Annotated in this window: 67 protein-coding genes and 1 other annotated feature (1 of these 68 running past the window's edge); all 67 genes read left to right on the top strand. The window is 32.0% G+C overall.

Annotated elements, in window-relative coordinates:
• A protein-coding gene (locus tag B5E75_RS03970) for a dihydroorotase (RefSeq protein WP_087357494.1) crosses the window boundary here: on the top strand, positions 1 to 969 show its 3' portion. The gene continues 306 nt to the left of window position 1, outside the view; the window shows 969 of its 1,275 coding nt (coding positions 307-1,275); its start codon lies off the left edge, out of view; its stop codon occupies positions 967 to 969.
• Complete coding sequence (locus B5E75_RS03965; RefSeq protein ID WP_087357493.1) at positions 970 to 1,728, top strand: dihydroorotate dehydrogenase electron transfer subunit; 759 nt, start codon at positions 970 to 972, stop codon at positions 1,726 to 1,728.
• A complete protein-coding gene (locus B5E75_RS03960; RefSeq protein WP_087357492.1) occupies positions 1,721 to 2,644 on the top strand; it encodes a dihydroorotate dehydrogenase in 924 nt (307 codons plus the stop codon). The genes B5E75_RS03965 and B5E75_RS03960 overlap by 8 nt, the downstream gene beginning before the upstream one ends.
• Positions 2,645 to 2,686: 42 nt before the next feature.
• On the top strand, positions 2,687 to 3,547 hold the full coding sequence (locus tag B5E75_RS03955) for a DMT family transporter (RefSeq protein ID WP_087357491.1): 861 nt from the start codon (positions 2,687 to 2,689) through the stop codon (positions 3,545 to 3,547).
• Between the two features lie 127 nt (positions 3,548 to 3,674).
• Complete coding sequence (gene rpsO, locus B5E75_RS03950; protein WP_087245886.1) at positions 3,675 to 3,941, top strand: 30S ribosomal protein S15; 267 nt, start codon at positions 3,675 to 3,677, stop codon at positions 3,939 to 3,941.
• A 114-nt stretch (positions 3,942 to 4,055) separates the two neighbouring features.
• Entirely contained in the window at positions 4,056 to 6,194 is a 2,139-nt protein-coding gene (pnp, locus tag B5E75_RS03945) for a polyribonucleotide nucleotidyltransferase (protein ID WP_087357490.1), read from the top strand.
• Positions 6,187 to 6,741 carry a Maf family protein gene (locus B5E75_RS03940; protein ID WP_087357489.1) on the top strand — a complete coding sequence of 185 codons (555 nt, stop codon included), beginning with the start codon at positions 6,187 to 6,189 and terminating at the stop codon, positions 6,739 to 6,741. Before pnp ends, B5E75_RS03940 begins: the two co-directional genes overlap by 8 nt.
• 114 nt (positions 6,742 to 6,855) lie before the next feature.
• A complete protein-coding gene (locus B5E75_RS03935; protein ID WP_087357488.1) occupies positions 6,856 to 7,974 on the top strand; it encodes a 6-phosphofructokinase in 1,119 nt (372 codons plus the stop codon).
• A gap of 130 nt (positions 7,975 to 8,104) precedes the next feature.
• On the top strand, positions 8,105 to 9,028 hold the full coding sequence (locus B5E75_RS03930) for a DUF3196 family protein (protein ID WP_087357487.1): 924 nt from the start codon (positions 8,105 to 8,107) through the stop codon (positions 9,026 to 9,028).
• Between the two features lie 65 nt (positions 9,029 to 9,093).
• A complete protein-coding gene (gene tig, locus B5E75_RS03925; protein WP_087357486.1) occupies positions 9,094 to 10,374 on the top strand; it encodes a trigger factor in 1,281 nt (426 codons plus the stop codon).
• 94 nt (positions 10,375 to 10,468) lie between these two features.
• Positions 10,469 to 12,796: an endopeptidase La gene (gene lon, locus B5E75_RS03920; RefSeq protein WP_087357485.1), complete on the top strand. Its 2,328-nt coding sequence runs from the start codon at positions 10,469 to 10,471 to the stop codon at positions 12,794 to 12,796.
• Positions 12,797 to 12,838: 42 nt separating this feature from the next.
• Positions 12,839 to 13,444 (top strand): ribosome biogenesis GTP-binding protein YihA/YsxC, encoded by a 606-nt coding sequence (gene yihA, locus B5E75_RS03915; RefSeq protein WP_087357484.1) that lies wholly within the window; start codon positions 12,839 to 12,841, stop codon positions 13,442 to 13,444.
• Positions 13,445 to 13,540: 96 nt separating this feature from the next.
• Entirely contained in the window at positions 13,541 to 13,849 is a 309-nt protein-coding gene (locus tag B5E75_RS03910; RefSeq protein ID WP_087357483.1) for a PTS sugar transporter subunit IIB, read from the top strand.
• Between the two features lie 79 nt (positions 13,850 to 13,928).
• Complete coding sequence (locus B5E75_RS03905; RefSeq protein ID WP_087357482.1) at positions 13,929 to 14,603, top strand: LysM peptidoglycan-binding domain-containing protein; 675 nt, start codon at positions 13,929 to 13,931, stop codon at positions 14,601 to 14,603.
• A complete protein-coding gene (locus B5E75_RS03900; protein WP_087357481.1) occupies positions 14,600 to 15,505 on the top strand; it encodes a hypothetical protein in 906 nt (301 codons plus the stop codon). The genes B5E75_RS03905 and B5E75_RS03900 overlap by 4 nt, the downstream gene beginning before the upstream one ends.
• Positions 15,506 to 15,563: 58 nt before the next feature.
• Positions 15,564 to 15,768, top strand: a binding site (T-box leader).
• 32 nt (positions 15,769 to 15,800) lie between these two features.
• Positions 15,801 to 16,487 (top strand): DMP19 family protein, encoded by a 687-nt coding sequence (locus B5E75_RS03895; protein WP_087357480.1) that lies wholly within the window; start codon positions 15,801 to 15,803, stop codon positions 16,485 to 16,487.
• Positions 16,459 to 19,080: a valine--tRNA ligase gene (locus tag B5E75_RS03890; RefSeq protein ID WP_087357479.1), complete on the top strand. Its 2,622-nt coding sequence runs from the start codon at positions 16,459 to 16,461 to the stop codon at positions 19,078 to 19,080. The genes B5E75_RS03895 and B5E75_RS03890 overlap by 29 nt, the downstream gene beginning before the upstream one ends.
• Positions 19,081 to 19,185: 105 nt before the next feature.
• Positions 19,186 to 19,350 carry a hypothetical protein gene (locus B5E75_RS14705; protein WP_164483534.1) on the top strand — a complete coding sequence of 55 codons (165 nt, stop codon included), beginning with the start codon at positions 19,186 to 19,188 and terminating at the stop codon, positions 19,348 to 19,350.
• A gap of 68 nt (positions 19,351 to 19,418) precedes the next feature.
• The gene (locus B5E75_RS03885; RefSeq protein ID WP_087357478.1) at positions 19,419 to 19,775 is read left to right on the top strand and encodes a hypothetical protein; all 357 of its coding nucleotides are present in this window, start codon (positions 19,419 to 19,421) and stop codon (positions 19,773 to 19,775) included.
• Entirely contained in the window at positions 19,772 to 20,452 is a 681-nt protein-coding gene (gene radC, locus B5E75_RS03880) for a RadC family protein (protein WP_087357477.1), read from the top strand. The genes B5E75_RS03885 and radC overlap by 4 nt, the downstream gene beginning before the upstream one ends.
• 84 nt (positions 20,453 to 20,536) lie before the next feature.
• Positions 20,537 to 21,403, top strand: coding sequence for a rod shape-determining protein MreC (gene mreC / locus B5E75_RS03875; RefSeq protein ID WP_420866385.1), 867 nt, complete (start codon positions 20,537 to 20,539; stop codon positions 21,401 to 21,403).
• A complete protein-coding gene (locus B5E75_RS03870; protein WP_087357475.1) occupies positions 21,400 to 21,924 on the top strand; it encodes a hypothetical protein in 525 nt (174 codons plus the stop codon). Before mreC ends, B5E75_RS03870 begins: the two co-directional genes overlap by 4 nt.
• Entirely contained in the window at positions 21,924 to 22,514 is a 591-nt protein-coding gene (locus B5E75_RS03865; RefSeq protein WP_087357474.1) for a hypothetical protein, read from the top strand. Before B5E75_RS03870 ends, B5E75_RS03865 begins: the two co-directional genes overlap by 1 nt.
• Positions 22,483 to 23,259, top strand: a complete 777-nt coding sequence (gene minD, locus B5E75_RS03860) for a septum site-determining protein MinD (protein ID WP_087357473.1) — start codon at positions 22,483 to 22,485, stop codon at positions 23,257 to 23,259. The genes B5E75_RS03865 and minD overlap by 32 nt, the downstream gene beginning before the upstream one ends.
• A gap of 44 nt (positions 23,260 to 23,303) precedes the next feature.
• Entirely contained in the window at positions 23,304 to 23,891 is a 588-nt protein-coding gene (locus B5E75_RS03855) for a M23 family metallopeptidase (RefSeq protein ID WP_087357472.1), read from the top strand.
• The gene (locus tag B5E75_RS03850; protein ID WP_087357471.1) at positions 23,857 to 24,615 is read left to right on the top strand and encodes a site-2 protease family protein; all 759 of its coding nucleotides are present in this window, start codon (positions 23,857 to 23,859) and stop codon (positions 24,613 to 24,615) included. Before B5E75_RS03855 ends, B5E75_RS03850 begins: the two co-directional genes overlap by 35 nt.
• A 143-nt stretch (positions 24,616 to 24,758) precedes the next feature.
• Positions 24,759 to 25,625 (top strand): 30S ribosomal protein S2, encoded by an 867-nt coding sequence (rpsB, locus tag B5E75_RS03845; RefSeq protein WP_087357470.1) that lies wholly within the window; start codon positions 24,759 to 24,761, stop codon positions 25,623 to 25,625.
• Between the two features lie 60 nt (positions 25,626 to 25,685).
• On the top strand, positions 25,686 to 26,573 hold the full coding sequence (gene tsf / locus B5E75_RS03840; protein ID WP_087357469.1) for a translation elongation factor Ts: 888 nt from the start codon (positions 25,686 to 25,688) through the stop codon (positions 26,571 to 26,573).
• 63 nt (positions 26,574 to 26,636) lie between these two features.
• Positions 26,637 to 27,365, top strand: coding sequence for a UMP kinase (pyrH, locus tag B5E75_RS03835; protein ID WP_087357468.1), 729 nt, complete (start codon positions 26,637 to 26,639; stop codon positions 27,363 to 27,365).
• On the top strand, positions 27,359 to 27,904 hold the full coding sequence (gene frr, locus B5E75_RS03830; RefSeq protein WP_087357467.1) for a ribosome recycling factor: 546 nt from the start codon (positions 27,359 to 27,361) through the stop codon (positions 27,902 to 27,904). The genes pyrH and frr overlap by 7 nt, the downstream gene beginning before the upstream one ends.
• Positions 27,905 to 28,016: 112 nt before the next feature.
• Positions 28,017 to 28,766 carry an isoprenyl transferase gene (locus tag B5E75_RS03825; RefSeq protein WP_087357466.1) on the top strand — a complete coding sequence of 250 codons (750 nt, stop codon included), beginning with the start codon at positions 28,017 to 28,019 and terminating at the stop codon, positions 28,764 to 28,766.
• Positions 28,763 to 29,551, top strand: coding sequence for a phosphatidate cytidylyltransferase (locus B5E75_RS03820; protein ID WP_087357465.1), 789 nt, complete (start codon positions 28,763 to 28,765; stop codon positions 29,549 to 29,551). The genes B5E75_RS03825 and B5E75_RS03820 overlap by 4 nt, the downstream gene beginning before the upstream one ends.
• A gap of 1 nt (position 29,552) precedes the next feature.
• Complete coding sequence (locus tag B5E75_RS03815) at positions 29,553 to 30,704, top strand: 1-deoxy-D-xylulose-5-phosphate reductoisomerase (RefSeq protein ID WP_087357464.1); 1,152 nt, start codon at positions 29,553 to 29,555, stop codon at positions 30,702 to 30,704.
• Positions 30,705 to 31,787, top strand: a complete 1,083-nt coding sequence (rseP, locus tag B5E75_RS03810) for an RIP metalloprotease RseP (protein ID WP_087357463.1) — start codon at positions 30,705 to 30,707, stop codon at positions 31,785 to 31,787.
• Positions 31,788 to 31,827: 40 nt separating this feature from the next.
• Entirely contained in the window at positions 31,828 to 36,150 is a 4,323-nt protein-coding gene (locus B5E75_RS03805; RefSeq protein WP_087357462.1) for a PolC-type DNA polymerase III, read from the top strand.
• Positions 36,151 to 36,263: 113 nt separating this feature from the next.
• A complete protein-coding gene (locus B5E75_RS03800; RefSeq protein ID WP_087357461.1) occupies positions 36,264 to 36,725 on the top strand; it encodes a ribosome maturation factor RimP in 462 nt (153 codons plus the stop codon).
• 15 nt (positions 36,726 to 36,740) lie between these two features.
• Positions 36,741 to 38,081, top strand: coding sequence for a transcription termination factor NusA (gene nusA, locus B5E75_RS03795; RefSeq protein WP_087357460.1), 1,341 nt, complete (start codon positions 36,741 to 36,743; stop codon positions 38,079 to 38,081).
• A 12-nt stretch (positions 38,082 to 38,093) separates the two neighbouring features.
• Positions 38,094 to 38,348, top strand: coding sequence for an RNase P modulator RnpM (gene rnpM / locus B5E75_RS03790; RefSeq protein WP_087357459.1), 255 nt, complete (start codon positions 38,094 to 38,096; stop codon positions 38,346 to 38,348).
• On the top strand, positions 38,338 to 38,631 hold the full coding sequence (locus B5E75_RS03785; protein ID WP_087357458.1) for a L7Ae/L30e/S12e/Gadd45 family ribosomal protein: 294 nt from the start codon (positions 38,338 to 38,340) through the stop codon (positions 38,629 to 38,631). The genes rnpM and B5E75_RS03785 overlap by 11 nt, the downstream gene beginning before the upstream one ends.
• A gap of 13 nt (positions 38,632 to 38,644) precedes the next feature.
• Complete coding sequence (gene infB, locus B5E75_RS03780) at positions 38,645 to 40,495, top strand: translation initiation factor IF-2 (protein WP_087357457.1); 1,851 nt, start codon at positions 38,645 to 38,647, stop codon at positions 40,493 to 40,495.
• A 13-nt stretch (positions 40,496 to 40,508) separates the two neighbouring features.
• Positions 40,509 to 40,862 (top strand): 30S ribosome-binding factor RbfA, encoded by a 354-nt coding sequence (gene rbfA / locus B5E75_RS03775; protein WP_087357456.1) that lies wholly within the window; start codon positions 40,509 to 40,511, stop codon positions 40,860 to 40,862.
• Positions 40,863 to 40,925: 63 nt separating this feature from the next.
• Entirely contained in the window at positions 40,926 to 42,056 is a 1,131-nt protein-coding gene (nagA, locus tag B5E75_RS03770) for an N-acetylglucosamine-6-phosphate deacetylase (RefSeq protein ID WP_087357455.1), read from the top strand.
• Positions 42,057 to 42,067: 11 nt separating this feature from the next.
• On the top strand, positions 42,068 to 42,946 hold the full coding sequence (locus B5E75_RS03765; protein ID WP_087357454.1) for an aldose 1-epimerase family protein: 879 nt from the start codon (positions 42,068 to 42,070) through the stop codon (positions 42,944 to 42,946).
• Positions 42,947 to 42,985: 39 nt separating this feature from the next.
• The gene (locus B5E75_RS03760) at positions 42,986 to 43,171 is read left to right on the top strand and encodes a sporulation protein Cse60 (RefSeq protein WP_087357453.1); all 186 of its coding nucleotides are present in this window, start codon (positions 42,986 to 42,988) and stop codon (positions 43,169 to 43,171) included.
• A gap of 20 nt (positions 43,172 to 43,191) precedes the next feature.
• A complete protein-coding gene (locus B5E75_RS03755; RefSeq protein WP_087357452.1) occupies positions 43,192 to 43,344 on the top strand; it encodes a DUF1540 domain-containing protein in 153 nt (50 codons plus the stop codon).
• A 125-nt stretch (positions 43,345 to 43,469) separates the two neighbouring features.
• Positions 43,470 to 43,937 (top strand): hypothetical protein, encoded by a 468-nt coding sequence (locus B5E75_RS03750; RefSeq protein ID WP_087357451.1) that lies wholly within the window; start codon positions 43,470 to 43,472, stop codon positions 43,935 to 43,937.
• Positions 43,934 to 44,656 (top strand): pseudouridine synthase, encoded by a 723-nt coding sequence (locus tag B5E75_RS03745; RefSeq protein ID WP_087357450.1) that lies wholly within the window; start codon positions 43,934 to 43,936, stop codon positions 44,654 to 44,656. The genes B5E75_RS03750 and B5E75_RS03745 overlap by 4 nt, the downstream gene beginning before the upstream one ends.
• A gap of 21 nt (positions 44,657 to 44,677) precedes the next feature.
• On the top strand, positions 44,678 to 45,331 hold the full coding sequence (trmB, locus tag B5E75_RS03740) for a tRNA (guanosine(46)-N7)-methyltransferase TrmB (RefSeq protein ID WP_087357449.1): 654 nt from the start codon (positions 44,678 to 44,680) through the stop codon (positions 45,329 to 45,331).
• A gap of 1 nt (position 45,332) precedes the next feature.
• A complete protein-coding gene (locus tag B5E75_RS03735) occupies positions 45,333 to 45,653 on the top strand; it encodes a thioredoxin family protein (protein ID WP_087357448.1) in 321 nt (106 codons plus the stop codon).
• Positions 45,654 to 45,693: 40 nt separating this feature from the next.
• Positions 45,694 to 46,287, top strand: a complete 594-nt coding sequence (locus B5E75_RS03730) for a hypothetical protein (protein WP_087357447.1) — start codon at positions 45,694 to 45,696, stop codon at positions 46,285 to 46,287.
• Positions 46,287 to 46,616: a holo-ACP synthase gene (gene acpS, locus B5E75_RS03725; RefSeq protein WP_087357446.1), complete on the top strand. Its 330-nt coding sequence runs from the start codon at positions 46,287 to 46,289 to the stop codon at positions 46,614 to 46,616. The genes B5E75_RS03730 and acpS overlap by 1 nt, the downstream gene beginning before the upstream one ends.
• A 195-nt stretch (positions 46,617 to 46,811) precedes the next feature.
• A complete protein-coding gene (locus B5E75_RS03720) occupies positions 46,812 to 47,144 on the top strand; it encodes a single-stranded DNA-binding protein (protein WP_087357445.1) in 333 nt (110 codons plus the stop codon).
• 76 nt (positions 47,145 to 47,220) lie between these two features.
• Entirely contained in the window at positions 47,221 to 49,029 is a 1,809-nt protein-coding gene (gene lepA, locus B5E75_RS03715) for a translation elongation factor 4 (RefSeq protein ID WP_087357444.1), read from the top strand.
• A gap of 87 nt (positions 49,030 to 49,116) precedes the next feature.
• Positions 49,117 to 51,168 (top strand): peptidoglycan D,D-transpeptidase FtsI family protein, encoded by a 2,052-nt coding sequence (locus B5E75_RS03710; protein ID WP_087357443.1) that lies wholly within the window; start codon positions 49,117 to 49,119, stop codon positions 51,166 to 51,168.
• Between the two features lie 75 nt (positions 51,169 to 51,243).
• Positions 51,244 to 51,393 (top strand): 50S ribosomal protein L33, encoded by a 150-nt coding sequence (gene rpmG / locus B5E75_RS03705; RefSeq protein WP_087357442.1) that lies wholly within the window; start codon positions 51,244 to 51,246, stop codon positions 51,391 to 51,393.
• A 41-nt stretch (positions 51,394 to 51,434) separates the two neighbouring features.
• Complete coding sequence (locus B5E75_RS03700; RefSeq protein ID WP_087357441.1) at positions 51,435 to 52,049, top strand: MBL fold metallo-hydrolase; 615 nt, start codon at positions 51,435 to 51,437, stop codon at positions 52,047 to 52,049.
• Positions 52,050 to 52,124: 75 nt separating this feature from the next.
• Complete coding sequence (locus tag B5E75_RS03695; RefSeq protein WP_087357440.1) at positions 52,125 to 53,111, top strand: ATPase, T2SS/T4P/T4SS family; 987 nt, start codon at positions 52,125 to 52,127, stop codon at positions 53,109 to 53,111.
• Positions 53,104 to 54,102, top strand: coding sequence for a type II secretion system F family protein (locus B5E75_RS03690; protein ID WP_087357439.1), 999 nt, complete (start codon positions 53,104 to 53,106; stop codon positions 54,100 to 54,102). Before B5E75_RS03695 ends, B5E75_RS03690 begins: the two co-directional genes overlap by 8 nt.
• 17 nt (positions 54,103 to 54,119) lie before the next feature.
• Positions 54,120 to 54,425, top strand: coding sequence for a competence type IV pilus major pilin ComGC (gene comGC / locus B5E75_RS03685; protein ID WP_205088788.1), 306 nt, complete (start codon positions 54,120 to 54,122; stop codon positions 54,423 to 54,425).
• A complete protein-coding gene (gene comGD, locus B5E75_RS03680) occupies positions 54,379 to 54,810 on the top strand; it encodes a competence type IV pilus minor pilin ComGD (protein WP_087357438.1) in 432 nt (143 codons plus the stop codon). The genes comGC and comGD overlap by 47 nt, the downstream gene beginning before the upstream one ends.
• Positions 54,800 to 55,009 (top strand): hypothetical protein, encoded by a 210-nt coding sequence (locus B5E75_RS03675; protein ID WP_087357437.1) that lies wholly within the window; start codon positions 54,800 to 54,802, stop codon positions 55,007 to 55,009. Before comGD ends, B5E75_RS03675 begins: the two co-directional genes overlap by 11 nt.
• On the top strand, positions 54,964 to 55,440 hold the full coding sequence (locus B5E75_RS15045; protein WP_087357521.1) for a competence type IV pilus minor pilin ComGF: 477 nt from the start codon (positions 54,964 to 54,966) through the stop codon (positions 55,438 to 55,440). The genes B5E75_RS03675 and B5E75_RS15045 overlap by 46 nt, the downstream gene beginning before the upstream one ends.
• Positions 55,406 to 55,807 (top strand): hypothetical protein, encoded by a 402-nt coding sequence (locus B5E75_RS03665; protein ID WP_087357436.1) that lies wholly within the window; start codon positions 55,406 to 55,408, stop codon positions 55,805 to 55,807. Before B5E75_RS15045 ends, B5E75_RS03665 begins: the two co-directional genes overlap by 35 nt.
• Positions 55,804 to 55,959, top strand: coding sequence for a hypothetical protein (locus tag B5E75_RS14535; RefSeq protein ID WP_162607629.1), 156 nt, complete (start codon positions 55,804 to 55,806; stop codon positions 55,957 to 55,959). The genes B5E75_RS03665 and B5E75_RS14535 overlap by 4 nt, the downstream gene beginning before the upstream one ends.
• An 84-nt stretch (positions 55,960 to 56,043) precedes the next feature.
• Positions 56,044 to 56,604 carry an elongation factor P gene (gene efp / locus B5E75_RS03660; RefSeq protein ID WP_087357435.1) on the top strand — a complete coding sequence of 187 codons (561 nt, stop codon included), beginning with the start codon at positions 56,044 to 56,046 and terminating at the stop codon, positions 56,602 to 56,604.
• Between the two features lie 61 nt (positions 56,605 to 56,665).
• Positions 56,666 to 57,124: a SpoIIIAH-like family protein gene (locus B5E75_RS03655; RefSeq protein ID WP_087357434.1), complete on the top strand. Its 459-nt coding sequence runs from the start codon at positions 56,666 to 56,668 to the stop codon at positions 57,122 to 57,124.
• A gap of 56 nt (positions 57,125 to 57,180) precedes the next feature.
• Positions 57,181 to 57,528: an Asp23/Gls24 family envelope stress response protein gene (locus B5E75_RS03650; RefSeq protein ID WP_087357433.1), complete on the top strand. Its 348-nt coding sequence runs from the start codon at positions 57,181 to 57,183 to the stop codon at positions 57,526 to 57,528.
• Positions 57,529 to 57,671: the final 143 nt, after the last annotated feature.

The following is a 57,671-nucleotide window of genomic DNA, read 5'->3' as shown; positions in this document are numbered from 1 at the left end:
GTTGAAGATTTTAAACAGAGAGTGGTCCATGATGCCTGTGTCAATGTTTATACATATAGTGCGATTACTGAAAATTTAAAAGGTCAAAAACTTGTGGATATGGCACAACTCATTCAAGAGGATATTGTTTTAGGTTTTTCAGATGATGGCAAAGGTGTTCAAAATGATGATATGATGGATTTAGCTATGCAACTGGCTGGAAATCTGGACTCGATTATTGTCGCTCATTGTGAAGATGAAAGTGAATTGCATGGGGGATGTATTCATGAAGGACATTATGCCAAAGAACATCATCTTATAGGTATTAATAGTGCTTCTGAATATAAACAAGTGGCTAGAGATTTAGATATTGTCAGACAATATCATAATCGTTATCATATTTGCCATATTTCTACAAAAGAAACGGTTGATTTGTTACATCAGGCAAGACAGGAAGGATTGTGCGTTTCAGGTGAAGCTTCACCACATCATTTGATTTTGACAGAAGATAATATTCAAGATTGTTCACCACAATATAAAATGAATCCCCCATTAAGAAGTAAAGAGGATCATCAGGCATTAATCAAAGGTTTGAATGAAAAAACAATTACGGTTATTGCGACAGACCATGCGCCACATGCCAGAGAGGAAAAAGCCACAAGTATTGAAAAAGCACCATTTGGTATTATTGGTTTACAACATGCTTTTTCCTTGTTGTATACTTATCTTGTCAAGAAGAATCTTGTGTCTTTAGAAACAATCTTGGATGCTTTGACAGTAGGACCAGCTCAAGTTTTACGTCTGGATTGTCAAATTCAGGAAGGTTCATTAGCTAATTTATGTATCTTTGATTTGAATGAACATTTTATTATTGAAGAAAAAGATTTAAAATCAAAATCAGCAAATACACCTTTTTTAGGGGCAGAATGTTATGGTCGTATTGTTGCGAATATTGTTAATGGTGAATATAATGATTTGGAGGAAAAATAGATGAAAAACTTTCAAGGAATGATGACAATTGTTTCTAAAAGAGAGCTTGTTAAAGATGTTTTTGAGATAGTTTTAGAAGGTGAAGCCGCACGTTTTATTCAAGCTCCGGGACAGTTTATTAATATCAAAATTAATGATTCTTTACAGCCTTATTTAAGAAGACCAATGAGTATTTGTGATTATGATGACAATCATATCACTATGATTTTTAAAGTTGTAGGTGAAGGAACAAAGATTTTATCACAGAAAAATATCGGAGATCAGTTAGACTGTTTAACAGGTTTAGGAAATGGTTTTCTAGATTATCAGGCGAAAAAAGCTGTTGTTATTGGTGGGGGACTAGGGGTGCCTCCAATGTATAAATTAGCGAAGACTTTAAAAGAGCAAGGTGTTGAAGTTCAAGCTGTTTTAGGTTTTAACAGTAAAAATGATGTGTTCTATCAACAAGAATTTATGGATATTTGTCCTACCTTTTTAGCAACAATGGATGGAAGTGCTGGTGTTCAAGGGACAGTTCTTGATGCTATTGAAGCTCATCAGCTGGTATTTGATAAATATTATGCCTGTGGTCCAGAAAAAATGCTAGATGCCTGTGTGATGGCTTATCCAGAAAATGGTTATTTATCTTTTGAAGCACGTATGGGCTGTGGTTTTGGTGCCTGTATGGGATGTTCATGTAAAGTGAAAACAAAACCTTATAAACGTATATGTGTTGAAGGTCCAGTCTTAATGTCAAGTGAGGTGATTATTGGTGGTTAATTTAAGAGTTCAGTTGCCCGGTTTAGATATGAAAAATCCAGTGATTCCAGCCAGTGGAACTTTTGGTTTTGGTTATGAATTTGCAAAGTTTTATGATATCAACTGTTTAGGATCTATGATGTTAAAAGGGACAACACTGGAACCACGTTATGGCAATCCTTTGCCAAGAATAGCCGAAGGACCAAGTGGTATGTTAAATGCGATTGGTTTACAAAATCCTGGTGTTGATGCTGTTATGAATGAAGAATTAGAAAAATTAAGACCACTATATACTGATAAAGTGATTGCGAATATCGGTGGAAGTGCGATTGATGATTATGTTGAAACAGCACGACGTATATCTACTCATGATATGGTTGGGGCTTTAGAATTGAATATTTCCTGTCCGAATGTTCATGCTGGAGGTATTCAGTTTGGAACAAATCCAGAAATGGCTGGAGAAGTGACTCGAGCTGTGAAAGCTGTAAGTCAAAAGCCTGTTTATGTCAAATTATCTCCTAATGTGACTGATATTGTTGCTATGGCAAAAGCTGTAGAAGAAGCTGGAGCTGATGGGATTACGATGATCAATACATTGATTGGAATGCGTTTTGATATCAAAACGGGGAAACCTATTATTGCTAATAAGACAGGAGGATATAGTGGACCAGCTATTTTCCCAGTTGCTTTAAGAATGGTTTATCAAGTGAGTCAGGCAGTATCTATTCCTGTCATTGGAATGGGTGGTATTGCCAGTGGTAAGGATGCGATCGAAATGATGATTGCTGGAGCCAGTGCTGTCGCTGTTGGTTGTCAAAATCTCATTGATCCATATGCCTGTCCAAAAATTATTGAAGAAATGAATGAGATTCTGGATAATATGGGAATAGAAGACATTCATGAAATCATTGGTCGCTCACATCAATATGAAAAGTGAATAAATGCGTAAAGAATGGACATACTATATGGGGTGAATTGTATGTCCATTTATTTTCAGTTGTTTCTTGCCAGTTTCTTTTGGGGTAGTAATATCATTGTTATGAAATTATTACTTCATCATCTTCCTTTTCTTTTTTTAGCCTTTCTCCGTGTTCTTTTTTCTTTTGTTTTTTTAGGTATCTATCTTTATTTTCATCACATTTCTTTAAATAATTTTGATAAAAAGAAAATGTTAATCATTTCACTTTTGTCCATATATCTCAATTTCTTTTTAACATTTATAGGAATGAATCAAGTGAAAGGTATTGATAATGCATTAATGAATGCTTTGTCACCAACGATTACTTTTCTTCTCTCTTTGCTTTTTTTGAAATACCATCTTTCATTAAAAGAGTGGATGGGTATGTTTTTATCACTCTTTGCTTTTCTCTTGTCTATTCGTTTTCAAATTTTTTCAATACAAAGTGGTTTTTATTATTTACTGGCAGGAATGACATTGTATATTTTAGGAAATATTTTAATCCAGAAGTGGCATATTGAACCTAGTATAAGTTTTACTTTTTATGAATTGTTATATGGTTCACTTTTTTTATGGATACATAGCTGGGTGGATGGACAATTGGCATTTGATCGTTTGTTGACATTGCCATTATGGCAATGGGGATTATTTTTAATGATATCAGGTGTAGGTTTTGCTTATATACAAGTGACATATATGAAAGCAATAGCTCAAATTGGGGCAGTACAGACGAGTTTCTTTCTCAGTTTGAATCCTATTTTTACGTATTTGGAATCACTTGTTTTTTTACAGGAGTCTTTTGATTTTATTCATTTTGTAAGTTTTTTGTTGTTGATTTTGGCTTTGATCATAACAAAACAGCAAAATAAGGATAAAGAATGATTTTTATGAAAATATCTTGACTTTTTCTAAGCTTTCTTTATAATTACAAATGCGGCTATATCTAGGATGTAAGAGTCCTCGACCTATTTCTTGGACATGGCTAAGTACAAAATAAGGAGGAAAACAAATGTTAACTAAAGAAGAAAAAACTGCTATTATGAAAGAATATGCAACAAAAGAAGGAGATACAGGTTCTCCAGAAGTACAAATTGCTGTATTAACTGCTGATATTAACAAATTAAATGAACATTTTAAAGTTCATAAAAAAGACTATCATTCAAATAGAGGTCTTTTAAAGAAAATCGGTAGAAGAAGGGATTTATTAAAATATTTAAAAAATAAAGATCTTGACAGATATACTGCATTAGTTGACAAATTAGGTTTAAGAAGATAAGGATATTCATAGTGAATATCTTTTCTTTTTGAATAAATATCATGAAGAAATGTTTTGTTATTAAATAAAAATATGCTATAATGACAAAGATAATGAATGAGGTGAAATGATAATATGTCGAAACATGTAATGAGTTTAGATTTTTATGGAAAAAAAATCACTGTTGAAACAGGGGAACTGGCTAAACAGGCTAATGGTTCGGTTTTAGTGAGATACGATGATACAGTGATTTTATCTACTGCTGTTGCGGGAAAAGAACCTAAAGATGTTGACTTTTTTCCTTTGACAGTTACATATGAAGAAAAATTATATTCTGTTGGTAAGATTCCGGGAGGTTTCTTAAAAAGAGAGGGTCGTCCTAGTGAACATGGAACTTTAACAGCACGTATGATTGATAGACCTATCAGACCTTTATTTGCTGATGGTTTTAGAAATGAAGTTCAAGTTGTGAATACAGTGTTGTCTGTTGATCAGAATGCATCACCAGAAATGGCAGCAATGTTAGGAGCGTCACTGGCATTATGTTTATCAGATATTCCATTTAATGGACCAATTGCAGGAGTTAATGTGGGATTGATTGATGGTGAATTTACAATTAATGCAGGTCCTGAAGAAATGGAAAGAAGTTTAATCAATCTTGAAGTTGCTGGAACAAAAGAAGCCATTAACATGGTTGAAGCAGATGCTAAAGAAGTGGATGAAGAAACGATGTTAAATGCTTTGATGTTTGGACATGAAGCTATTAAACAATTGATTGCTTTTGAAGAAGAAATTGTAACTTTATATGGAAAAGAAAAAATAGAAATTCCATTATTTGAGTTAGATCAAAATATTGTTGATGAAGTGACAGCTCTTGCTAAAGAAAGAATGATTTCTGCTGTGTCTATTCCTGGTAAACTGGAAAGATATGCAGCGATTGATACGATTAATGAAGAAGTTGTTGCTTTATTTGAGGCTAGAGAATATGCTGATTTAAAAGAACAGGAATCTGTTTTAAAACAAGTCAAAATTGTTTTACATGATTTAGAAAAAGATGAAGTCAGAAGATTGATTACAGAAGATAAAGTACGTCCAGATGGTAGACGTATTGATGAAGTGCGTCCTTTAGATGCTCAAGTAGATTTGTTGCCTAGAGTACATGGTTCAGCTTTATTTACTCGTGGAGAAACACAGGTATTATCTGTTTGTACATTAGGGGCTTTAGGAGAACATCAAAAAATTGATGGATTAGGACTAGAAGATCAAAAACGTTTCATGCACCACTATAATTTCCCACCATATTCGGTTGGAGAAACAGGAAGAATGGGAGCGCCGGGTCGTCGTGAAATTGGTCATGGAGCTTTAGGTGAAAGAGCTTTAGCTCAAGTCATTCCTAATGAAGAAGAATTCCCATATACTATCCGTGTTGTTTCAGAAGTACTGGAATCTAATGGTTCATCATCACAGGCTTCTATTTGTGCATCTTCGATGGCATTGATGGCAGCTGGGGTACCTATCAGCAATCCTGTCAGCGGTGTCGCTATGGGACTTGTAAAAAAAGGTGATGATTATACAATTTTAACTGATATTCAAGGTATGGAAGATCATCTGGGAGATATGGATTTTAAAGTTGCTGGAACAAAAAATGGAATCTGTGCTTTGCAGATGGATATCAAAATTGATGGAATTACTAAAGAAATTTTACAGGAAGCTTTAGCACAAGCAAAAGCAGGACGTCAACAAATTATGGATTGTATGATGTCAGCTATCAATGAACCAAGAGATCATTTGAGTCCTTATGCTCCAAAAGTTTATATGATGAAGATTGAACCAGATCAAATTAAAGATGTTATTGGAACTGGTGGAAAAACAATTAATGAAATTATTGAAAAATCAAATGATGTCAAAATTGATATTGAACAAGATGGTCGTGTTACTATTTACCATTATGACCAAGAAGCTATTGAAACTGCTGCAAAACTGATTGAAAACATTGTGAGAAAAGCTCAAGTGGGTGAAATTTATGATGGAAAAGTTGTACGTGTAGAAGATAAGTATGCATTTGTAGAATTATTTGAAGGAACAAATGGATTCTTACATGTGGGTGATATTGCTCATGAACGTATTCATAAGGCTTCAGATGTTTTAAAATTAGGGGATATCATTAAGGTAAAAGTCACAAAGATTACAGATAAGGGTGTTAATGTTTCAAGAAAAGCATTATTGCCTAAACCAATTCATAAAGAAGAAAAGAAAGATAAAGAACATGACTAAAAAAATTATTTTAGCAAGTACTTCTCCCCGTAGAAAGGAATTGCTAGAAAGAGAAGGCATTGACTTTTTAGTCGATGCTTCTTTTGTTGATGAAACACTTAATGAATCATTACCTATTGAAAAAAGACTTTGTGATTTAGCACAAAGAAAAGCATTTCCTATTCATCAAAAATATCCCGATGATATTGTCATTGGGGCAGATACTATTGTTTATTTTGAAGATGAAGTTATTGGAAAAGCTCAAGATGAAAGGATGGCTAGACATATTTTAGAACGTCTTTCTCATCAAAAACATCTTGTTTATACAGCTGTCGCCATTTACATTGGACATGATATAAAAACATTTTGTGAAAAAACAGAAGTTTATTTTCGTGATATCAGCTCATTGATTCCCGATTATCTTGCTTCAAAGGAGTGGGTTGGCAAAGCTGGTGCCTATGGGATTCAAGGTAAGGCAGATTGTTTTGTTGATCATATTGTTGGTGATTTAGATAATGTGATTGGCCTGCCTGTAACAAAAGTTATGGAATGTTTACATCAAAAATAGCATTTCTATCTTTTGTTTTTATGAAAAAAATTGTAAACGTATTCATTTTTTGTTGTTTTCTGTGTTGATTTTTATTATAATGGAGAATGGAAAATAAATGTGGAGGATATTGATATGGAAAAGAAAGTAAAAAGAATTGCATTGCTTTCTGGTGGTGGTGACTGTCCAGGATTAAATGCTGTGATTAGAACAATTACAAAGACAGCTATTCGTAAATATGGTTGGGAAGTTATTGGTTATGTTTATGGATATCGTGGTTTATATAACAATAATTATATTGAATTAACAGAAGAAAAAGTAGAAAGCATTTATAAAGAAGGGGGAACAATTCTTTATAGTTCTAACAAAGACAACCTTTTTGATTATTTAGTTGATGATGGAAAAGGTGGAAAAGTAAAAAAAGATGTGAGTGATGTCGGTGTTGAGAACTTGAAAAAAGCCGGTGTTGATGTGCTTGTTGTTTTAGGAGGAGATGGAACTTTAACGAGTGCCAGAGATTTTTCAAGAAAAGGTGTTCAAGTGATTGGAGTTCCTAAAACAATGGATAATGATTTATCAAGTACAGATTTAACTTATGGTTTCATTAGTGCTATGAGTGTTGGAACAGAATTCATTGATCGTTTACAGACAACAGCGAAATCACATCATCGTGTGATTTGTTGTGAATTAATGGGTAGAGATGCTGGATGGATTGCCTTATATTCTGGATTGGCTGGAAATGCTGGAGTATGTTTGATTCCTGAAATTCCTTTTACAATTGAAAACATTGCAAAACATATCGCAAAACGTGATGAACAAGGGTTACCATATACAGTTATTGCTGTAGCTGAAGGTGCTAAATATGCAGATGGTACAAAAGTCATTGGTAAAATTGTAGAAGATTCACCTGATCCAGTTCGTTATAGTGGTTTAGCAGCAAAAGTTGCTGATGATTTGGAAAAAGTGATTCCTAATCATGAAGTTCGTTCTGTAAATCCAGGACATATTATTCGTGGTGGAGATATTAGTCCATATGATAGAATTCTGTCTATTCGCTTTGGTGTAAAAGCCTGTGAATTGATTGATGAGGGATTATTTGGCAATGTCGTCACACTTCATGGGGAACAAATGGATTATACGTCTTTAGAGGAAGTTATTGGTGATGCTAAATTTGGTAAACAAAAACGTGTTGATCCAAATGGTGAATTGGTTCGTGCTGCTAAAGCAATTGGTGTTTGCTTTGGAGATGAATAAAAGAAAACTGTTATGCATGTTGATGTATAACAGTTTTTTAAAGAAAATAAAGCAAAACATATAAAAATGATTTGCTTAAATACAAGAACTTTGATAGAATATCACGTACAAGTCAAAAGGGGTGAACAAAATGATTGAAGAATTAATTGAAAACGGTGAATATCTTCAAGCCTTAAAACATCTTCATGATATGAATGATGAAACAACAAGATATTTAAGACTTGTATGCCTTATTGGACTTGGTGAATATGAGAAAGCCAGAGTGGAAGGTATCCATGCAAAATCCTTAGCAAAAGAAACTTATTATGATGTGGTATCAATGTATATCATGGCATTAAAGGAATTAGGATGTTATGAAGAAGCAATTGATCTTTTAATTGAAGAATTATCTATGCCTTATATTCCTTATCAGTATGAAAATTTATTTAATACGGCTTATGATGAAATTCTATTAGAAAAGAAAGAAGCAAGATATGAAGTAGAAAGTCAAAATCAAATCTTTTCGGTGGAAGAAATTGAACAGTTATTAAATAAAAAAGATTGCAATGAAGATTTGTTATATATGGCGATTGATCAGTTACAGCAATTAAATGTACGTATGCTGATTCCAACGATAAGAGAATATCTTATTGACCCTCATAAACATTTCTTTGCAAAAACATTGTTGATTGAAATCATGATTGATCAACAGGTTGATGAAGAAATGGAAGTAGAGAAGTTTGGGCAATACTATTCTTTCAATCCTAGTTATATGCCACTGGTTTTAGAACAACTTGCCTATCAAGGCATTTTGAAATATTTAGAAAATGCTTTGGAAAGTGAAAACCCATCACTTTTTGAACAATGTCAAGAATATCTGGAATATCTATTGTATTCATTTTATCCACAGGAAATCGATGAGATGGATTTCAATGTCTGGGCAGCTGCTATACATTATTATGTTGCGACATTGCTTTCAATAGATGTTGACTTGTCAGAATTAGAAATTTTATATTATTGTGATTTAGAAGCAATCGAAGAACAAATTTTAGCACTCAAGCAAGTTGAGTGTTAAAAAGAGTTGCATTATAAGATTGTTTCATGTATAATAAGCGTGTTGAAATAATGGAGGAAGTATAAATGGAAACAGTTTGTAATAAACTTGAAAAATCAATGATGGAAGTCAAAGTGACTTTCACAACTGAAGAATGGAAAAAAGCACAAGAGAAAGCTTTAGACAAATTAGCTAAAAATGTCAAAATGGATGGTTTTAGAAAAGGGCATGTACCTAAACAAATGATTAAAGCCAGACTTGGTAAAGGAGCTATTTTAGAAGAAGCAACTGATATGATTTTACAACAAAATTATTCAGGTATTTTATTGGATAATGATATTCATCCAGTAGGGCAACCTGAAGTTAAAATTGATGAAATCTCAGAAGAAGTACTTAAATTAACAGTTACTGCACCAGTTGCACCAGAAGTGAAATTAGGTCAGTATAAAGGGTTAGAAGTGAAAAAGACTCAAGTGAAAGTCACAAAGAAAGAAATTGAAGCTGAATTAAAAAATTATCAAAATCAATTTGCTGAATTAGTGATTAAAGAAGAAGGTCAAGTAGAAAACGGTGATACTGCTGTAATCGATTTTGAAGGATTTAAAGATGGTGTGGCTTTTGAAGGTGGAAAAGGTGAAAATCATCCACTGGAAATTGGTTCAGGGTCTTTCATTCCAGGGTTTGAAGAACAATTAATTGGAATGGGAATTGGTGAAGAAAAAGAAATCGAAGTGACTTTCCCAGAAAATTACCAAATGGCTGATTTAGCAGGACAAAAAGCAACTTTTAAAGTGAAAGTTCATGAAATTAAATCTAAAGTTTTACCAGAAATTGATGATGAATTAGCAAAAGATGTTAATGTTGATGGTGTTGAAACATTGGCTGATCTTGAAACTTATACAAAAGAACAAATCAAAAATAGAAAACAAAATGAAGCTGAAGCTAAATTCAGTGATGATATTTTCAATGCTGTGATTGAAAATACACCACTTGAAGTTCCTGATGCAATGATTGAATCTGAAATTGATTTGATGTTAAGAGAAGTTGAACAAAATTTATCTCAACAAGGTTTAACAATGGATTTATTCCAACAGTTAACTGGAAAAACACTTGATGATATGAAAGCTGAAATGAGAGAACAAGCTGAAAAGCGTGTAAAATTTAATTTAATTTTATCTGAAATCGTTAAAGCAGAAAATATCGAAGTCAGTGATGATGAAGTTGATGAAGAAGTAAAAGAAATTGCTACTTATTATGGTAGAGAATTCGATGAAGTGAAAAAACTTTTTGAAGGACAGTTGGGACAAATTAAAAATGATTTAGCAACTCGTAAAGCTGTTCAATTGATTAAAGATAATGTAAAATAAGACGCTTCAAGCGTCTTGTTTTATTAAGACATATGAATAGACAAGTGACTCATTATTCTATATAATAATGAAGATACAAAGGAGGTCATGAATTATGGATGAATTAGATATTGTTGTTGATTTACCCGTCATTTGTACCAGAGGGATGGTTGTTTTTCCATCTCATGAAATTTCTTTAGATGTAGGAAGAAGTTTTAGTCTGAAAGCAATTGAATTAAGTGTGAATGAATTTGATGAAAATGTTGTATTTATTTCTCAAAAAAATCCACTTGATGAAAATACAGATTTTGATCATGTTTATCATTATGGAACATTATGTAAGATTAAAAGAAGAATTAAAAGAGATAATCATGGAACAATTAAATTGACTGTTGAAGGTCAAAAAAGAGTTGAAATCTTAAATCTTGAAGAAAGAGATGGTTGTCTTTTTGCGAAAACAAAATATCTTGAAGATATTCATGGAGATCGTGCTGAAGAAATTGCTTTGGTTAGAAAAATTACTGATCAAATGCAGACAATGCATAAAAATCTTCAAGTTTTTCCACGTGAAGTCTTTGCCAGCTTATCTCAAGGGATGAGTGCCAGTGCATTGGCTGATACGATTGGACAATATATTAATGTTGAATTAAAGACAAAACAACAAATTTTATCTGAATGTGATATTAATAAACGTTTATTGTTGGTTCTTGCCAGTATGGAAGAAGAAAAAACAATTAACGAAATCGAAGAAAAAATTAATATCAAGGTCAAAGAAAGTATTGATGAAAATCAAAGAGAATATTATTTAAGAGAAAAACTTCGTGCGATTAAAGAAGAACTTGGGGATACGCCAAGTAAAGAAGATGATACGGATTATATTCGTGAAGAAATTCAAAATCAACCTTATCCTCAACATATTAAAGATAAGATTGAAGAAGAATTAAAACGTTATGATATGATGCCACCTGCTTCTTCAGAAGCAAATGTTGTCAGAACTTATATTGATTGGGTGATGAAAACACCTTGGTATCAGGAAACTGAAGATACACAGGATATCAATGAAGTTGAAAGAATTCTTAATGAAGATCATTTTGGATTAGAAAAACCAAAAGAAAGAATTGTTGAACATTTAGCTGTTAAACAAATGACACAGTCTTTAAATGCGCCAATTATTTGTTTAGTTGGTCCACCAGGTGTTGGTAAAACTTCTATTTCTAAATCTATTGCCAGAGCTTTAGGAAGAAAATTTGTAAAGGCTTCTTTAGGTGGTGTAAGAGATGAAGCTGAAATTAGAGGACATCGTAGAACTTATTTAGGCTCTATGCCAGGAAGAATTATTCAAGGTATGAAAAAAGCAGGTGTTATTAATCCTGTCTTCCTGTTAGATGAAATAGATAAGATGTCTAGTGATTATAAGGGTGATCCGACAAGTGCAATGCTGGAAGTTCTTGATCCAGAACAAAATCAGTTTTTCTCTGATAACTATTTAGAAGAACCTTATGATTTATCAAAAGTATTATTTATTGCGACAGCGAACGATTTGGGAAGCATTCCAGATCCATTAAGAGATAGATTAGAAATTATTGAAATTTCTTCTTATACAGAACAGGAAAAATTAGAAATTGCGAAAAGACATTTATTGAAAAAAGAACTTGCTGTTCATGGTTTAAAACCAGAACAATTACAAGTAAGTGATGAAGCAATGATGTATGTGATTCGTCATTATACACGTGAAGCGGGAGTTAGACAGTTAGAAAGACTGATTGCCAAAATCTGTCGTAAAGCTGTTTTGAAAATACTGAAAGATCAGTCTTTAGTATTGTCTTTAAATGTTGAAGATTTAGAAGAATATCTTGGTAAAGCTCCATTTGAACATACTAAAAAATTAGATAAACCTCAAGTTGGTGTAGTGACTGGAATGGCATATACACAATATGGTGGAGATATTTTACCGATTGAAGTCAATCACTTTGCAGGTAGTGGGAAATTTATTATTACCGGTCAATTAGGTGATGTGATGAAAGAATCAGCATCTATTGCCTTAGATTATATGAAAGCTAATTCACAAAAATATGGATTAGAAAATATTGAATTTGATAAACAGGATATTCATATTCATGTTCCAGAAGGGGCAGTGAAAAAAGATGGGCCAAGTGCTGGTGTCACATTAACAACTGCAATTTTATCGGCTTTCAGTAATCGTCCAGTTCGAGATGATGTTGCTATGACGGGCGAAATTACATTGAGAGGTCAAGTCCTTCCTATAGGCGGTTTGAAGGAAAAATCTATTTCTGCACATCGCAGTGGTATTCGTACAATTATCATTCCTAAAGATAATGAAAAAGATATTGATGATATTCCTCAATCTGTTCAAAATGATTTAAATATTATATTAGCAGATAATATTGATACTGTTTTGGAAAATGCTTTAGTGAAACAATAAAGCTGCTGATTTATCAGTGGCTTTTTTTGAAAGGAGAAAACTATGTATAAAGTGAATAAAGCACAGTTTTTGCTTTGTGCCGCATGGAAATCACAGTGGCCTGATCATGATTTACCTGAAATATGTCTGGCTGGGCGTAGTAATGTAGGAAAATCAAGTTTGATTAATACACTCACAAATCATCAAAAACTGGCCAAAGTATCGGGAACACCCGGAAAAACACGAACATTAAACTTTTTTAACATTAATGATGAAGTTTGTCTTGTAGATGTGCCTGGTTATGGTTATGCAAAGGTAAGTGATGCTATTAAAGAAAGCTTTGCTGATATGATTGATACGTATTTGAGAGATCGAGAATTATTAAGAGGTTTGATTTTAATTGTTGACTATCGTCATAAACCAACACGTGATGATATTCAAATGTATCAATATGCTAAATATTATCAAATACCAGTCATCGTTGTTGCTACAAAAGAAGATAAGTTAAAACGCAATGATTTAAAGAAAAATGAAAAACGTATCAAAGAAACTTTAGATTTTCAAAAAGGAGATATGTTTGTTCGTTTCTCTAGTTTGAATAAAGTGGGTATTGATGAATTATGGCAGGATATTTTTAAGCTTTGTGATAATCATGATGAAATAAAATAAATATGATAAATGAAGAAAGCTTTGACGACTTAAGTCAAACCAACTCTTAACAAATGAAAATAATTTATGTATAATAATTACGAGGAGGGGAAGAAAATGATACATATTATGTTATGCTGTGCTTCTGGTATGTCAACAAGCTTGCTTGTAGAGAAAATGATTAAAGCGGCATCAGAACAAGGTATTGAAGCTGATATATGGGCTGTTGGAGCAAATGAAGTGAAAGCCAATGCTGCAAAAGCAGATATTATTTTATTAGGGCCACAAGTTCGTTATGCTCAACGTAAGATTGAAGCTGAAGCACCGGGTGTACCTGTTGCTCATATAGATATGAAAGATTATGGAATGATGAATGGAAAATCTGTTTTAAAACAGGCATTAGAACTTATTCAAACGAAGAAGTAGATGTTAAAGTCTACTTTTTTTATTGAAAGAATGTTCATATTCTTTCAATAAAAGCATACAGTTTGTTAGGAGGGATTGTATGCAGAAAATTTATTTTAAGAAAAAGGTTGATTTAAATCATCAATTAAATGAGTTGATTTCTATATCTGTTGATGAATCTATACGTTATAAAATGGAAACAGATGGGATGCGTGCGATTGGCAGTATCATGATTAATGGTGAATATAAAGATAAACAGGAAAAACATCAGTTTCATGAAACGATAGATTTAGATATTTTTGCTTTATTTGAGAAAATTACTGATAAGAGAGATTTTCATGTGAAAGTTGAGGATTTTGATTATCACTTGGTTGATGGAAATTTATCACTCGTGATTCAAGCTTGTGTCTATGGAGTTCTTGATGATGAAGATCGTGTTGTTGATACCGTTGAACAAGATCATGATATGGATTCAGCAGAAGAAATTGAAAAGTTATTGAGAGAAGAAGAAAAAATTGTAGATGTTATAGATAAGCAGGAATCAGCTGTCAATGACTCAGTCATTTCAGAAAAACCAAAAGAAGTACCTGTTTTAGAAGAAAACGATGATCTGGAGGAAGATCTGGGAACATATTATTTTTATGTTGTTCAAGATGGTGATAGTTATGAAACAATCGCCAGACATTATCAAATAGATGAATATGCTTTAAAATCTTATAATCATGAACGTTCTTTGACGTCAGGAACGATTGTGATTATACCTTATGTGATATGAAAGATGTTATTTTAAAAAATTATGATTTTCATGTGATTGGTGAAATTAAGTTAAGCAGCCATGTTTTTAAACTGAAGTGTCATGAAGGTTATTTTGTAGTGAAAATCACATCTCAAAAATCTTTACAAAACATGTATGATTTAGTGGAAACATTAAATTTATCATGTTTTGTTCATATTATACCTAATCTTCATCATGAATATTTAACTATTTATCAGCATCAATATCTTTATTTAATGCCTTTTATTGAAAGCGGATCACAACATCTTAAGGAAATGAAGATTCAATTTTATTTTGAAACATTAGCTTATTTACATGAACATAGTTTTTATGATATGAAAGTGAATCAGCAATATTTTCACACTCTTGAAAAGGATGTCTTAAAGGTCATCAATGAACGTTTTCAATATTATGAAAAAATGATAGAAAGCTATGAAAATGAAGTCTACCGTTCACCAAGTCAATGGATGCTGGTTATGAATTATTATCGTATATATGATGCTTTAGCTTTGGCAAAGCAATATCTATCGCAGTATATGAAATGTATTCAAGAATGTCATTCTATTCGTATATGTCTGACTTATAAAAATTTTGATTATCAGCATATTTCACTAAAACATAAATGTTTGATTTCATTGGATTATATGGAAATGGATTTACCTATTTACGATATATTTGATATGTATCAAAAAATACCAGATATTCTTTTTGATTTAGATTGTTTAAGTCAATCTTATTTAAAAAAATTTGAACTAAGAAAAGAAGAAAAACTTTTGCTTTGTTGTTTAATGAATATTGTACCTATTATTCAATTTGAACATGATGAGATTGATAATATCATTAAATTGTCACGTTTATTATATTATTTAGATTCTGTTCATCATTTTATTACACAGTTATAATGTTCATCATTTTATTACACAGTTATAATTGACTTTCATAATGAGGTTTGTTAGAATATAGTAGACGTTGATGAGGAGGAGTACATTTTGTATTCTGATAGAGAATCTCTGGGTGGTGGAAAGAGATAGAAGAAGAAATGGAAGGTAGCCTTTGAGTCTGTTTTCTGAAAGAGGAGTAGGTAAACACGTAGAACTGCGTTAAAGTTTTGAGGTATACGATCAGTATATAAATTAAGGTGGTACCACGAACATTCGTCCTTATACGAATGTTCTTTTTTATTGAAGGAGGAGAAAAATGGCAAATTATATTATATGGGGATTATTTATTGCGGCTTTGATTTTTTTAGGTTATTTCTTTATGAAAAGAATTAATGAAGGAAAGGCACAACGTCAAAAAGCATTACTGGAATATGAGGAAAAGAAAGAAAAATATTCATATTTAAGACCGGGTGTCTTAGATGTATGTCCTAGAGAAGATGTGACAGCAGCTGCTTTGTTTCATTGTATGAGAAAAGAAAATGATGATTTTGAACATTATTTTGAACAAATGAACGAAAGTGAAAAAACAGTTTATGGCATTTATATGATTACAACATCTTTAGAAGGTCGTAATGCATCATTACATAGTTTCTTTTTAAGTCCTGCCAGTCAACCATTTGTGCCAATGATCGTAGATATATTTGAAAAAATTGGAGCACATGAATTGGCTGATTTAATGAAAGCAGCAAGACGTTTTGCTGAAATTATTGAAAATGACGAAGATGATGATGAAGATGATCCAGAAATGGGAGATTATTCACGCTATAATTTTACTGACTTTACCAATGAGTTTATTACTCTTGTCAGCACAACAAATGTCAATGAAAAATTAACGCAATATGTTTTAGATCATAAGGAAGATTTCTATGATTATGAAATACCAGAAGAAGATTTGAAAGAGGGAGTTGAAAATAATGAAGAAAGAATTAGCGACGAAATATGATCATAAAGCTGTTGAAGAAGGGAAATATCGCACATGGTTAGATCATCACTATTTTGAAGCTGGAGACACTTCTAAAAAACCATATAGTATTGTTATTCCACCACCAAATGTAACAGGAAAACTTCACTTGGGACATGCTTGGGATACAACTTTACAAGACATGATTATTCGTTATAAAAGAATGCAAGGCTATGATGCTTTGTGGTTACCGGGAATGGATCATGCGGGGATTGCAACACAGGCTAAAGTGGAAGCACGTCTAAGAGAAGACGGAATTTCTCGTTATGATTTAGGACGTGAAAAATTTCTAGAAAAAGCATGGTCTTGGAAAGAAGAATATGCTTCTATTATTCGTAGTCAATGGGAAAAATTAGGTCTTTCTCTTGATTACACAAAAGAACGTTTCACATTAGATGAAGGATTAAGTGAAGCAGTCAAAACTGTTTTTGTAACACTTTATAAAAAAGGTTATATTTATCAAGGAGAACGTATTATTAACTGGGATCCAGTACAACGCACGGCTTTATCTAATATTGAAGTTATTCATAAAGAAATTGAAGGACATATGTATTATTTCAATTACGAAGTTGTGGAAACAGGTGAAAATCTAGTTATCGCAACAACACGTCCAGAAACAATGTTTGCCGATCAGGCTATCTTTGTTCATCCTGATGATACAAGATATCAGCATCTGGTTGGAAAACATGCTATTAACCCGGCTAATGGTGAAGCCTTACCAATTATGGCAGATAGTTATATTGATATGAGCTTTGGAACAGCTGTTATGAAATGTACACCTGCGCATGATCCTAATGACTTTGCTCTTGCTAAAAAATATCAATTAGCAATGCCTAAATGTATGAATGATGATGGCACAATGAATGAATTATGTGGACCTTATCAGGGAATGGATCGTTTTGAATGTCGTGAAGCTCTAGTTCACGATTTTGAATCAAGAGGTGTCGTTGATCATATTGAAAAACATATGCATCAAGTAGGGCATTCTGAAAGAAGTCATGCTATTGTAGAACCTTATTTATCTAAGCAATGGTTTGTCAAAATGAAACCATTAGCGAATGCAGCCTTAGAAAATCAGATGAAAGATTCTAAAGTTTCATTCGTGCCACCACGTTTTGAAAAGACTTTTAAACAATGGATGGAAAATATTGAAGACTGGTGTATTTCACGTCAATTATGGTGGGGACATCAAATTCCTGCATGGTATCATAAAGAAACAGGAGAAATTTATGTAGGAAAAGAGCCACCACAAGACATTGAAAACTGGAAACAGGATGAAGATGTGCTTGATACATGGTTTTCAAGTGCATTATGGCCTTTTTCAACAATGGGATGGCCAAATACAGAAAGTGAACTTTATCAACGTTATTTTCCAACAGATACATTGGTAACAGGTTATGATATCATCTTTTTCTGGGTTTCTCGAATGATTTTCCAGTCATTAGAATTTACAGGACAAAGACCATTTCAAAATGTTTTGATTCATGGTTTGATTCGTGATGAACAGGGTAGAAAGATGTCTAAATCTTTAGGTAATGGTGTTGACCCAATGGATGTTATTGATCAATATGGAGCGGATACTTTACGTTTCTTTTTAACAACTAATTCTGCACCGGGTATGGATTTAAGATATATTCCAGAAAAACTAGATGCGGCATGGAATTTCATCAATAAAATATGGAATAGTGCTCGATTTGTTTTAATGAATATTGATGATGATATGTCTTATCAGAATTTATCTTTTGACCATTTGAATTTGGCTGATCAATGGATTTTAAATCGTTTAAACGAAGTCATTACTTCAGTTGATGAGAATATGGATAAGTTTGAATTTGTTAATGTTGGTAGTGAATTGTATAACTTTATCTGGGATGATTTTTGTTCATGGTATATTGAATTATCAAAAGTTCATTTAAACAGTGATGATGAAATAGAAAAGAAAGCAACCCAAAATACACTGGTTTATGTATTAAACGCAATAGTTAGATTATTACATCCATTCATGCCTTTTGTAACAGAAGAAATTTATTTATCAATTCCTCATTTACAGCCATCTATCTGTATTGCAAAATGGCCAACAGTTAATCCGGATTTCAATAATGAAATAATTCAAGATCAGTTTGTTTATTTGATTGATATTATTAAAGGGATTAGAAATTTAAGAGCCCAATATGTTATAAAAAATGCTATTGAAATTGCTTATTCAATTCAAACACAGGATAACCAGCTTGAAAATTTATTGGAAAATCTTTCTCCATATATTTATAAGTTATGTCATGCACGTTGTTTTGGATATAATGTTGAAACATCTTCAAATGTAGCAACAGAAATGATTAAAGGTGGAAATGCATTGATTATTGAACTAGGTGATTATATTGATTTAGAAGCTGAAAAGAAAAAAATGGAAGATGAAATTAAAAAGCTTGAAAATGAAATCAAGCGTTGTGAATCCATGCTTTCTAATCCTAACTTTGTTTCTAAGGCACCTGCTCAAAAAGTTGAACAGGAAAAACAGAAACTGGCTGATTATCAATCAAAATTTAATACAATGAAAGATAAATTAAATCAAATGTAAAGTGAAATTGAAAAAAATTTCACTTTTTTTCATTTTTAAGAAGAAAAATGCGAAAAAAATGTATATATAAATAATAGGGAGCTACTGATGAAAGGAAGGGTCAACATGAAAGAGTTAACATTACAGCAACAATGTGAAATTCAAGGAGGAAGTCTTATTGCGACAGCTTTACTTTATTTAATTTTAGGAGCTGCAGCCTATAAGATCATTAAATCTAAAAAGGGAAGAATTTCAATACCAAGACTCATCAGTATTGAATGGCGTGATTGATGATATGAAAGGCTTTAAGCCTTTCATATTTTTATGCATGAAAGCATATAATAGAAGGGGTGATGAAAATGAAGTTTGAATGGAAAGTTGTTATCATGGCTTTGATTTGCTCATTGGCTTTTATGCTGGTCTTTACATATGGATGTTCTTTAGGGCAAAAAACATTATATGCCTATCAAGTAGGGATTTATAAAGAAGCAGACAATAAAGATCAAAAATTAAAAGAACTCAAAGACATGGGTATTAAAGGCTATACTTATATGAAAAATGATCAATATTATGTTTTATCTATGATTAGTGAACAAAAAGAAGACATTGAAAAACATGCCGCACAAGTAAAAGGAATTATGAAAACTTATACAGTTCCTTCATCTATGACAACTCAAATGCTTTTAGATAATTTATCTCAAGGTGATGTGTCATGATCAAAACTTTACCATTAGAAGAAAATCCGAGAGAAAAAGCGTTAACTTATGGTATAGAAAATTTGAGTAATGTAGAATTATTGGCATTGATTTTAAGGACCGGACATAAAAGTGAATCAGTTATTCAGCTTTCACAACGTCTTTTAAAACAAATTGGTGGCTTTGCTCAATTGAGTAATGTGACCTATGCCGATTTAACAGCTTTAAAGGGAATTAAACAGGCAAAAGCGATTGAAATATTAAGTATTATAGAAATTGCTAAGAGATTAAAAGATGTTTCTACAATGGAAAAATCTCTTTTGAATCCTTTGGATATTTTTGAAAGAGTGCATAATCAGCTAATGTTTTTAAAACAGGAACATTTTTTGTTGTTATGCTTAGATAATAAAAATAAAGTGATTAAAGAAAAAACTATTTTTATTGGTTCATTAAATATGAGTGTTGTCACACCTAGAGAAGTTTTTAAAGAAGCAATAGCTGTCAATAGTGCCAAAATTGTCTTGATTCATAATCATCCTAGTGGGGATGCATTGCCTAGTGAAGAAGATGTTTTATTAACCAGTCAGTTTCAAAAACTTGGAGAAATGATGGCAATTGAAGTGATGGATCATATTATTGTTGGCTGGAATCAGTTTTATAGTATACAAGCTAAACAGTTGTTTTTTTATCATGAATGATGTGAAAATATAGGAATTTGATAAAAGATTTTTTATGAATTGCTTTTTTTATATGGAGATATTATAATGTATGAATGACAAGAGGTGATATTTTTGTATAGAAAAGGCAATAAATGGACGAAACAGAAAAAAAGAATTGTTATTGTCACTGTTATCCTTGTTTTATTTTCTGTGGTAACATTGGTGACAAGTCGTTCGGCTTCAGGAATAGAAATTATATTTAAAGATACTATAGCTAATCTGGAGTATTATATCATTAAAGCTCCTATTCAATATGTAACTGGTCTGTTTGAAGAATATAATGATTTAAAAGATGTTTATGAAGAAAATGCGAAATTAAAGGAACAGTTAGATAATCTAGCTCGAGAAAGTGCTATGAATGAGGTTCTTACTAATGAATTAAATGATTTAAAAGAAATCATGGATATTGAATATTTACCAACTGAATATCAAGTGAAATATACGAATGTTATTGCTAGGGATGCACAAAACTGGAATAATCAGGTAACCATTAATCTTGGTAAGATTTCTGGGGTACAGGAAGGAATGGCCGTTATAAATGCCCAGGGAATGATTGGAACGATTACTAATGTGAGTGAAATTTCTGCGACAGTTTCATTATTATCAAGTGAAACTGCCAAATCTCAATTGCCAGTCATGATTATAAGTGGCGAAGATGAATACTATGGATTATTGAATCGTTATGATATTAATACACATAAATATTCTATTACTTTATTAAGTGATGTTGAAAAAATTGAAAAAAATGCGAAAGTTGTAACGAGTGGCTTAGGTGGTGTTGGAAAAAGTCCAAAGGGCATTTTAGTGGGTACTGTTGAAAATTATACAAGTGGTGATGATGCCACAGAATCAGTTTGTGATGTAACGCCAAGTGTTGATTTTAATGAATTAAATGATGTAGCTGTAGTACAAAGGGTGAATACGCAATGAGAAAACGTGTTCAGGATAGTTATCTGGTCAAATGCTTTTTAGTGGTGTTCCTTTGTTTTGTTGTCGATAGTACAATTCATTATTTTTTGCCCTATAATTTTACGAAAACAAGTATAACAATTACACCATGTCTTGGTTTAATGATGTTTGCTTTGCTTGTTAGAACCATTGAAGCAGGAGCAGAACGTTACTTTTTTGCAACTCTATGCAGTGTTTATTATTCTATTGTTTATGCTAACTCTTTAGCCATATATATCCTTATTTATTGTTTAATCGCCTTTGTTCGTTCTTATCTTTTTAAATTAGACACTTTAAATATCATTGAATCAATCATATTTTGTATTTTGACAATATTCGCTCAAGAATGTATTGTATATTGGTTGATGTGGATTACCAACATGACAAGATATCCAATGGTTTCATTTGTTGTGATGCAATTGTTACCAACGTTATTGTTTAATGGAATCTTATCTATTGGGGTTTACTGGATTTACAATAAAGTGAAAATTGAGGTGGAATAATGAATATTGAAGTCAAAGGAATTAATGGCAGACTTATTATGAAAGTACAGGAAAACTGTTCTTTTGATCAGTTTTTAGAAGATTTAGATCAGCTTTTGGATCAACCTCTATTTATACAGGAGGGTTATTATCCAAGAGCTTTTTTTGATTTTGGTTGTCGAGAAGTGTCTAATGATGAGTTAGGACAATTATTGATGTTGTTAAATCAAAAAGAGCGAATCTTATTTGATGGAATGACACTTTTACAACAACCTCATCGTGTTCAAATCAGAAAAGAACAGTTGCATAATGGTGAAGAAATGGTAATTGATTATGAAACATTATTTTTAGGTATCGTGAATACAGGGAGCTATGTTTATTGTTATCAGGATGTTTATTTTTTAAATACAGTCAAAGGAACAATTGTCGCAATGAATGAAGATGTCAAAATATATGGTCATGATTTCCAAAAAGCACAAATTATAATAAATCAACAGTGCTTACATGATTTGACAACTTCTGCACTCACAAGCATCTATTATAAAGATAATCAGATTATTTTGGCTAAGGAGGAAAAATATGTGTCGAACAATTGTGATTACGTCGGGTAAAGGTGGCGTTGGGAAAAGCAGCGTGACTATTAATTTGGGTTATGCTTTGGCTCATACAAATAAAAAAGTCTGTTTAATAGATGCTGATTTTGGATTAAAAAACTTAGATGTTATGCTGGGATTAGAAAATCGTGTCATTTATGATCTTAAAGATGTGATTTCTAATAAATGTTCTCTCCAGCAAATTCTTGTCAAAGATAAACGTATGCCTTCGTTGTATCTCTTACCAGCATGTAAAGCACTATCTTTTGAAAACTTGAATCTTGACTATATGATTAAAGTCGTTGAACAGTTGAAAAAAGATTTTGATTATATTTTGATTGATAGTCCTGCAGGGATTGAAAAAGGATTTCAATATGCCAGTGGTTTATCAAAGGAAGCCATTGTTGTAGTGAATCTAGATATAGTTTCTCTAAGAGATGCTGATCGTGTTGTTGGTTTACTTTTAAAGCAGGGTGTGGATCAGTTACATATGCTTGTCAATAAATATAATGAAACAGATGTTTTCAAAGGACGTTGCCCTTCATTAAAAGAAGCTTATGATATTTTGTCTATTCCTTTAATTGGTATCGTTTTTGATGAACATGATATGATTGAAGCGAATAATAAGGGAATACCAATTTATATGAATAAAAAAGAAAATCTTTATCGTTGTTTTGATCGTATTGTCAAACGTCTGGAAGGACAGGAAGTTCCATTTCAAAAAAATAAACGAAAAGCTTTATTAGAACGTCTTTTTGGATAATATTTTTATAATCTTTTTCATAAGTTAAAATGAGGTGAAAACTTGTGAATGATATTGATGACATCAAAAGACGAATAGAAAAAAGAAAGGCTTGTCGTCACCCTGTATTGACTGACCATCATTTTACCAAAATATATAATGGGATGATTAAGGCAATGGTTGCTTTACTTGTAGGTATTGCGATTTGTGCCTATGTTAAGGTGAGTCCTCATGGTGACTATATAAGAGATTACGTTTTAAATGATTTGCAGTTTTCTCAAGTGACCAAATGGTTTAATCAACACTTCCTATCTTTTCAAAATCAGGATTCATCAATGACTGTTTCTTCAACTGTGAGTTACACGCATGTTAAAGATAATTATTATAAAAGTCAAACAAATGAAGTGTTGAATTTTGCAACAGGGCGTGTGATTTATGTTGGGAAACAAAATCTACTTGGAAACTATGTGACGATTCTTTTGGAAAATAATGTCGAAGTGACTTTTGGAAATATGCAGGATGTTTTTGTAGGCTTATATGATCAAGTTGAAGAAGCTACAATTTTAGGAACATATGACAATCAGGTTATGATTATTTTTACACAAGGTGAACAGGAAATTGATTATTCAACATTTGAAGAACTTATATCTTAAAGTTTCTATTCATCCTCTAACACTCCTTTATTTTGTCTTTGCATGGCTGGGAGGCTATTTGAAATGGTATCTTTCTACACTGGGAATTGTCTGTTTGCATGAAATATGTCATCTTTTGATGGCATATTATTTTCGTTTTCAAATTCAAAAAATTGAAATTTTACCTTTTGGTGCTTATTTGTATTTAGAAGATTTTTATTTTCAGCCCATTTGGAAAGAAATGTGTGTTGTTCTTGCTGGACCATGTAGTCATTTGTTTATTTATGCAGGAATTCAAATGTTAAGTCATGGTGTTTATCAGGACTTTTTATTAACAATGAATATGTTTGTTTTGTGTTTTAATCTTTTACCTATCTATCCTTTGGACGGTGGTAGATTTCTAAGCTTGCTTTTACAAAGTATTATAGATTTAAAGAAAGCATTATTAACAACATTAAAAATATCTATCTTTGTTTATTGTTTACTCTTTCTTTTTTATTTACAGACAAATACACTGATTATTATAGGATATCTGTTTTATCAGCTGGTTTGTTATTATCGGTTTATTTATGTGTATTTAAGAACATATTATGGGATGATTCCTTCTTTTTTAAATAAGTGTCCACCCATTGTTCATCAGCATTTGATTTATCGTAGAGGGTTTCATAATTATTATCTGATGGAAGGAAAAATAAAAGATGAAAAAGAAATGGTTGAGATTCTTTTAAAAAATATAAAAAAATAGGAAAGTATCTTGTTTTTTTTGATGTGTTATGGTATTATACTACGGGTATTAGAAATACACACATTGTGAATTCATGAACCGAGTGCCGATTGGTGGTTTGTGTTAGAAACAATGGAGGAAAAAACGAAAAGGAGGAAGTTACAATGGCAGTAATTTCAATGAAAAAATTATTAGAAGTTGGTGTTCATTTTGGACATCAGACAAAAAGATGGAATCCAAAAATGGCTCCATACATTTTCACAGCAAGAAATGGTATCTATATCATTGATTTAAAGAAATCATCTGATAAAATTGATGAAGCTTATGCAGCTTTAATGGATATCGTTGCGAAAGGTGGAAAAGTTTTATTTGTAGGTACAAAAAAACAGGCTCAAGAAGCTGTTCAAACTGAAGCTGAAAGATCTGGAAGTTTCTATGTGAATTCTCGTTGGTTAGGTGGAACATTAACTAACTTTAAAACAATTCAAAAGAGAATTAGAAGATTAAAAGAATTAGAAAAAATGGAAGAAGATGGAACTTTAGAATTATTTACAAAGAAAGAAGCAGTTCTTCTTATGAAAGAAAAAGCTAAGTTAGAAAAGAACTTAGGTGGTATCAAAGAAATGAGAAGATTACCAAATGCTTTATTTGTTGTTGATCCTAAAGTTGAACACAATGCAGTTGCAGAAGCAAGAATCTTAGGTATTCCTGTGTTTGGTATTGTTGATACAAACTGTGATCCTGATGAAGTGGATTATGTGATCCCAGCTAATGATGATGCTATTAGAGCTGTTAAATTAATTGTTGCTGCTATGGCTGATGCTGTATGTGAAGCAAAAGATGAACCAGTCACAGTTGCTTATGTGAAAGATGAAGATGATAAAGAAGTATCTATGAATGATGCTGTCGCTTCTGTAGAAGAAAATAAACAAAAAGGACCTAGATATAAAAATGCTGGACGTCCTAGAAATAACAAAAATGCTGAAGTAAGCAAACCAGCTGAAGTTAAAGAAGAAAAAACTGAAGCATAATGAATAAGAGGGGAAGCTTATGCTTTCCTTTTTTTATAAAAAATGATGGAGGAGAAAAAAATGGCTATTAGTGCAAAATTAGTAAAAGAATTACGTGAAAAAACTGGTGCTGGAATGATGGATTGTAAAAAGGCACTTGAAGCTTGTGATGGTGATTTAGAGGCTTCTTTTGACTGGTTAAGAGAAAAAGGAATTGCAAAAGCTGCAAAAAAAGCAGATCGTATTGCGGCTGAAGGTTTAACAGCATTTGTCGTAGATGGAAATGCTGCAGCAATTGTTGAAGTGAACTCTGAAACAGATTTCGTTGCTAAAAATGCTGAGTTCCAGGAATTAGTTGCTTTAACAGCAAAAGCAATTGTTAATGCAAAACCTCAAGATGTTGAAGCTGCTTTACAGTTAGATGTTGATGGTAAAGATTTAGGAACTGTTATTGCTGAAAAGAGTGGTAAAATTGGTGAAAAATTAAGCTTAAGAAGATTTGCAGTGATGACAAAAAATGATGATGAAATCTTTGGTGCTTATTCACATATGGGTGGAAAAATGTGTGCTTTAGTAAAAGCTGCTGGTATTGATGAAGTGAAAGCAAAAGACATTGCTATGCAAGTTGCTGCAATTGCTCCTCAATATATTGATAGAACAGCTATTCCTGCTGAAATTTTAGAACACGAAAGAACTGTTTTAAAAGCCCAAGCTATGGAAGAAAATGCTAAGAGTGCAAAACCAAAACCAGAAAATATCATTGAAAAAATGATTGAAGGTCGTTTAAATAAAAACTTAAAAGAAATGTGCTTAGTAGATCAAGCGTTCATTAAAGATTCTGATCAAACAGTAGCTCAATATTTAGGAAACGGAAAAGTTTTAGAAATGGTACGTTTTGAAGTTGGTGAAGGAATGGAAAAACGTGAAGAAAACTTTGCTGAAGAAGTTGCTGCTCAAATGAGAGGATAATTGAAATTTATAGAGAGGACACACTTATTGTGCCCTTTTCTTGTAAAATGGAGGAGAGATCATATGAAGTACAAAAGAGTTTTACTAAAATTAAGTGGTGAAGCATTAGCTGGTGAACAGGGGTTTGGCATTAATCCTGTAGTCGTGGCTGATGTTGCCAGACAAATTAAAGATGCAAAAGATTTAGGTGTTGAAATTGCTATTGTCTGTGGTGGTGGAAACATCTGGCGTGGAAAAACAGGCAGTGACATGGGTATGGAAAGAGCAGCAGCTGACTATATGGGTATGTTAGCGACTGTGATGAACGGTATGGCTTTACAAAATGCATTAGAAGCGATTGGTTTAGATACTCGATTATTATCAGCTATTGATATGAAAGAAGTGGCAGAACCTTATATTAGAAGAAGGGCTGTTCGTCATTTGGAAAAAAATCGTATTGTCATTTTTGGAGCAGGAACAGGAAGTCCATTCTTTACTACTGATACAACAGCGGCTTTACGTGCTGCAGAAATGAATGCAGATGTTATTTTAATGGCTAAAAATGGTGTTGATGGTGTTTATTCTGCTGATCCAAAAGTTGATCCTAATGCTAAAAAATATGATCATATCACTTATTTAGATGTTTTAAATGAAGATTTACATATTATGGACCAGACAGCTATTACATTATGTAAGGATAATGGTATTGATCTTTGTGTATTTAATATGCAGGAAGATGGTAATATTGCTCGTGCATGTAATGGCGAATCTATAGGTACAATTATTTCGAAAGGAGGGAATAAAACATGTTAGATCTTATTTTAGAAGAAACAAAAGAAAAAATGGAAAAATCAATTGAAGCTTTTAAACATGAACTTTCTTCTGTAAGAACAGGTCGTGCAAATCCAACGATGCTTGATAGAGTGAAAGTGAATTATTGGGGTGAAATGACACCTTTAAATCAAACAGCTGGTATTTCTGTTGTTGAAGGACGTCAATTGGTTATTAAGCCTTATGATCGCAACAGTTTAAAAGATATTGAACATGCCATCTATGAAGCTAATCTTGGTTTGACACCTCAAAATGATGGAGAAATCATACGTATCAATGTTCCAGCATTAACAGAGGAAACAAGAAAAGAGTATGTCAAACAAGCAAAAAAATATGCTGAAGAAGCAAAAGTTGCTTTACGTAATATTCGTAGAAGTGCTAATGATGATGTTGAAAAGGCTGAATTAACTGAAGATGAAGTAAAACTTGGTAAAGAAAAAGTTCAAAAATTAACTGATCAATATGTCAAAATCATTGATCAATTAACAAAAGAAAAAGAAAATGATTTAATGACTGTCTAGTTTCTTTTGACTCTTGCATAAAGCAGGAGTTTTTTTGTTGAATATTTTTTGATAAGAGTTCGCATGTTGCTTTCTTTTATGTTATAATACAAAAAGGTTATGAGGTGACAGTATGTTTTTTAAGAAAAAAAGAGAAATAGAATATGATTTAGATATGAACAATATTCCTCAACACATTGCTTTTATAATGGATGGCAATGGTCGCTGGGCTAAAAAAAGAAAGATGCCACGTACGTATGGTCATCATGAAGGAACAAAAACAATACGAACTTTGGCTTTAGAAGCCAATCGTTTAGGTGTAAAAGCAATGACAGTTTATGCTTTTTCTACAGAAAATTTTAAACGAGAAGCAAGTGAAGTGGATTATATTTTTAAATTGCCTAAAGAATTTTTTCAATTATATTTAAAAGAATTGATGGATAATGATGTTTCGATTCGTTATATTGGACATTTGGAAATGGCACCTTTAGAAACAAGACGTATTATTGAAGAAGCTGTATCACAGACATCACGTAATCATGGTTTGATTTTAACTTTTGCTTTTATTTATGGTGGGCGTGATGAGATTGTTGAAGCAACGAAAATCATTTGTGAAGAATATAAACATGGTCAGATTTCATTAGATGATATTAATGAAGATTATTTTGAAAAGCATTTAATGACAAAAGATTTACCACCAGTTGATTTGATGGTAAGAAGCAGTGGAGAAAAACGTCTTTCTAATTTTCTGCTTTGGCAATTGGCTTATGCTGAATTTGTTTTTGATGATACATTATGGCCTGATTTTGATGAAGAAAGGCTACATTATGCAATTGCTGTATATCAAGGTAGAGAAAGAAGATTTGGAGGTGTCGTCAAATGAAAACACGCATTATCACAGGATTGATCCTTTTAGCAGTCATTCTGCCATGTGTTATTCTAGGTGGAATAGCTTTTAAAATTTTACTGGGTATTGTTGCAGGGGTTGCTGTTTTTGAAATGCTTTCTATCTGTAATCGTCCTCGTGCTCATTTTTATCTTTATCCTATTGTTGGATTGTTTGTGTTTTATTCATTATTTTTTGATCAGTCATTGTTGATTTCAAGTGAAATCATGATTTTATACATGATTGTATTGATGGCCTGTAGTATGTTTGATGATGGTATCAATTTTTTGAGATTAAGTTATTATTTTACAGCAGGTGTTTTAATTGGTATGGGATTACATATGCTTTATCAATTGCGTTTAACATATGGCTTTGATTATATTTTAATTCTGGCTTTGGCTACTTTTGGAACGGATACAGGGGCATATTTTACGGGGATGTGTTTAGGAAGACATAAGTTGAATCCTCGTCTTTCTCCTAAAAAAACCATTGAAGGTTCAATTGGTGGAATCATTTTAGGAACTGTTCTTTCTGGAGCTTATGGCGCATATATTCAAATAGATATGCCGTTAGTATGGTTTATTGTCATGTGTTTCATTTTAACAATAACAAGTCAGATAGGAGATTTAACATTTAGTAGTATGAAACGAATATTTGAAGTGAAAGATTTCTCTCAGTTGTTACCAGGACATGGTGGAATCTTGGATCGATTCGATTCGATTTTATTTAATGCAATGGTTTTTGGTATTTTACTTCATTTTATAACAATGGTGGTGGCTTAGTATGAAAAAAATATGTGTTTTAGGAGTAACTGGTTCGATAGGTCAACAGACGGTTGATGTTGTTAGACATCATCGTGATGAATTTGAAATTGTTGCCATGAGTGCTGGGAAAAATATTGATTTGTTAGAAAAAATCATGACTGTTATTCACGCAAAACATATTTGTGTACAAAAACAAGAAGATATGGAATATCTTCAAAGAAAATATAAAGATGTTCATTTCTATTGTGGGCAGGATGGTTTAATTCAAATTGCAACTTTACCACAAATTGATATTGTTTTAAATGCGATTGTAGGGTTTGCTGGATTAGTTCCTACAATGAAAGCTATTCAGGCTCATAAAGATATTGCTTTAGCCAATAAGGAAACATTGGTTGTTGCGGGTCATTTAATCATTCCATTGGTCAAAGAAAACAATGTACAATTATTGCCAGTGGATAGTGAACATTCTGCTATTTTTCAATCTCTTAATGGTGAATATCATGGGGAGATTCGTAAGATTATTTTGACAGCCAGTGGTGGGAGTTTCCGTGATAAATCAAGAAGTGAACTAGAACATGTGAGCGTTGAAGATGCTTTAAAACATCCTAATTGGTCAATGGGAGCAAAAATTACAATTGATAGTGCAACGCTTTTTAATAAAGGGTTAGAAGTGATGGAAGCCAAATGGCTTTTTGATGTTGATTATGATGATATTGAAGTGCTGATTCATCCAGAAAGTATTATTCACTCTATGGTTGAATATCAAGATACTGCCATTATTGCTCAACTGGGGACACCAGATATGCGTTTACCTATTCAATATGCTTTAACGTATCCTCATCGTTTGCCTTTACTTGGTGGTAAACATTTATCTTTAAGTGATATAGGAACACTTCATTTTGAAAAACCAGATTTTCATCGCTTCCATGCTTTAGCTTTAGCCTATGAAGCTGGACGTAAAGGTGGTTCCATGCCATGTGTTTTAAATGGTGCAAATGAACAGGCTAATGCACTGTTTTTATCTAAAAAAATTGCATTTTTAGATATTGAAAAATATGTTGAGGAAACGATGCGAGCACATCATTGGGTTGATCATCCCACTTTAGAACAGCTTATTGAAATTGATCAATGGGCAAGAAATTTTGTACGAGAAAGAGTAGGAGAAATATAGATGCAGACAATCATTACTTTAATAGTATTTTTATTAATATTAGGAACGATTATTATCATTCATGAATTTGGACATTTTATTGCTGCAAAAATATTTGGTGTTTATTGTTCTCATTTTTCCATTGGTTTTGGACCAAAGATATGGTCTAAAAAAGGAAAAGAAACAGAATACGAAATTCGAGCATTACCATTTGGTGGTTTTGTTTCAATGGCAGGTGAAGAACAAAGTGATGATGAAGAATTAAAAGATATTCCTATTGAACGCACTTTAAAAGGAATTAAAACATACCAAAAAGTCATTATCTTTTTAGCTGGTGTTTTCATGAACTTTGTATTGGCTATTGTCGTGACTTTTGGAGTGAATGTAATCAGTGGTCAATTACCTGTTCAAAATGCTCAAATAGGGCAGGTCATAGAGAATTCTCCTGCTCAACAGGCTGGTTTAAAAGCTGGAGATGTGCTTCAAGAATTGACTGTGAATGAAACTGGAGAAGTGATTCTGGTATCCAATTTTGAAGATATTCAATTAACACAAAAAGGATTGAATACAACAGCTGATACCATTCATGTGAAATTGAAGGTTGATCGTCAAGGAAAAACAGAAACTTTACAGGCAACATTAAAGTATGACCAGTCTTCACAAGCTTATAAACTAGGCATTTATCAGGCAACACGTTCTATGAATGTGGCTGAAGCTATTCAGTATACATTTATTTCTATTGGTGAAATGAGTATGGCTATTTTTGCGGCTTTGAGTCAACTGATTACACGCTTTAGTGAAACCGTGACGCAATTATCTGGACCGGTTGGTATTTATCAAGTGACTTCACAAGTGACTGAAACAGGGCAGATCACTTACATTTTAAATTTATTATCTTTGCTTTCTGTCAATGTTGGTATCTTTAATTTATTGCCTATTCCTGCATTGGACGGATGCCAAGTCATTTTTGCGATTGTTGAAAAGATTATTGGACGTGAATTACCAGAAAAAGTAAAGGTTGCTTTGCAGTTATGTGGTTTAGGACTTGTCATGTTGTTAATGATTTTTGTCACGTATCAAGATATTTTAAGAATATTTCAATAAAAGGGATTTCAATCCCTTTTTGATATAGGAGGTTATTTTGATGGATAAAATGCTTATTTTATTGAAGCAACTGCATCTTCAAGATGAAGTGAATGCTTTAAAACATGCGTATATTGAACGTGTAGTTGTACATAAAGATAATTCTTATACATTTTATATTGGTTCTGCGCATATTGTGCCATTAAATGAAATTCGTTTATTATTTTCAGCAAAAAATGAATTTCCTTATCCATGTGAATTTCTTTTTGATTGGGCATCTTCCTATACCCAAAAAGATGTCATCGAATATGCACTTTTTATTTTTGATGGTTTAAAACAACGTTTTCCGCAAATTGACTTTATTAAAGAAGAATTACTTTCTTTTGAAGATAATACCCTTCGTATTGAAGTCGTTAATGAGATACAATTACAACAATTAGAAAAATTATATAAGATTTTTGACAAATATTTTAATAAATTTGGAATGCAGATTGGTTTTCATGCATATATTGATCAAAATAATCAGACATATCAATCTATTCAAGAAGAAATGGATGCTTTAAACGAAGTACAAGTTGATATGAAAACTTTTGAACAGAAAGAAGTGACTGTAAAAAAGGAACATAAACCTAAATATCAGGGTTATAAAAAAGATTATTTTGCGATATCTATTGATGAAATTGATGATACTGTTAAAGAAGTCATGATTCAAGGATATATTTTTAAAGAAGATTCTAAGAAGGTTAAATCAGGGAAGACAATTCAATCTTTGTATGTGACGGATTATACCAATAGTATTGTAGTCAAACGTTTTGAAAACAAGGGTGGAAATAGTATTGAAGAAATGAATAAGGTTAAAAAAGGGGATAAATGGGTTCGTGTCAAAGGAAATGTTGAATACGATGCCTATATGAAAGATACTGTGATTATCGCTCGAGAAGTAGAAGTGATACCTTCGCCTAAAGTTCGTCAAGATCAGGCAGAGAAAAAACGTGTTGAGTTACATGTCCATTCTAAAATGTCAGCGATGGATGGAATTGGCAGTATTTCTGAATATATTGAAAGAGCTGCTTATTGGGGACATCAGGCTATTGCAGTTACAGATCATGGTAATGTTCAGTCTTTCCCTGAAGCGCAAAGTGCCAGTCTTAAACATAAAATCAAAATGATTTATGGTGTAGAAATGTATATGATTGATCCAGCTTTTACTGTTGTTTATAATGAAAGAAAAGCTTCTCTTAAGGATTTGACATTTGTTTCTTTTGACTTGGAAACAACTGGTTTATCTGTTATGGATGATGATATTACCGAGTTTGGTGCTGTCAAGATAAAAAATGGACAGGAAATTGGTCGTATTCAAAGCTTAATTAAACCAAAAAAGCATATTTCACAAAAGATTACACAGTTAACTCATATTACAAATGATGATGTCAAAGATGCCCCAACCATTGAAGAATTCATTCCACAAATTCTTGATTTCTTTCAAGATGATGTCATTGTAGCTCATAATGCGACATTCGATGTAGGTTTTTTAAATGAAATTCTTGTACGTTATGGTTATCCAAAATTAAAAAATCCAGCCATTGATTCATTAACTCTGGCTTGGAAGTTACTTCCTGATTTAAAAGGGTATCGTTTAGGAAATGTTGCAAGGCATTATCGTATTCCATATGATGGTGATGATGCTCACCGTGCTGATTATGATGCTGAAGTTCTGGCAGGTGTTTTCAATATGATGCTACATGATTTAATGCAACAGGGATATTATGATGTGCTGGACATGAATGCAATGGAATGTCCTAATGCCTATAAGATTGTCCGTCCTAAACATATGTGTGTCCTTGCGAAAAATAAAACAGGATTAAAGAATATGTTTAAACTTGTTTCAGAAGCGAACACAACTTATTTTGAAAAAACATCCCGTATTCCTCGTGAACGACTTGAATTTTATCGTGAAGGATTGCTGTTTGGAAGTGGCTGCTATAACTCAGAAATCTTTGATCTGGCTATGACAAGAAGTCTTGATGAATTAAAACAGGCGATGGCATTTTATGATTATATTGAAATTATGCCATTAGATATTTGTCAATATTTTGTGGAACGTGGTCGTATTGATACAAAGGAAGATTTAATTCGTATTTTACGTCGTATTGTAGATACAGCTAAAGACATGGGAAAAATGATTGTAGCGACTGGTGATGTTCATTACCTTGATCAAAAAGATAAAATTTTTAGAGATGTCTTTACTTGTAACCCTAAAATTGGACTGGGAGGAGCTTTGCATCCTTTGACAGATCGTTCTAATCCCACTGCCTGGACACCGGATGAATATTTACGAACAACTGAAGAAATGATGGATAGTCTGTCTTATTTAAGTGAAGATGAAAAATATGAATATGTTGTTGAAAATACAAATAAGATTGCGGATATGATTGATGGAACGTTCCATGTTGTCCATGACAAATTGTTTACACCACATATTGATAATGCAGATGAAAATTTACGTCAACTCTGTTTTGATAATGCTCATAAACAATATGGGGAAGTTTTACCGGATATTGTTGAAAAACGTTTAACAAAAGAATTGGATAATATTATTAAACATGGTTTTGGTGTGATTTATTATATTGCTCATAAACTGGTTAAAAAATCAAATGAAGCAGGATATCTAGTAGGAAGTCGAGGATCGGTAGGATCATCCTTTGTTGCGACAATGGCTAATATATCAGAAGTAAATCCTTTACCTCCACATTATTATTGTCCACATTGTCAATATAATGAGTTTTTACCAGAAGGTTATATTGCTAATGGATATGATTTACCAAATAAAACATGTCCAAAATGCGGACATCCTTTAAAAGGGGATGGACATAATATTCCATTTGAAACATTCTTAGGTTTTAATGCTGATAAAGTCCCAGATATTGATTTAAACTTCTCTGGAGATTATCAACCAACCGCTCATGCTTATACAAAAGAAATTTTTGGAGAAAGTCATGTTTATCGTGCTGGAACGATTTCAACAGTAGCTGAAAAAACGGCATATGGTTATGCTAAAGGATATGCTGAATTAATGGGAAAAGAAAATACGATGCGTCAAGCAGAGTTAGAAAGAATAGCCAAAGGATGTACGGGGGTGAAACGTACAACTGGTCAGCATCCCGGAGGGATTATTGTTATTCCAGAAAATATGGATGTTTTTGATTTTACACCTTATCAATATCCTGCTGATGATTTGAGTGCTGAGTGGAAAACGACACATTTTGACTTCCATGCCATTCATGATAATGTTTTGAAATTTGATATTTTAGGTCATGTTGATCCAACAGTTATAAGAATGTTGCAGGATTTAACGGGTGTTAATCCTAAGGATATTCCAACCAATGATCCTAAGGTCATGAGTTTATTTAATTCTACGGATGCTTTGGGAATTGATTTGAGTTTTTTGAATTGTAAGACAGGTGCTTTAGGATTACCAGAATTCGGAACGAAGTTTGTACGTGGAATGCTTGAACAGACACATCCAACGTCTTTTAGCGATCTTGTCATTTTGTCAGGTCTTTCACATGGAACGGATGTTTATTTGGGAAATGCAGAAACTTTAATTAGTTCTGGAACATGTACTTTAAAAGAAGTTATTGGATGTCGTGATGATATCATGGTCTATTTAATTGAAAAAGGATTACCAAATAAAGATGCCTTTGATATTATGGAATGTGTTCGTAAAGGAAAATCACCAGTTGTCTTTCCAGAAAAGAAATATGAAGAATTAATGCGACAACATGATGTCCCAACGTGGTATATTGAATCATGTAAGAAAATCAAATACATGTTCCCTAAAGCTCATGCTGCAGCTTATGTTTTAAGTGCTGTTCGTGTAGCTTGGTGGAAGCTGTATTATCCTCGAGAGTACTATGCGGTTTATTTTACAACACGTTGCGATGCTTATGATATTGAAACTATGATTCAAGGGCGTGATGCTGTGTATCATAAATATCAAAGTATTTTGAATGACAAACAAAATGGTATCAAGATTTCTAATAAAGAAGAAGCTTTGATTTCTGTTTTTGAAATTGCTTTAGAGATGTTTGAACGTGGTTATCATTTTAGTAATATTTCTTTAGAAAAATCAGATTCACAAAATTTTATTATGGATCCAGATGATGATACTGCTTTGTTACCGCCATTTGTTTCTATTGATGGACTAGGAACATCGGTCGGTGATAGTGTCGTTGAAGCACGTCAACACAATAAGTTTTTATCAAAAGAAGATGTGATGAAACGTACAAAATTAACAAATAATCAAATTGACTTTTTAACAAAGCTGGGAGCTTTTGAAAATATGTCAGAAGAAAATCAGTTATCATTATTTGATTTATGGTAAAAAATAATGATGAAAGCATTGTTTTTTGTGATTGATTATGTTATATTATAAAAGTAATCAGTGATTTACGAGAGGGGGAACCCTCTCGTTTATATTTGTAGACGGAGGATTATATGTTAGAAAAAATAAAACAACTTATTCAACCCATACTTGATGAACATGATGTTTATCTTGATGACATTGAATATGTCAAAGAAAAAAATGAATGGTACTTACGCATTTTTATTGAAAAGAATAGTGGGCATCTAGATATGGATACATGTGTGGCTGTCAGTGAAGCCATTAGTGAGATGTTAGATCAAGAAGATTTGATTGCTGATGAATATTATTTGGAAGTATCTTCTCCCGGTGCTGAAAAACCTTTAAAAACATTACAAAAGGTGCAAGATTCTGTCAGTGAATATGTGTATATTCAATTTAAGAATCCAACATTAGGAATGAATGATGTTTATGGAACAATTCTAAGTGTGGAAGGTACACGTATTGAATTGCAGTATATGGTAAAAAATATAAAGAAAAAATGTATCATTGATTACAATGATATAGCATTTATAAGGTTAGCTGTTCAATTTTAAGGAGGATCATAAAAAATGGCTAGTAAAAAATTTATTCAGGCACTTGATTTATTAGAAAGTGAAAAAGGAATCAAGAAAGAAATTGTTCTTGATGCTTTAAAAGAAGCACTAGAAAAATCATATAAAAAGAATTATGGGGGTCCTGAATCTATTATTCGTGTGGAAATTAATGAAATCACTGGAAAAATTCGTTTATATGAAATTAAACATGTTGTTGATGATGTGAATGATGAAGATTATGAATTATCTTTAGAAGAAGCACAGATGATTAATCCAAAATATCAAGTAGGTGATGATGTTGTCACTGAAGTTGATCCTGAAGTCTTTGGGCGTTTAGCAGCCATTCAGACAAAACAGCTTTTAAAACAAAAAATTAGAGAAGCTGAAAAAGAAACATTATATAATGAATATATTGATAAAAAAGATGATATTATTAATGGAACTGTTGATCGTGTGGAAGAACGTTTTGCGATTATCAATATTGGTAGAACAGGAGCTCTGTTGCCTTTAAAACAACAAATTCCAGGTGAAAAGATTTATGAAGGACAACGTATTAAAGTTTATGTCAGTGATGTTGAACGTAATACCAAAGGGACACATATTGGTGTTTCAAGAACGGAACCAGGATTAGTGAAAAGATTGTTCGAAATGGAAGTTCCTGAAATCTATGATGGCACTGTAGAAATTAAATCTGTATCTCGTGAAGCTGGAGATCGTAGTAAAATCGCTGTTTATACAAGTCATGAAAATATTGATCCAATTGGTGCCTGTGTTGGACCGAAGGGATCACGTGTTCGTAATGTTGTAAATGAATTAAATGGTGAAATGGTGGATATCATTGAGTGGAGCGAAGATCCTGTTGTGTATATTTCTCATGCTCTTTCACCATCTGATGTCGTTCATGTTGATATTCATGAAGATGATCATAGTGCATTGGTTATTGTTCCAGATAATCAATTATCATTAGCGATTGGAAAAAGAGGTCAAAATGCCCGTTTGGCTGTCCGTTTAACAGGATGGAAGATTGATATTAAATCAGTCAGTGAAGCTGCACGTGAAGGTATTGTTTATGGAGCTGATGCTGAATTTGAAAAATCATTTGAAGCAGAAATGACAAAACAGGATGAAGTTATTGAACCGGATCATGATGAAGAAGAAACTTTTGAAAGTGAAGAACATCAAATGGTTGCTGATCTTCAAGAAGATGATATGGTAGAAGATGATAACCATGATGAAGAAACATTTGATGATTATGATGAGGATTATGATGATGAGTATGAAGACTATGATTATGATCCAAAATATGATGAAGATATCGATTATGATGAATTTGATAAATATTATGATGAAAAATAGGGGTGATTTTGAATGCGAAAAATACCTTTAAGAAAATGTGTCGCAACGCAGGAACAACTCCCTAAAAAAGAGTTGATTCGTGTCGTTAGAAATAAAGAGGGAGAAGTTTTTGTTGATCCTACTGGTAAGATGAATGGACGAGGTGCTTATTTAAAAAGAAGTCTGGAAGCTATTGAACTTGCTCAAAAGAAAGGTGTTTTAAGGAAATCTCTGGAAGTTGATATTCCAGATACGATTTATGAGGAATTAAAAAAATATGTTGGATAAAAATAAGGTATCTTTATTAGGACTGGCCATGCGTGCCAGAAAAATAGCGACGGGAGATATTTTATTGAAGTCTATTCGCAGTCAAAAAGCATACTTTGTTTTGATTGCACAGGATGCCAGTGAAAATACAAAAAAAAGATACATGGATAAATGTACTTATTATCATGTCGATTACCAAATTGATGGAACGATTGAAGAAATTTCAAGAGCTATTGGTAAAGATAATCGTGTGGCTATAGGTATATTGGATAAAGGTTTTGCAAATAAAATCAAATCAAAATGAGGAGGTTGATATTATGGCAAAAAAGAATACATCTGCAAAAAAGAAAGGAAATCATCAGAAAAAGAAATTAATTTCTAATATTCCTCAAAAAAAGGAAGAAAAGAAATTAGGTGATGGAATTGTTGAGTATGAAGATGGAATTACTGTTGGTGAATTAGCAGAAATGATTGGGCAAACACCAGCCAATGTCATTAAAGTTTTATTTATGCTTGGAACTATGGTGACAATCAATTCATCATTAACTGATGAACAGGTTGAACTCATTTGTCTGGAATATGGATATGAGGCTAAAAAGAAAGTTGTTGTCAGTGAGATTAATTTTGAAGATATTGAAATTGTTGATGATGAAGCTGATTTAGTTGGTAGACCACCTGTTGTCACAATTATGGGACATGTTGATCATGGAAAAACAACATTGCTTGATTATATTCGAAAATCAAGAGTTGCTGAAGGGGAGTTTGGCGGTATTACTCAACATATCGGTGCTTATCAAGTTGAAGTGGGTGGTAAGAAGATTACTTTCTTAGACACACCTGGACATGAAGCTTTTACAGCTATGCGTGCTCGAGGAGCTCAATTAACAGATATCGTTATCATTGTTGTCGCTGCTGATGATGGTGTGATGCCACAGACAAAAGAAGCTGTAGACCATGCTTTAGCTGCGGGTGTTCCAATTGTTGTTGCAATTAACAAAATTGATAAAGAGGGTGCTGATCCAGAACGTATTAAAGGTGAAATGAGTGAATTGGGACTTATGCCTGAAGAATGGGGTGGAGATACTGTTTACTGTAACATTTCAGCTAAAAAGGGAATTGGTATCGAAGAATTATTGGAAACACTAACTGTTGTTGCTGAACTTGCAGATTTAAAAGCTAATCCAAAACGTTATGCTTATGGTAGTGTTGTAGAAGGACGTTTGGATAAAGGACGTGGTCCTGTTGCCACATTGCTTGTTCAAAATGGAACTTTAAGAGCTGGGGATCCTATTGTTGTAGGAACAGCTTTTGGTCGTGTGCGTCAAATGTTAGGTGATCATGGAAAAGAATTGAAAGAAGCCGGACCATCTACACCTGTTGAAATTACAGGTTTAAATGATGTCCCTGTTGCTGGTGATAAATTCATGGCATTTGAAACAGAAAAAATGGCTCGTCATGTTGGAGAAGAAAGACAAAAGGCAAAACAGGAACAAGATCGTGGCGTCAGCTCAGCTATGAGCTTAGATGACTTATTTAATCAAATTAAAGAAGGCCAAGTGGCTCATTTGAATATTATTGTTAAAGCTGATGTGAATGGAACTGCTGAGGCTGTTAAGGGATCATTAGAAAAAATTGATATTGATGGTGTTCGTGTCAATGTTATTCGTTCAACAGTGGGAGCAATCAGTGAATCAGATGTCTTATTAGCAAGTGCTTCAAAGGCTATTATTTATGGATTTAATGTACGTCCAGATGCTAATGTCAGACGTAAAGCAGAAGAAGAAGGAGTAGAAATCAGACTGCATAATATTATCTACAAGATGGTTGAAGAAATTGAAGCTGCTATGCGAGGTATGTTGGCTCCAGAATTGGAAGAAGTTGTTACAGGTCAGGCAGAAATCAGACAAGTTATTAAAGTATCTAAAGTAGGAAATATTGCTGGTTCTTATGTAACAGATGGTTATATTCGTCGTGATTGTGGAATTCGTTTGATTCGTCAAGGGGTTGTCATTTATGAAGGAAAACTGGCTTCTTTAAAACGATTTAAAGATGATGCAAAGGAAGTATCAGCTGGTTATGAATGTGGTATGACAATTGAAAACTACAATGATATTAAAGAAGGAGATATTATTGAAGGATTCATTATGGAAGAAGTTGAAAGAAAGTAGGCGTTAATCTTTTATGGTGTTAAAGAAAGAAAAACTTAATAATATTATTCAAAGAGAACTATCTGATATTATTCAAATGGAAGTTAAGGATCCATCTATTGGTTTTTGTACAATTACCGGTGTGGAAGTTACAAATGATTTATCTATTGCGAAAGTTTATGTATCTTTTTTGAATAAAAATCCTCAAAAAAGAATGGAAGCTCTACAGCATTCTAAAGGATTTATCCGTAGTTTACTTGCTAAACGTTTAACAATTCGTAAATGTCCTGAACTTCAGTTTATTATGGATACATCTTTAGAATATGGAAATAAAATTGAAAGTATTATTGAAGAATTACATGATCAAAAAAAGATTTCTAACAATTAGAAATCTTTTTTATTTGAAGAATATTCATAATAAGCATATAATAAAGAAAGGAGGACGTATAAAATGAAAAAATGTATTGTAAACGGGAAAGTGATTCTACATGATGAGATTGTAGAAAAAAATGTATTTATTGATGGTGATAAAATTATGGAAATAAGTGACCGTCAACCAACAGAAGAAGAAATTATTGATGCTAAAGGAGCTTATGTCAGCCCTGGTTTTATTGATGTACATACACATGGGCGTGGTGGTAGTGATACAATGTATGCAACTTTTGAAGATTTAAATACGATTTCAAAAGCAACTTTAAAAACAGGAGTGACATCTTTTTTACCAACAACAATGACAATGCCAGTTGATGATATTACAAAGGCTATTGACAATATCGCAACATATAAAGATCAAGTAGAAGGAGCACAGATTTTAGGTACACATCTGGAAGGACCTTTCTTTAATAAAAAATACAAAGGTGCGCAACCAGAAGAATGTATGATTTTACCAACTGTTGAAAACTATCAGTCTTTTGTGAAGGATCATCAAGACGTAGTTAGAAAAATTTCTATTGCTCCAGAATTAGAACATTCTTTAGAATTGATTGACTATCTCAAAGATAAAAATACAGTTGTTTCTTTAGGGCATACAAATGCAACATATGAACAGGCACAGGCAGCCATTGATGCAGGAGCCACTTCTGGAACACATACTTATAATGCTATGACACCTTTAACGCATCGTGCTCCTGGTGTTGTTGGAGCTGTGATGATTAATGATAGTGTTTATGCTGAATTGATTTTAGATGGTGTCCATGTTAATTATGCTGCAGCAAAAGCATTATTACGTACAAAAGGAAAAGATAAACTTATTTTAATTACTGATTCATTAGAAGCTGCTGGACTGGAAAATGGAAAATATCTTTTAGGAAATCAAGATGTCTATGTTAAAGATGGAGAAGCAAGATTGATTGATGGAACTTTAGCTGGAAGTATTGTTTCTATGAATACAGCTGTTAAAAATGCTTATGAACATCTAGGATTGACTTTAAATGAAGCTGTTAATCTTGCAAGTTATAATCCAGCTCAAAGCTTAAATGAACCATTACTTGGAGAAATCAAAGCAGGAAATTATGCAGATATTATCTTCTTTGATGATGATATTCAAATTTTACAGACAATGATTAAAGGACAAATGAAATAGAGGAGAAAGATATGGTAACTTTAAAAAACAGTGAATTAGAAGTTGAATTAAATGCTAAAGGAGCAGAAATTATTAAAATTATAGGTCAACATGATCATATTAATTATATGTGGCGTAGAGATCCTGCTTTATGGGCAAGTAGTGCCCCTATTCTTTTTCCAATCATTGGAGCATTGCATAATGATGAATGTCTGATTGATGGAAAAACATATCATATGACACAACATGGTTTTTCTAGACATAATGAGTATATGACCCATCAGCTTTCAGATACATGTGTGGAATTTGAACTCACACCTAATGAAGATATTTTAAAACAATATCCTTATTTGTTTGATTTAAAAGTGATTTATACTTTAAAAGAGAACACATTGGAATGTCGCTGTATTGTCAAAAATACTGATGATAAAACAATTTATTTCCAGATTGGAGGACATCCTGCTTTTGCTTGTCCATTCATGGAACATGAATCCAGCAATGATTATTATGTTGAATTTGAAAAAGAAGAAACTCTTGATCAAAAAGTTATAGATGTGGCGCATCGTGCCATGTCACGTATCACAAAACCATTTTTTGATCATGAAAGACGTTTCTTTGTAAGACAAGCTTTATTAGATAATGATGCGATTGTATTGAAAGATTTTCAATCAAGTTATGTTGCGTTAAAATCAATTCATCATCAAAAAGCCATTTATTTCCATATGGAAAATTATCCTCATTTAGGAATCTGGGCAAGTAAACATGTCGGTGGTTTATTAGCTTTAGAACCTTGGAATGGACATGGAGATTATATTGATTTTCATGGTGAATTTAAAGACAAAGAAGGTATGATTGCTTTAGAACCACAACAAGAATTTACTTGTATGTTTGCTATTGAGATTCGTCAATAAATGACATATTTTTGATAGACATGGTGTTATGATAAATATATGAAAATAAAAATTATTGAAAAAGGACACGAATTAGATTTAGAAGATGCCTTAAATGAATTTATTCAAAAAGAAAATCCTGATATTCAAGATATGCAATATCAAGTAGCTTTGACATCATGTCATGGTCAACTTGAATATAGTTTTAGCTGTTTGATTGTATATTCATCTCAAAGACAGGCATAATAATATATGGAGGTGAAACTATGGCTAAAGATGTAAAATGTAGCGTAGATAACTGTAAATATTATTGTGACGGATGTTGTGAAGCGAATTGTATTCATGTTGGAAATTGTCACTGTGTAGAAGCCAAGAAAACTTCTCAAACTGCTTGTGATACATTTGAATGTCGTCAGTAAAAGAGATGAGAAAAGGTATGATTATGGAAACGTAATAATGCCTTTTTTTATGACAAGTTCTAGATGAGTCAAGATTTATTATAGCTATCTTTATACAAATTTGTTATAATAGAGGCGGTGATGATATGAAGAAGATATGGATTGGTATGATGATTTTATTATTATGTGTAGCCTGTCAATCATCATCTTCAGATGAACAGTTTCAAGACTATTATCAAATCAAGGAACAACTGATCACACAACACGATTTTGATAAAGATTATCCATTTTGTGTAAGAGTTGTTTTTAATCGTATAGAGGATGTCTATCGTTATGATCTTATCATTGATCAGCCACAGGTTGATATGTATTATATTGAAGCAATGGCTTATGCTAATGAAAATGATCAGAACATGTGTCCTGTTTTAGGTATTGTTGATGACTCGATAAGTCATTTAAAGGTTCATTATGTTGATAAGTCAAAACATTATTATAAAGGTGTTCAACTTTCAGGACAAACAACTCAAGTGCAGAGTGTCAAGCTCTATATAAGTTATTATTTGGATGAAGACAAAACAGAAAGAGTAGAAAAATATATTGAGGTAGAACCATGAGATTAGATAAATTATTAGCACATTGTGGCTTTGGAACACGTAAAGAAGTGAAACAATTGATTAAAAATGGATATGTTAAAGTAAATGGTGAAGTTATCAAAAAAGATAAGCATCATGTAGATCCTGTTGGTGATAAGGTTTATGTTGATGATGAAGAAATTATGTATCAAAAATATGTTTACTATATGTTAAATAAACCGGCTGGATTTGTTAGTGCAACAGAGGATCATTTTTATCCAACTGTCATTGATTTGATTGAAGAAAACTATCGTCAAGATTTATTTCCTGTAGGAAGATTAGATATTGATACAGAGGGATTGCTGTTAATTACAAATGATGGTCAACTTGCTCATCAGTTACTTTCTCCAAAGAAACATTGTCCGAAAGTCTACTATGCTAAAATTCAGGGAGTTGTGACAAATGATGATGTTCAAACTTTTTTATCCGGTGTTATCATTGATCAGGATTATCAATGCCAGAGTGCACATTTAAAGATATTATCTGTTAACGGGAATGAAAGTGAAATTGAAGTTGAAATATATGAAGGAAAATTTCATCAAATCAAAAAGATGTTTCATGCTGTTGGAAAAGAGGTTACTTATCTAAAAAGAATTCGTATGAAAAATCTTGTCTTGGATGAAAGTCTGGAATTAGGCTCTTATCGTGAATTAACAGATGAAGAATTAGATAGATTAAAAAGCGAAACTGTGCTACAATAAATAAAAATATGGGAGGAATATATGCGTTTAAGAAATAACCCTAAAGCGAATGATATTTTGGCAGCACATGATGATATGGTTGTCATAGATGGAGTGCAATATAAAAATCAATGGCATAAACTTTTTGGGAATAACCATCCCATTTATATAGAAATTGGGATGGGGAAAGGTGATTTCATTATTGAAAATGCATCGCGTTATCCAGAGATTAATTTTATTGGGATTGAAAAGTTTCCCAGTGTGATGGTTGGTGCAGTAAAAAAAATTGATATACAGGACAATCATTTACCAAATCTGAAATTATTAAAAGCTGATGCCATTTCTTTAAGAGATGTTTTTGAAAAAGGTGAAGTCAATCGTATTTATTTGAATTTTAGTGATCCATGGCCTAAAAAACGCCATACAAAAAGACGATTGACATCACCAGCTTTTCTGGAGGTTTTTCAAGACATTTTGGTTTTAGATGGTGAATTGATTTTAAAAACAGACAATCGTTCTTTATTTGAATATTCACTGGTTTCTTTTCAAAACTTTGGACTTTATTTTGAAGATGTTTGTCTGGATTTACATCATAGTGAGGGATATGAAGATAATATTCAAACTGAATATGAAAGAAAATTTTCTCCATTTGGACCTATATATCAAATAAAAACAAGATTAAAAGGAGATAAATAATATGGATAATTTAACAAAAATTAGTGATTTACAAGCTTATGAACAAGCTATTCAAGGTCAAGCCATGCTTGTGTTTTCAACAACTTGGTGCCCTGATTGTCATTTTTTAAAAACTTTTATTGATGATTTAGTTGCTCAAAATCCACAATGGACTTTCTATTATATTGATAGAGATGAAATGGTTGATTTATGTATTGATTTAGATATTATGGGAATTCCTTCTTTTGTGGCTTATCGCAACGGTCAAGAAGTGGGACGTTATGTAGATAAATTAAGAAAAACCCAACAACAGATTCAAGCTTTTATTGATCAAATAGCATAATTTTGTAGAAATAGAACATATATGTAAGGAGGAAAGCAGGATGTTTAAAAAGTTTTTCAAAAAAGAAGATGAAGAAGAATTATATGAAAAGGTTGATCCCGTTTTAGAACAAAGACGTAAAGAAAAATTTAGTACACCTTTGATTTATAATGATGAAGTAGAAGAAAATGAACCTAAACAAGATGTTCTAAAAGAAGATGTTAAAAGGAAAGAAACGAAAAAAAGTGTTAATGTTGAAACAACCTATCGTATGAGTGAAATTATTTCACCAATGACGGGTTTAAAAGAAATCAAAAAACCAGAAGTCAAAAAAACAGTGAAACCTAAAGTAAAGAAGGTTAAAAAAGAATCAGATGAATTGATTCCTATTATTAGTCCTTTTTATGGACCATTTGAACAAGTCGAAGAAAAAGTGGAGAAAAAAAAGGAAGAACCTAGTGTTGAACAGAATTTAAGAAATATTGCAAATATTGTTGAAGAAGAACAAGATCAATTAAAAATCATTGAAGAACGTACAGGTGAATTTAAACTTGATTTTCAAAATAAAGATGAGGATTCTTTTATTGATGAAATTGATGATTCTATGAGTTTAGATGAATTGATGAGTCTTTATGAAAAGAAGTTTAAAGATTAATGAAAGGTATTGGGGTGGATATTGTTGATCTTGAACGTTTAGATATACATAATCTTCATTTTGTGAAACGTGTTTTATCTTCTCGTGAATATGAAATATTTACAAGAATACAGTCATCTCGTAGACAATTGGAGTTTTTAGGTGGACGTTTTGCTGGAAAAGAGGCTTATATGAAAGCTTGTCATGTAGGTATTGGAGCAATGTCTTTTCAAGACATTGAAATTCTTAATGATGAAAGTGGTGCTCCTTATTTACATGATCCTCATGCTCATATTTCTATTTCACACGAAAAAAAGTATGCTGTTGCATTTGTTTTGATTGAAAAGTAAAGAATTTTCTTTACTTTTTTTATCCAAAATCATGAAATTGGTCGTGTTTTTTCATAAAAATGAGTTTTTTTGATATAAAAACACTATTTTTACATACCAAAATATAAAAAAAGAGTTCAAAAATGTAGAAAAAGAGTGATTTTGGTCATTTTTATGTTTTCCTATATACTCATATTGAGGAGGGAAAATATAAAAATGTTTAATGAAATTATTTTAATTGGCAGATTAGCCGAAAATCCAAAATTTAAAGAAACGCCAACGGGAGTAAAACTGGCGACATTGATTCTCGATGTAGAAAGACCTTATCGTAATAATCTAGGAATTAGAGATCACGATTATATTAGCTGTGTTTTATGGAAAGGCATAGCACAGGAAGTGATGGATTGTTGTGAAGCAGGAAGCTTTTTAGGAATTAAGGGGAGATTGCAATCAAAAACATTTGAAACGCCTGATCATCTTTCAACGACGATCATGGAAGTGAAAGTAGAACATGTTGAATTCCTAGATAGATATTTTATGAAAAAATAGTCATTTTGACTATTTTTTTGTTTTCATTTCAGATAGAATTGTGTAAAATAGATAAGAAAAGAAAGGGGAGATAAAGATGAGTATTGATCAGTCACATATGAGAAACTTTTCTATTATTGCTCATATTGATCATGGAAAATCGACTCTTGCAGATAGAATATTACAATTAACAGGGGCGGTCAGTGATCGCGATATGAAAGAACAGTTGCTTGATAGTATGGATTTAGAGCGTGAAAGAGGTATTACAATTAAGCTTAATGCTGTGCAATTACAGTATACGGCTAAAAATGGAGAAACCTATCTTTTACATCTGATTGATACACCGGGTCATGTCGATTTTACTTATGAAGTTTCACGTTCACTTGCCGCATGTGAAGGAGCAGTTCTTGTGGTTGATGCGGCTCAAGGTGTGGAAGCTCAAACTCTTGCTAATGTATTTTTGGCTTTAGATAATGATTTGGAAATTTTACCTGTCATCAATAAAGTTGACTTGCCAAGTGCTGATCCACAACGTGTTATTCATGAAATAGAGGATATTATTGGTTTACCAGCTGATGAAGCACCACTCATTTCTGCAAAAACAGGATTGAATGTTGTAGATGTATTAGAAGATATTGTCAAAAATGTTCCAGCTCCTCGTGGCGATAGTTCACATCCAACACAAGCACTTATCTTTGATTCCTACTATGATAGTTATCGTGGTGTCATTGTCTTTGTTTGTATTAAAGAAGGACGTATTCGTGTGGGTGACCACATTCGTTTTATGGCGACGGATGCTGTTTATGAGGTCCTTGAAGTCGGTGTTAGAACACCAAAAGAAGTCAAAAAAGATGAGCTGGTGACTGGTGAAGTTGGATGGATTGCAGCTTCTATCAAATCAATTAATGATGTTCATGTCGGTGATACCATTACTACACTGGAAAATCCATCACAGACACAGTTACCTGGATATAGAAAATTAAATCCAATGGTTTATTGTGGTCTGTATCCAGTTGATAATGCAAAATATAAAGATTTACGTGAAGCATTAGAAAAAATGAAACTCAGTGATTCATCACTTGTCTTTGAACCAGAAACATCTCAAGCCTTAGGTTTTGGGTTTCGTTGTGGCTTCTTAGGTCTTTTACATATGGATGTCATTGAAGAACGTCTAGAAAGAGAATTTGATCTTGAATTGATTGCAACCGCTCCATCTGTTATTTATCATTGTTATTTAACGGATGGTTCTATGGTAGAAATAGATAATCCAGCTGCATTACCGGGACCACAGCGTATTGATCATATCGAGGAACCTTATGTCAAAGCATCTATTATGACTCCGAGTGAATATGTTGGACCTATTATGGAACTTTGTCAATCTAAACGTGGTGAGTATCAGGATATTGAATATATTGATGATTTAAGAAGAAATGTTATTTATTTGATTCCTTTAAGTGAAATTGTTTATGATTTCTTTGATAAACTAAAATCTTGTACAAAAGGTTATGCTTCTTTTGATTATGAGTTAGATGGCTATAAGGAAAGTCGTTTAACACGTATGGACATTTTGTTAAATGGGGAAGTTGTTGATGCCTTATCAACAATCGTTCATAAAGATTTTGCTTATAATCGTGGTCGTATTATTTGTGAAAAGCTTAAGGAAATTATTCCTAAACAGATGTTTGAAGTGCCTATTCAGGCAGCTATTCAAGGGAAGGTCATTGCTCGTACAAATATTAAGGCAATGCGTAAAAATGTTTTAGCAAAATGTTATGGTGGGGATATTTCTCGTAAGAAAAAATTACTGGAAAAACAAAAAGAAGGGAAAAAGCGTATGAAAGCAGTAGGAAGTGTAGAAATTCCACAGGAAGCTTTCATGGCTATTCTATCTGTTGATGATGATTAAGAGAATTTGTGAAATTCTCTTTTTCTTATGGGTTGATTTACTTTCTGGTTTGTATATAATATAATAAGTCGAGGAGGTGCATTGCGATTGAGTTTTTTTAAGAAAAATCCTATCCGATTTGAAGGACAAAAAGAAATTGAAACACAAATTAAAAATCAAACTGATAATGTCATCTCAAGAAGATTTAAAATTTTAATGGGATTCATTGGTGTTGTTGGTGTGATCTTATTAGTTCGCTTATTTTTAACACAGATCACCCAGCAAGAATATTACACAACAAAGCTTGATCAATACAATACAAGTCTTTTTACAAAAGATACATTTCGTGGAAATATTTATGACCGTAATTATAAAAGACTGTCTTATAATAAAAATATCAATTGTGCAACTTATTATGCAGTCCAAGATATAACAAAAGAAGAAATGGAAATGATTGCTAACTTCTTAGTTAAAAATGTTAATGTCGATACCAAAAGCGTAACCGAAAGAGATAAGAAAGATTATCTGATTTTGAAAAATGAAAAACTGGTAGATAGTTTGTTGACTAAAGAAGAAAAATCGACTTATACAAGTGATGAACTTTATCAATTACAGCTTAGTCGTATAACAAGTGCAATGCTTAAGGAAAACCTATCTGAAGATGATATTAAATTTTATATGCTTTATGCTAAGATTCAAAATTGTAGCAGTGGCTCAGTTGTTTTATTAGAAGGTTTAACGATTAAAGAAGCCAGTCTGATTGGTGAAAATTCTGATATTTTACGTGGTGTTAAGGTGACGAATGACTGGTCTAGAGAAACAACTTATGGAGCTAATTTTAAATCCGTTTTAGGTAAAGTGACAACGAAAAAAGCAGGATTACCTGCGAGTACAAAAGATATTCTTTTAGCTAAAGATTATAATAATGACTCTCGTGTGGGAATCAGTGGTTTGGAGATGCAATATGAAGATATATTGGCTGGAACACCTGCAACTTATTCATTAAGCTATGATAGTGATGGAAATCCTGTTGTCAATACTGTTTCCAGTGGAACCAAAGGAGATAACATTCGTTTGACAATTGATTGGGATTTACAGTCATCTATTACTGAACAAATGGAAAAGACGATGAAAGGTTTTACTGGCTCTCTTTATAAATATAATCATAATATTTATCTGGTTTTGATTGATCCTAATACGGGGGCTATTTATGCCATGTGTGGTGTTCAAAAAGACAGTAAAGGGGATGTCTACGAATTAGCTGGAGGTGCTGTACAAAATGCTTTTGCTCCTGGTTCAGCATTTAAAGGTGGTACAATTTATGCGGGAATGAAGCATAACGTGATAAACCAGTATACAGAATTTGATGATACGAGTCGTGGATTTAAAATTGCCGGGACATTACCTAAATATTCGTGGGATCCAGGTGGATTAGGACGCTTGAACGCTGCTGAAGCTTTATCGCAATCTTCAAATATATATATGTTTTATGTCGCAACTTTATTAGGTGGGGGCACATATGAATATGATCAGCCATTATCTATTAAAGATTCAGCTTTTGATCAGATGCGTTTAGATGTAGGTGAACTGGGATTAGGTGTGAAAACAGGTATTGACCTGCCAAGTGAAGCCTTAGGTTATCGTGGAAAAGTGACACAACGTCAACCCGGTAACTTCCTGGATTTTGCGATTGGACAATATGACACTTATACTCCTATTCAACTTGCACAATATATTTCTACACTTGCCAATGGAGGCAAGAGAATTCAACCACATCTGTTTATGGAATCTTTTACTGAAGATGAAAATGGCACAAAAATTTCTTTATTACAGCATCAAGTCAAAGTTCTTGATGATGTATCAAGCTATAAAATGGCATTTGAAACCATTCAGACAGGATTCCGTATGGGGTGTGTTTCTGGATTAGCAAAAAGTGTCAATGGTGATTATGAAGCTGCTGGGAAAACCGGAACAGCCCAAGTATTACATGAAGGAACATATGATATCTGGGCAAACCGTGCCTTTGTTGGGTATGCACCATATGATGATCCTGAAATTGCTGTGGCATGTATTGCAGAAGCATTACCAAATGGAGCAGGAAGCACATGTCAGACATTATCAAAATATGCATTTGAGAAGTATTTTGAAAAATATGGATAAAAAGTAAAAAATTTATAGCATTTTATTATTGTTTATGCTATTATATTATGGCAAAGTCGTGATGGAGGTGTAAAAATGAGAGAAAACATCATTTTAAAATGTACTGAATGTGGAGAAGAAAACTACATTAATACAAAAAATAAAAGAAATCATCCAGAAAGAATGGAAGTAAAAAAATACTGTCCTAGATGTAATAAACAAACTACTCATAAAGAAAAGAAATAAGCCTTTTTGGCTTTTTTTCTTTATAGGAAAGGAAGAAATATATGATAAAAAAATTAATCTTAGGAACAATGCAGACAAATTGTTATGTGGTTTATAATGAGAAACATGAATGTTTTGTGATTGATCCAGGTGCACAGGGACAAAAAGTTGCTCGTTTTCTAACAGAAAATGAACTTGATATCAAAGCTATTTTATTAACACATGGTCATTTTGATCATATTGGAGCTGTTGATTATCTTTATAATCAATATCATTGTCCTATCTATACCCAGAAAGAATCACTAGAAATAATTGCGAAACCTGAATATAATCTTTCAAGTATGATGGGGGAACCAATGACATTAAAAGCTCCTATATTAGAAGCAACACCAACAATGAATATAGCCAATATGACTGTTCAATGGTTACTGTTAGAGGGGCATTGTGAAGGAAGCAGCATGATTTATGTTCCTCAGGAAAATGCATTATTCAGTGGGGATGTTTTATTTGCTGGATCAATAGGACGTTATGATTTTCCAACGTCTTCACATTTAACAACAAAACAGAGTTTGGAAAAGATAAAAACATTACAGTTTGATGCTCGTTTATTACCGGGACATGGTGAAGAAAGCTCTATAAAATATGAACAAATGCATAACCCTTTTTTAAGATCATAAAAAATATGATCTTTTTTTATTGAAAAAAAAGAAAAATGCAAAAATAATGCGTATATATATAATAGGAGGGTTATTATGAATGAACTATTTGAGAAGATGATTTATCGTGCATTAAACCAAAATGCTACTGATATTCATTTGTTATTGAAAAAGGATTTGAAGATTCAGTTTCGTATTTTTGGAGAATTAAAGAAATATGAGGTGATGGAAAATGAAAGAGGGTATAAGCTGATGAATTTTATTAAATATCGTTCTATGATTCATACGAATTATCGTTTGATGCCTCAAACAGGTAATATTTCTATAAATATGAATCAAAAGACTTATTTTTTAAGGGTATCTTATTTACCTTCTCTTGAATTTGAAAGTATTGTGATTAGAATTTTGAATAATCATGAATTACGTTCGATTGAAGAATTAACATACCAAAAGGAAATTCAAGATTATCTCTATTGGCTTTCTTTACAAAATAGTGGTTTGTTTTTTATTAGTGGTGCTACAGGTTCTGGTAAGTCAACCACGCTTTATACCTTATTAAAACAAATTTTATCAGGAGCACGTAAAAACATTATTACGATTGAAGATCCTATTGAAATTCATTTAGATGGTTGTCTTCAAATTGAATTAAATGAAAAAATTGGAATTACATATCATGATACATTAAAACAGATTTTAAGACATGATCCCGATGTGATTATGATAGGAGAAATTCGTGATGAAAAAACAGCGAAGATTGCTTTAACATGTGCTTTGACTGGACATCTTGTTTTAACAACAATTCATGCCAGTAATGCACCTTTATCAATGAAAAGATTAATGAATTTAGGAATTCATGAAGCTGATATTCTTGATGTGGTCATTGGTGTGATTTCACAACGTATGAAATATGATATTCAAAATAAACAGGCTATTGTTTTATCAGAATTGATGAAGAAAAAGGATATTGAACAATATCTCAAAGAGCATACATGTTCTTATTTATCATTTCAAAAGGCAGCTTTAGAACTTGTCAATCTTGGTTTTAATCAGGCCTTGTTTAAAGAGGAACTCACTAATGAATAAAGATTATCTTTTATTGAAGAATATGTATAGCTTGTTAGATGCTGGTTACAGTATTGAAGAAACGTTGAGTTTATGTCAGCAGATGCTTCATCATCCAGCAATTCATGAGATGTTAAAACAACTGGATCATGGTGAATCTATTGAAACTGTATTATTGCAGTCTTCATTACCTCATTTATTTCAAGAATATTTTCGTTTTTTTCAAAATAAGAATTGTTTATCAGAAGCAATTAAAAAAAGTCTGGATATATGCATGATGAAAGAGGATTATCAAAATCAATTAAAATCTCAATTAACTTATCCCTCTATATTAATGACATTTTTATTTCTTTTCTCGTTATTTGTTGTTTTGGTTTTATTGCCTAATGTCAATCAGTTATTTTTATCATTTCAGATTGAAAAATCAATTGTGATTCAAATCTTATTTGCTTTCTTTTACATTATGCCTTGTTTGATTATATTAGCTGTATTTTTAAGCTTATATCTTATTTTCAGGCTTGTTTATGGACTTAAGCATAAATTATATAAGGTCATTGAACTTTATTTAAAATGGCCAGTATTTAAGACAATTTTACAAAAATATTTTTCTTTGAAGTTTGCTTTGTATTTTCATGAATTATTAAATGAGGATATGGATAGTACAAGAATTATTCAAGTCTTAAATGAACAAATGACGGATAGTGATTTAAAAATAGTCTTATATGAAATGAATAATCGTTTATATGGAGGTGAGAATTTAGAAGAAATACTGGAGGATTTTGAATACTTTGATCAATTGTTTATTTCTTTTTTTCAAATGTATATGAAAAATCCTCAACAAAAAAATGCTTTATCTTATTATATCCAAGCTACCTATGAATATTTAGATTACTGGATCAAAAGATTTTTAAAATATCTGATACCGGCAGTTTATTGTTTTGTAGCTATCTTTGTTATTACAATTTATATCGCGATTATTATTCCAATGATGAATTCAATATCAAATCTATAACAGAAAGGACAATTCATATGTTGAATAAAAAAGGGTTTACTTTAATTGAGATGATTTTTTGTATTAGTGTTATACTTATTATTTTATTACTTGTTATTCCTAATGTGACATCTAAAAATACAGTTGTCAAAAATAAAGGATGTGATGCTCAAATTGAAGTTGTCAATTCACAAATTTTACTTTATGAAATTGAAAATGGTAAATTACCTAGAAACATCTCTGATTTAACAAGTGGCAGTCAACCCTATCTGACAGAAAAACAAGGTGTCTGTCCAAATGGCAAAAAAATCGCTATTAAAAATGGTCAAGCCTATGTTAAATAAAGGTGGTTTTACAATGATTGAAACACTTTTTGTACTTGTTATTATCTATATGATGTTTTGTATTTCAATGCGTATTCATGTTCCACAAAAAAGTGATACTGTTAAAATCAATGAAATGATTCAATTTCTTTATCAGGCAAAACTCACAGCCATGACACAAAAAACACAGGTTGATGTTTTATTTTCAAAGCAAAATATTGTTTATAGATGGAATCAGTCAAAAGAAACATTACAGCTTGATGATAATGATTCATTTGAATCACATCAATTGAGTTTTAATGAAAATGGAAATATTCAAGGTGCAAAAACATTGATTTACCACTGTGGAAGTCAGCGTTATGAATTTGTTTATCAGATTGGAAGTGGAACTTTTTATGTCCGATAATCATGGAGCAACATTAATTGAGAGTTTACTGGCATTTGAAATTTTTATCACTGTGATTATCATTTTTGTGGGATTATTTTCTGTTTTATATCAAAAAGAAAGCCATATTCAAGAAAATTATCAAACGATTTTAGAAAAGGAGAGTGAGTACACATATTCTCAAGATTACATCAGCATCATAGAAATGGTTTTACGTTAGTAGAGGTATTATTATCACTGTCTATTACGCTTATTATTCTTTTATCATTAACAAGTCTTTTTCAGCTTATACGATATGCCTATACACATCATACGCAAAATAATGAAGATATTTACATAGCTGCAAAACAATGTAGTCAATATACACTAGGGTGTGCATATTTAGAAGCTGGTGATACTTTTCGTTATATGAATTTTGAAGAAGAAGAAACATCTTTACAGTTGGATCAAAAAAGACTGGTTAAAAAACCTGGATTTGAAATATTATTGTTTGATATTGATGATGTTTCTTTTTCTGTAGAAAATGATTTCGTTTATATACATATGACAAGAGATCGTCAAAATTACACATTTTTACTAACATATGCCAATATGCATCAAGAAGCAGAGGAAACAGATGAAAATATATCAGAGATTACTTCAGAATCATAGAGGATCTGTTTTGCAGATTGTTTTAATTGTTTTTATGATGTTGACATTCGCATTATCTATAACAGCATTTTCTATTTTGCAATCAGGTCGTAATTTGAAATCTATTGATACACTTATGAAACAAAAAAATCTAGAGATATTTCTTGTGAAATATTATAGTGACAGTGTTCAAAATGATATTTTATTAAGTGACGATTATTCTTTTCAAAATTATCAAATTGAAACAACGGTAGATGATTTGGGTGATCATTATGAAGTGGTTACTACTATTGAAACAATAGATTATCAGTATCAATTTTTAACAGAAATTGAAGTAGAAACAGGCACTGTCTTGAATTTTGAATATATTGAGGGAGGTTACATATGATTTATTATATTGTTTTTGGTTTATTGATTTTATGCTTTTTATTAACCTGTTATCGTGAAAAAGCACCTATTGATGATCATAAGAAACAAAAGCTGAAAATACTTGTTTATTGTCTATTGGCTTTTGATTTTATGATTGTCTTATTCTGTTAAAAGATGATATTCCCATATGATTTATTTACAACATGATAGAAATTTGCTATAATTCTAAAGAATAATAGCAAAGGAGAGAAAATTATGGCTGTTAATATCAAAGAATTAAAAGCAGGAAATGCATATACAGAAAATAATGATTTATTTTTATGTATTTCTAATGAACAGAATAAACAAGGACGTTTATCAGGAAAATATATGGTAAAAAGAAAAAACTTGAGAACAAGTGCAATTACAGAAGTTTCTTATAATCCTACTGCCAAAGTTGATTTAGCGATGATTGAAAAAAGAAAAATGCAATATCTTTATGATTCAGGAGATATGCTTGTTTTCATGGATAATGAAACTTTTGAACAAATTGAAATTCCTGGTAGTCGTCTGGAATGGGAAAAGAACTTTTTAAAACCATCTGATGAAGTTGAAGTTACAAGTTATCAAAGTGAAGTTTTGGGTGTCCAATTACCAGTCAATGTGGCTTTCCAGATAACTGAAACAGAACCAGCAGTGAAAGGTGATACAGCAACAGGGGCAACAAAAAATGCAACTATTGAAACAGGATATCAAATCAAAGTTCCTTTATTTATTAATGAAGGTGAAATGGTTCTTGTCAATACTGTAGATGGAAAATATCAAGGAAGAGCGTAAGCTCTTTTTTTCATAATTAAGTCTGTTTGTTCATATAGTATATAGAAAAAGGAGAATGAATATGAATAAACAGGCTTTTACATTTTTAACATTATTTAGTCTTATTCTTGTGTTATCCATCTATTATATTATGTTGCCACCGACATCTGAAAATGAGGTTGTACAAAATGATATATCTACCATTGAACAATTACAGAATCAATTAGATCAAAAAAGAGAAGATATTATTACAAAGAACAATGAAATTATTGCAAAAGAATCAAGTACATCTGAATCTATTAATGAGGCTCTAGAAACAATCAGTGAAACAAAGAATGTGACTGAAAAAGAAAAAACAATTGTATCAAAACTTAAAGAAATGGGCTATGCGGAAAGTTATGTTGAAATTGATCAGCAGACAATTAAAGTAACGATTCTAAAAAAAGATGCCTCACATTCAGATGCGTCAAAGGTTATCAAAGAAGTATTGAATTTAGTCGGTGATTCTTATCAGGTGGAAGTTAAATTTATTGAAGAATAAAACTTGTATTTTTGTCACTTTTTATATACAATAGTAGATAGAAAAGAGGTAATGTTATGGCACATAATGAATATTATACTTATACACAAGGACGCGTTAATGGAAAAATTCTTATGAATGTTCAAGTGTTTGATGAAATTACAAAAAGAACTGTTAATGAAATGAAAAATGTTTCTTTAGATACATCTAAGGGAATTCAAATTCCGGGTACAAAGAAAGTTGTGAATTGTACAATTAAGGATAATGAGGTTTATATCTGTATCCATGTACGTATTAAATATGGTGTCAATATTTCATCAATAACAAAAGAAATTCAGGAAAAAATAGCTGTAGCTGTTAAACAGATGACTGATGTTGATGTTCAACACATTAATATTGAAGTTGATAATATTGAATTTGATTAAACAAGTAAGAAATGATTTTCTTACTTCAGGCTGTTGACAAAGTAAAAAGTCAACAGCTTTTAGTTTTCAAATAGAAAAATATATGGTATTATATCTATTGTCGTGGATGACTTCGTTCCAAATATGCAAATTTTGAGGCTCCA

This window comes from Massiliimicrobium timonense (genome assembly GCF_002160865.1).
In the GTDB taxonomy this organism is placed as follows: Bacteria; Bacillota_I; Bacilli_A; order Erysipelotrichales; family Coprobacillaceae; genus Allocoprobacillus.
Note: the sequence above shows the minus strand (reverse complement) of the source record. Positions and strands in the feature narration are given on the sequence as shown.

Excerpts from the sequence above, each read along its gene's own strand:
- B5E75_RS03965 (WP_087357493.1), top strand. The coding sequence starts at position 970 with ATGAAAAACTTTCAAGGAATGATGACAATTGTTTCTAAAAGAGAGCTT.
- B5E75_RS03955 (WP_087357491.1), top strand. The coding sequence starts at position 2,687 with ATGTCCATTTATTTTCAGTTGTTTCTTGCCAGTTTCTTTTGGGGTAGT.
- rpsO (WP_087245886.1), top strand. The coding sequence starts at position 3,675 with ATGTTAACTAAAGAAGAAAAAACTGCTATTATGAAAGAATATGCAACA.
- pnp (WP_087357490.1), top strand. The coding sequence starts at position 4,056 with ATGTCGAAACATGTAATGAGTTTAGATTTTTATGGAAAAAAAATCACT.
- B5E75_RS03940 (WP_087357489.1), top strand. The coding sequence starts at position 6,187 with ATGACTAAAAAAATTATTTTAGCAAGTACTTCTCCCCGTAGAAAGGAA.
- B5E75_RS03935 (WP_087357488.1), top strand. The coding sequence starts at position 6,856 with ATGGAAAAGAAAGTAAAAAGAATTGCATTGCTTTCTGGTGGTGGTGAC.
- B5E75_RS03930 (WP_087357487.1), top strand. The coding sequence starts at position 8,105 with ATGATTGAAGAATTAATTGAAAACGGTGAATATCTTCAAGCCTTAAAA.
- tig (WP_087357486.1), top strand. The coding sequence starts at position 9,094 with ATGGAAACAGTTTGTAATAAACTTGAAAAATCAATGATGGAAGTCAAA.
- lon (WP_087357485.1), top strand. The coding sequence starts at position 10,469 with ATGGATGAATTAGATATTGTTGTTGATTTACCCGTCATTTGTACCAGA.
- yihA (WP_087357484.1), top strand. The coding sequence starts at position 12,839 with ATGTATAAAGTGAATAAAGCACAGTTTTTGCTTTGTGCCGCATGGAAA.
- B5E75_RS03910 (WP_087357483.1), top strand. The coding sequence starts at position 13,541 with ATGATACATATTATGTTATGCTGTGCTTCTGGTATGTCAACAAGCTTG.
- B5E75_RS03905 (WP_087357482.1), top strand. The coding sequence starts at position 13,929 with ATGCAGAAAATTTATTTTAAGAAAAAGGTTGATTTAAATCATCAATTA.
- B5E75_RS03900 (WP_087357481.1), top strand. The coding sequence starts at position 14,600 with ATGAAAGATGTTATTTTAAAAAATTATGATTTTCATGTGATTGGTGAA.
- B5E75_RS03895 (WP_087357480.1), top strand. The coding sequence starts at position 15,801 with ATGGCAAATTATATTATATGGGGATTATTTATTGCGGCTTTGATTTTT.
- B5E75_RS03890 (WP_087357479.1), top strand. The coding sequence starts at position 16,459 with ATGAAGAAAGAATTAGCGACGAAATATGATCATAAAGCTGTTGAAGAA.
- B5E75_RS14705 (WP_164483534.1), top strand. The coding sequence starts at position 19,186 with ATGAAAGAGTTAACATTACAGCAACAATGTGAAATTCAAGGAGGAAGT.
- B5E75_RS03885 (WP_087357478.1), top strand. The coding sequence starts at position 19,419 with ATGAAGTTTGAATGGAAAGTTGTTATCATGGCTTTGATTTGCTCATTG.
- radC (WP_087357477.1), top strand. The coding sequence starts at position 19,772 with ATGATCAAAACTTTACCATTAGAAGAAAATCCGAGAGAAAAAGCGTTA.
- B5E75_RS03870 (WP_087357475.1), top strand. The coding sequence starts at position 21,400 with ATGAGAAAACGTGTTCAGGATAGTTATCTGGTCAAATGCTTTTTAGTG.
- B5E75_RS03865 (WP_087357474.1), top strand. The coding sequence starts at position 21,924 with ATGAATATTGAAGTCAAAGGAATTAATGGCAGACTTATTATGAAAGTA.
- minD (WP_087357473.1), top strand. The coding sequence starts at position 22,483 with ATGTGTCGAACAATTGTGATTACGTCGGGTAAAGGTGGCGTTGGGAAA.
- rpsB (WP_087357470.1), top strand. The coding sequence starts at position 24,759 with ATGGCAGTAATTTCAATGAAAAAATTATTAGAAGTTGGTGTTCATTTT.
- tsf (WP_087357469.1), top strand. The coding sequence starts at position 25,686 with ATGGCTATTAGTGCAAAATTAGTAAAAGAATTACGTGAAAAAACTGGT.
- pyrH (WP_087357468.1), top strand. The coding sequence starts at position 26,637 with ATGAAGTACAAAAGAGTTTTACTAAAATTAAGTGGTGAAGCATTAGCT.
- frr (WP_087357467.1), top strand. The coding sequence starts at position 27,359 with ATGTTAGATCTTATTTTAGAAGAAACAAAAGAAAAAATGGAAAAATCA.
- B5E75_RS03825 (WP_087357466.1), top strand. The coding sequence starts at position 28,017 with ATGTTTTTTAAGAAAAAAAGAGAAATAGAATATGATTTAGATATGAAC.
- B5E75_RS03820 (WP_087357465.1), top strand. The coding sequence starts at position 28,763 with ATGAAAACACGCATTATCACAGGATTGATCCTTTTAGCAGTCATTCTG.
- B5E75_RS03815 (WP_087357464.1), top strand. The coding sequence starts at position 29,553 with ATGAAAAAAATATGTGTTTTAGGAGTAACTGGTTCGATAGGTCAACAG.
- rseP (WP_087357463.1), top strand. The coding sequence starts at position 30,705 with ATGCAGACAATCATTACTTTAATAGTATTTTTATTAATATTAGGAACG.
- B5E75_RS03805 (WP_087357462.1), top strand. The coding sequence starts at position 31,828 with ATGGATAAAATGCTTATTTTATTGAAGCAACTGCATCTTCAAGATGAA.
- B5E75_RS03800 (WP_087357461.1), top strand. The coding sequence starts at position 36,264 with ATGTTAGAAAAAATAAAACAACTTATTCAACCCATACTTGATGAACAT.
- nusA (WP_087357460.1), top strand. The coding sequence starts at position 36,741 with ATGGCTAGTAAAAAATTTATTCAGGCACTTGATTTATTAGAAAGTGAA.
- rnpM (WP_087357459.1), top strand. The coding sequence starts at position 38,094 with ATGCGAAAAATACCTTTAAGAAAATGTGTCGCAACGCAGGAACAACTC.
- B5E75_RS03785 (WP_087357458.1), top strand. The coding sequence starts at position 38,338 with ATGTTGGATAAAAATAAGGTATCTTTATTAGGACTGGCCATGCGTGCC.
- infB (WP_087357457.1), top strand. The coding sequence starts at position 38,645 with ATGGCAAAAAAGAATACATCTGCAAAAAAGAAAGGAAATCATCAGAAA.
- rbfA (WP_087357456.1), top strand. The coding sequence starts at position 40,509 with ATGGTGTTAAAGAAAGAAAAACTTAATAATATTATTCAAAGAGAACTA.
- nagA (WP_087357455.1), top strand. The coding sequence starts at position 40,926 with ATGAAAAAATGTATTGTAAACGGGAAAGTGATTCTACATGATGAGATT.
- B5E75_RS03765 (WP_087357454.1), top strand. The coding sequence starts at position 42,068 with ATGGTAACTTTAAAAAACAGTGAATTAGAAGTTGAATTAAATGCTAAA.
- B5E75_RS03760 (WP_087357453.1), top strand. The coding sequence starts at position 42,986 with ATGAAAATAAAAATTATTGAAAAAGGACACGAATTAGATTTAGAAGAT.
- B5E75_RS03755 (WP_087357452.1), top strand. The coding sequence starts at position 43,192 with ATGGCTAAAGATGTAAAATGTAGCGTAGATAACTGTAAATATTATTGT.
- B5E75_RS03750 (WP_087357451.1), top strand. The coding sequence starts at position 43,470 with ATGAAGAAGATATGGATTGGTATGATGATTTTATTATTATGTGTAGCC.
- B5E75_RS03745 (WP_087357450.1), top strand. The coding sequence starts at position 43,934 with ATGAGATTAGATAAATTATTAGCACATTGTGGCTTTGGAACACGTAAA.
- trmB (WP_087357449.1), top strand. The coding sequence starts at position 44,678 with ATGCGTTTAAGAAATAACCCTAAAGCGAATGATATTTTGGCAGCACAT.
- B5E75_RS03735 (WP_087357448.1), top strand. The coding sequence starts at position 45,333 with ATGGATAATTTAACAAAAATTAGTGATTTACAAGCTTATGAACAAGCT.
- B5E75_RS03730 (WP_087357447.1), top strand. The coding sequence starts at position 45,694 with ATGTTTAAAAAGTTTTTCAAAAAAGAAGATGAAGAAGAATTATATGAA.
- acpS (WP_087357446.1), top strand. The coding sequence starts at position 46,287 with ATGAAAGGTATTGGGGTGGATATTGTTGATCTTGAACGTTTAGATATA.
- B5E75_RS03720 (WP_087357445.1), top strand. The coding sequence starts at position 46,812 with ATGTTTAATGAAATTATTTTAATTGGCAGATTAGCCGAAAATCCAAAA.
- lepA (WP_087357444.1), top strand. The coding sequence starts at position 47,221 with ATGAGTATTGATCAGTCACATATGAGAAACTTTTCTATTATTGCTCAT.
- rpmG (WP_087357442.1), top strand. The coding sequence starts at position 51,244 with ATGAGAGAAAACATCATTTTAAAATGTACTGAATGTGGAGAAGAAAAC.
- B5E75_RS03700 (WP_087357441.1), top strand. The coding sequence starts at position 51,435 with ATGATAAAAAAATTAATCTTAGGAACAATGCAGACAAATTGTTATGTG.
- B5E75_RS03695 (WP_087357440.1), top strand. The coding sequence starts at position 52,125 with ATGAATGAACTATTTGAGAAGATGATTTATCGTGCATTAAACCAAAAT.
- B5E75_RS03690 (WP_087357439.1), top strand. The coding sequence starts at position 53,104 with ATGAATAAAGATTATCTTTTATTGAAGAATATGTATAGCTTGTTAGAT.
- comGC (WP_205088788.1), top strand. The coding sequence starts at position 54,120 with ATGTTGAATAAAAAAGGGTTTACTTTAATTGAGATGATTTTTTGTATT.
- comGD (WP_087357438.1), top strand. The coding sequence starts at position 54,379 with ATGGCAAAAAAATCGCTATTAAAAATGGTCAAGCCTATGTTAAATAAA.
- B5E75_RS03675 (WP_087357437.1), top strand. The coding sequence starts at position 54,800 with ATGTCCGATAATCATGGAGCAACATTAATTGAGAGTTTACTGGCATTT.
- B5E75_RS03665 (WP_087357436.1), top strand. The coding sequence starts at position 55,406 with ATGAAAATATATCAGAGATTACTTCAGAATCATAGAGGATCTGTTTTG.
- B5E75_RS14535 (WP_162607629.1), top strand. The coding sequence starts at position 55,804 with ATGATTTATTATATTGTTTTTGGTTTATTGATTTTATGCTTTTTATTA.
- efp (WP_087357435.1), top strand. The coding sequence starts at position 56,044 with ATGGCTGTTAATATCAAAGAATTAAAAGCAGGAAATGCATATACAGAA.
- B5E75_RS03655 (WP_087357434.1), top strand. The coding sequence starts at position 56,666 with ATGAATAAACAGGCTTTTACATTTTTAACATTATTTAGTCTTATTCTT.
- B5E75_RS03650 (WP_087357433.1), top strand. The coding sequence starts at position 57,181 with ATGGCACATAATGAATATTATACTTATACACAAGGACGCGTTAATGGA.